This is a genomic window from Cellulomonas humilata (genome assembly GCF_013359775.1).
Taxonomy (GTDB): Bacteria; Actinomycetota; Actinomycetes; order Actinomycetales; family Cellulomonadaceae; genus Cellulomonas; species Cellulomonas humilata.
On record NZ_JABMCI010000048.1, the window covers coordinates 1 to 57,436 of the forward strand.

52 protein-coding genes and 1 pseudogene (1 of these 53 cut by a window edge) are annotated in these 57,436 nt (G+C 73.3%); 19 read left to right on the forward strand and 34 right to left on the reverse strand.

Translation table 11 applies throughout. The features are described from left to right. From HP550_RS21910 to HP550_RS03975, 12 genes and pseudogenes are all read right to left on the reverse strand, one after another. Positions 1–746, reverse strand: a pseudogene (locus tag HP550_RS21910) (hypothetical protein); the annotation flags it as partial. Further along, entirely contained in the window at positions 743–1,354 is a 612-nt protein-coding gene (gene nadD / locus HP550_RS03925) for a nicotinate-nucleotide adenylyltransferase (RefSeq protein WP_175346294.1), read from the reverse strand. The pseudogene HP550_RS21910 and the gene nadD, both read right to left, overlap by 4 nt. A 26-nt stretch (positions 1,355–1,380) precedes the next feature. Beyond that, on the reverse strand, positions 1,381–1,533 hold the full coding sequence (locus HP550_RS03930; protein WP_175346295.1) for a hypothetical protein: 153 nt from the start codon (positions 1,531–1,533) through the stop codon (positions 1,381–1,383). A gap of 55 nt (positions 1,534–1,588) precedes the next feature. Then, a complete protein-coding gene (locus HP550_RS03935; protein WP_175346296.1) occupies positions 1,589–2,899 on the reverse strand; it encodes a glutamate-5-semialdehyde dehydrogenase in 1,311 nt (436 codons plus the stop codon). Then, positions 2,896–4,017, reverse strand: a complete 1,122-nt coding sequence (locus HP550_RS03940) for an LLM class flavin-dependent oxidoreductase (RefSeq protein WP_175346297.1) — start codon at positions 4,015–4,017, stop codon at positions 2,896–2,898. The genes HP550_RS03935 and HP550_RS03940 overlap by 4 nt, the downstream gene beginning before the upstream one ends. Before the next feature lies 1 nt (position 4,018). After that, positions 4,019–5,125 carry an LLM class flavin-dependent oxidoreductase gene (locus HP550_RS03945; RefSeq protein WP_175346298.1) on the reverse strand — a complete coding sequence of 369 codons (1,107 nt, stop codon included), beginning with the start codon at positions 5,123–5,125 and terminating at the stop codon, positions 4,019–4,021. Further along, the gene (locus HP550_RS03950) at positions 5,122–6,138 is read right to left on the reverse strand and encodes a GNAT family N-acetyltransferase (RefSeq protein WP_175346299.1); all 1,017 of its coding nucleotides are present in this window, start codon (positions 6,136–6,138) and stop codon (positions 5,122–5,124) included. The genes HP550_RS03945 and HP550_RS03950 overlap by 4 nt, the downstream gene beginning before the upstream one ends. Next, positions 6,135–7,103 (reverse strand): ATP-grasp domain-containing protein, encoded by a 969-nt coding sequence (locus HP550_RS03955; protein ID WP_175346300.1) that lies wholly within the window; start codon positions 7,101–7,103, stop codon positions 6,135–6,137. The genes HP550_RS03950 and HP550_RS03955 overlap by 4 nt, the downstream gene beginning before the upstream one ends. Continuing rightward, positions 7,100–8,446, reverse strand: a complete 1,347-nt coding sequence (locus HP550_RS03960) for a M20 family metallopeptidase (protein WP_175346301.1) — start codon at positions 8,444–8,446, stop codon at positions 7,100–7,102. The genes HP550_RS03955 and HP550_RS03960 overlap by 4 nt, the downstream gene beginning before the upstream one ends. Next, entirely contained in the window at positions 8,443–8,865 is a 423-nt protein-coding gene (locus HP550_RS03965) for a rhodanese-like domain-containing protein (RefSeq protein WP_175346302.1), read from the reverse strand. Before HP550_RS03965 ends, HP550_RS03960 begins: the two co-directional genes overlap by 4 nt. A 25-nt stretch (positions 8,866–8,890) precedes the next feature. Continuing rightward, entirely contained in the window at positions 8,891–9,358 is a 468-nt protein-coding gene (locus tag HP550_RS03970; protein WP_175346303.1) for a GNAT family N-acetyltransferase, read from the reverse strand. Then, complete coding sequence (locus HP550_RS03975; protein WP_175346304.1) at positions 9,355–10,173, reverse strand: NADPH-dependent oxidoreductase; 819 nt, start codon at positions 10,171–10,173, stop codon at positions 9,355–9,357. Before HP550_RS03975 ends, HP550_RS03970 begins: the two co-directional genes overlap by 4 nt. A gap of 251 nt (positions 10,174–10,424) precedes the next feature. Here HP550_RS03975 and HP550_RS03980 point away from each other — a divergent pair, with 251 nt between their 5' ends. Continuing rightward, positions 10,425–11,705 carry an NtaA/DmoA family FMN-dependent monooxygenase gene (locus HP550_RS03980; protein WP_175346305.1) on the forward strand — a complete coding sequence of 427 codons (1,281 nt, stop codon included), beginning with the start codon at positions 10,425–10,427 and terminating at the stop codon, positions 11,703–11,705. Here the strand turns inward: HP550_RS03980 and HP550_RS03985 are convergent, their stop codons facing one another. The 6 genes from HP550_RS03985 to HP550_RS04010 are packed head-to-tail and all read right to left on the reverse strand — an operon-like array spanning position 11,706 to position 18,983. Then, a complete protein-coding gene (locus tag HP550_RS03985; protein ID WP_175346306.1) occupies positions 11,706–12,479 on the reverse strand; it encodes an alpha/beta hydrolase in 774 nt (257 codons plus the stop codon). Next, positions 12,479–13,792, reverse strand: a complete 1,314-nt coding sequence (locus HP550_RS03990) for an NtaA/DmoA family FMN-dependent monooxygenase (RefSeq protein WP_175346307.1) — start codon at positions 13,790–13,792, stop codon at positions 12,479–12,481. Before HP550_RS03990 ends, HP550_RS03985 begins: the two co-directional genes overlap by 1 nt. 28 nt (positions 13,793–13,820) lie before the next feature. Beyond that, positions 13,821–15,461 carry an ABC transporter substrate-binding protein gene (locus tag HP550_RS03995; protein WP_210767638.1) on the reverse strand — a complete coding sequence of 547 codons (1,641 nt, stop codon included), beginning with the start codon at positions 15,459–15,461 and terminating at the stop codon, positions 13,821–13,823. After that, the gene (locus HP550_RS04000) at positions 15,458–17,098 is read right to left on the reverse strand and encodes a dipeptide ABC transporter ATP-binding protein (RefSeq protein ID WP_175346309.1); all 1,641 of its coding nucleotides are present in this window, start codon (positions 17,096–17,098) and stop codon (positions 15,458–15,460) included. The genes HP550_RS03995 and HP550_RS04000 overlap by 4 nt, the downstream gene beginning before the upstream one ends. Continuing rightward, entirely contained in the window at positions 17,095–17,985 is an 891-nt protein-coding gene (locus HP550_RS04005; RefSeq protein ID WP_175346310.1) for an ABC transporter permease, read from the reverse strand. Before HP550_RS04005 ends, HP550_RS04000 begins: the two co-directional genes overlap by 4 nt. Beyond that, positions 17,982–18,983: an ABC transporter permease gene (locus HP550_RS04010; protein WP_175346311.1), complete on the reverse strand. Its 1,002-nt coding sequence runs from the start codon at positions 18,981–18,983 to the stop codon at positions 17,982–17,984. Before HP550_RS04010 ends, HP550_RS04005 begins: the two co-directional genes overlap by 4 nt. 715 nt (positions 18,984–19,698) lie before the next feature. On the opposite strand from HP550_RS04010, the gene HP550_RS04015 reads away from it, so the two are divergent. The 9 genes from HP550_RS04015 to HP550_RS04055 all read left to right on the forward strand — a co-directional run bounded on the left by HP550_RS04015 (position 19,699) and on the right by HP550_RS04055 (position 28,189). Beyond that, a complete protein-coding gene (locus tag HP550_RS04015; RefSeq protein WP_210767639.1) occupies positions 19,699–21,054 on the forward strand; it encodes an MFS transporter in 1,356 nt (451 codons plus the stop codon). Between the two features lie 82 nt (positions 21,055–21,136). Then, positions 21,137–21,976, forward strand: coding sequence for a 5-dehydro-4-deoxy-D-glucuronate isomerase (gene kduI / locus HP550_RS04020; RefSeq protein WP_175346313.1), 840 nt, complete (start codon positions 21,137–21,139; stop codon positions 21,974–21,976). 40 nt (positions 21,977–22,016) lie between these two features. After that, positions 22,017–22,829 carry an IclR family transcriptional regulator domain-containing protein gene (locus HP550_RS04025; RefSeq protein ID WP_175346314.1) on the forward strand — a complete coding sequence of 271 codons (813 nt, stop codon included), beginning with the start codon at positions 22,017–22,019 and terminating at the stop codon, positions 22,827–22,829. Beyond that, positions 22,826–23,602, forward strand: coding sequence for an SDR family oxidoreductase (locus tag HP550_RS04030; protein WP_175346315.1), 777 nt, complete (start codon positions 22,826–22,828; stop codon positions 23,600–23,602). The genes HP550_RS04025 and HP550_RS04030 overlap by 4 nt, the downstream gene beginning before the upstream one ends. Further along, positions 23,599–24,612 carry a C-terminal binding protein gene (locus tag HP550_RS04035; RefSeq protein ID WP_175346316.1) on the forward strand — a complete coding sequence of 338 codons (1,014 nt, stop codon included), beginning with the start codon at positions 23,599–23,601 and terminating at the stop codon, positions 24,610–24,612. The genes HP550_RS04030 and HP550_RS04035 overlap by 4 nt, the downstream gene beginning before the upstream one ends. Continuing rightward, positions 24,609–25,649: a zinc-dependent alcohol dehydrogenase gene (locus HP550_RS04040; RefSeq protein ID WP_175346317.1), complete on the forward strand. Its 1,041-nt coding sequence runs from the start codon at positions 24,609–24,611 to the stop codon at positions 25,647–25,649. The genes HP550_RS04035 and HP550_RS04040 overlap by 4 nt, the downstream gene beginning before the upstream one ends. Further along, positions 25,646–26,401: a glucose 1-dehydrogenase gene (locus HP550_RS04045; protein ID WP_175346318.1), complete on the forward strand. Its 756-nt coding sequence runs from the start codon at positions 25,646–25,648 to the stop codon at positions 26,399–26,401. Before HP550_RS04040 ends, HP550_RS04045 begins: the two co-directional genes overlap by 4 nt. A gap of 47 nt (positions 26,402–26,448) precedes the next feature. Beyond that, positions 26,449–27,093: a bifunctional 4-hydroxy-2-oxoglutarate aldolase/2-dehydro-3-deoxy-phosphogluconate aldolase gene (gene eda / locus HP550_RS04050; protein ID WP_425484416.1), complete on the forward strand. Its 645-nt coding sequence runs from the start codon at positions 26,449–26,451 to the stop codon at positions 27,091–27,093. Next, positions 27,086–28,189, forward strand: coding sequence for a PfkB family carbohydrate kinase (locus HP550_RS04055; protein WP_175346359.1), 1,104 nt, complete (start codon positions 27,086–27,088; stop codon positions 28,187–28,189). The genes eda and HP550_RS04055 overlap by 8 nt, the downstream gene beginning before the upstream one ends. On the opposite strand, the gene HP550_RS04060 is transcribed toward HP550_RS04055, so the two are convergent. From HP550_RS04060 to HP550_RS04075, 4 genes are read right to left on the reverse strand one after another with little or no spacing between them, the layout of a single operon-like run. Then, positions 28,186–29,796 (reverse strand): dipeptide ABC transporter ATP-binding protein, encoded by a 1,611-nt coding sequence (locus HP550_RS04060; protein ID WP_175346320.1) that lies wholly within the window; start codon positions 29,794–29,796, stop codon positions 28,186–28,188. The two genes, HP550_RS04055 and HP550_RS04060, sit on opposite strands and share 4 nt — an antisense overlap. After that, on the reverse strand, positions 29,793–30,674 hold the full coding sequence (locus HP550_RS04065) for an ABC transporter permease (RefSeq protein WP_175346321.1): 882 nt from the start codon (positions 30,672–30,674) through the stop codon (positions 29,793–29,795). Before HP550_RS04065 ends, HP550_RS04060 begins: the two co-directional genes overlap by 4 nt. A 10-nt stretch (positions 30,675–30,684) precedes the next feature. Further along, positions 30,685–31,638: an ABC transporter permease gene (locus HP550_RS04070; protein ID WP_343047968.1), complete on the reverse strand. Its 954-nt coding sequence runs from the start codon at positions 31,636–31,638 to the stop codon at positions 30,685–30,687. After that, complete coding sequence (locus HP550_RS04075) at positions 31,635–33,260, reverse strand: ABC transporter substrate-binding protein (protein WP_175346322.1); 1,626 nt, start codon at positions 33,258–33,260, stop codon at positions 31,635–31,637. Before HP550_RS04075 ends, HP550_RS04070 begins: the two co-directional genes overlap by 4 nt. A gap of 394 nt (positions 33,261–33,654) precedes the next feature. On the opposite strand from HP550_RS04075, the gene HP550_RS04080 reads away from it, so the two are divergent. Genes HP550_RS04080 through HP550_RS04090 form a run of 3 tightly spaced genes read left to right on the forward strand, consistent with a single transcriptional unit; the run spans position 33,655 to position 37,284 of the window. Next, positions 33,655–34,869 (forward strand): aminotransferase-like domain-containing protein, encoded by a 1,215-nt coding sequence (locus HP550_RS04080; RefSeq protein WP_175346323.1) that lies wholly within the window; start codon positions 33,655–33,657, stop codon positions 34,867–34,869. A gap of 1 nt (position 34,870) precedes the next feature. Continuing rightward, positions 34,871–35,953: an LLM class flavin-dependent oxidoreductase gene (locus tag HP550_RS04085; protein ID WP_175346324.1), complete on the forward strand. Its 1,083-nt coding sequence runs from the start codon at positions 34,871–34,873 to the stop codon at positions 35,951–35,953. Beyond that, positions 35,950–37,284 (forward strand): LLM class flavin-dependent oxidoreductase, encoded by a 1,335-nt coding sequence (locus HP550_RS04090; RefSeq protein ID WP_175346325.1) that lies wholly within the window; start codon positions 35,950–35,952, stop codon positions 37,282–37,284. Before HP550_RS04085 ends, HP550_RS04090 begins: the two co-directional genes overlap by 4 nt. A gap of 82 nt (positions 37,285–37,366) precedes the next feature. Here the strand turns inward: HP550_RS04090 and proB are convergent, their stop codons facing one another. The 5 genes from proB to HP550_RS04115 all read right to left on the reverse strand — a co-directional run bounded on the left by proB (position 37,367) and on the right by HP550_RS04115 (position 44,304). After that, positions 37,367–38,506 (reverse strand): glutamate 5-kinase, encoded by a 1,140-nt coding sequence (proB, locus tag HP550_RS04095; RefSeq protein ID WP_343047969.1) that lies wholly within the window; start codon positions 38,504–38,506, stop codon positions 37,367–37,369. 57 nt (positions 38,507–38,563) lie between these two features. After that, positions 38,564–40,087 (reverse strand): GTPase ObgE, encoded by a 1,524-nt coding sequence (gene obgE / locus HP550_RS04100; RefSeq protein ID WP_175346327.1) that lies wholly within the window; start codon positions 40,085–40,087, stop codon positions 38,564–38,566. Positions 40,088–40,297: 210 nt separating this feature from the next. Continuing rightward, positions 40,298–40,558, reverse strand: coding sequence for a 50S ribosomal protein L27 (gene rpmA / locus HP550_RS04105; RefSeq protein ID WP_055913072.1), 261 nt, complete (start codon positions 40,556–40,558; stop codon positions 40,298–40,300). Positions 40,559–40,627: 69 nt separating this feature from the next. After that, entirely contained in the window at positions 40,628–40,936 is a 309-nt protein-coding gene (gene rplU / locus HP550_RS04110) for a 50S ribosomal protein L21 (protein WP_343047979.1), read from the reverse strand. Between the two features lie 290 nt (positions 40,937–41,226). After that, positions 41,227–44,304, reverse strand: a complete 3,078-nt coding sequence (locus tag HP550_RS04115; protein WP_175346329.1) for an Rne/Rng family ribonuclease — start codon at positions 44,302–44,304, stop codon at positions 41,227–41,229. 483 nt (positions 44,305–44,787) lie between these two features. On the opposite strand from HP550_RS04115, the gene HP550_RS04120 reads away from it, so the two are divergent. Genes HP550_RS04120 through HP550_RS04140 form a run of 5 tightly spaced genes read left to right on the forward strand, consistent with a single transcriptional unit; the run spans position 44,788 to position 52,427 of the window. Further along, positions 44,788–46,284, forward strand: coding sequence for a cytochrome ubiquinol oxidase subunit I (locus HP550_RS04120; protein WP_175346330.1), 1,497 nt, complete (start codon positions 44,788–44,790; stop codon positions 46,282–46,284). 15 nt (positions 46,285–46,299) lie between these two features. After that, positions 46,300–47,367 carry a cytochrome d ubiquinol oxidase subunit II gene (cydB, locus tag HP550_RS04125; RefSeq protein WP_175346331.1) on the forward strand — a complete coding sequence of 356 codons (1,068 nt, stop codon included), beginning with the start codon at positions 46,300–46,302 and terminating at the stop codon, positions 47,365–47,367. Continuing rightward, a complete protein-coding gene (cydD, locus tag HP550_RS04130) occupies positions 47,364–48,989 on the forward strand; it encodes a thiol reductant ABC exporter subunit CydD (RefSeq protein ID WP_175346332.1) in 1,626 nt (541 codons plus the stop codon). The genes cydB and cydD overlap by 4 nt, the downstream gene beginning before the upstream one ends. Then, the gene (gene cydC, locus HP550_RS04135) at positions 48,986–50,725 is read left to right on the forward strand and encodes a thiol reductant ABC exporter subunit CydC (RefSeq protein ID WP_175346333.1); all 1,740 of its coding nucleotides are present in this window, start codon (positions 48,986–48,988) and stop codon (positions 50,723–50,725) included. Before cydD ends, cydC begins: the two co-directional genes overlap by 4 nt. Continuing rightward, positions 50,715–52,427, forward strand: coding sequence for a sensor histidine kinase (locus HP550_RS04140; protein WP_343047971.1), 1,713 nt, complete (start codon positions 50,715–50,717; stop codon positions 52,425–52,427). The genes cydC and HP550_RS04140 overlap by 11 nt, the downstream gene beginning before the upstream one ends. Before the next feature lie 15 nt (positions 52,428–52,442). Here HP550_RS04140 and HP550_RS04145 read toward each other — a convergent pair whose 3' ends face one another. Next, entirely contained in the window at positions 52,443–53,069 is a 627-nt protein-coding gene (locus HP550_RS04145) for a response regulator (RefSeq protein WP_175346361.1), read from the reverse strand. A gap of 57 nt (positions 53,070–53,126) precedes the next feature. On the opposite strand from HP550_RS04145, the gene HP550_RS04150 reads away from it, so the two are divergent. Then, on the forward strand, positions 53,127–54,071 hold the full coding sequence (locus tag HP550_RS04150; protein ID WP_343047972.1) for an NAD(P)-dependent oxidoreductase: 945 nt from the start codon (positions 53,127–53,129) through the stop codon (positions 54,069–54,071). On the opposite strand, the gene mutM is transcribed toward HP550_RS04150, so the two are convergent. From mutM to coaD, 6 genes are all read right to left on the reverse strand, one after another. Further along, positions 54,068–54,970 (reverse strand): bifunctional DNA-formamidopyrimidine glycosylase/DNA-(apurinic or apyrimidinic site) lyase, encoded by a 903-nt coding sequence (mutM, locus tag HP550_RS04155; RefSeq protein ID WP_175346335.1) that lies wholly within the window; start codon positions 54,968–54,970, stop codon positions 54,068–54,070. The two genes, HP550_RS04150 and mutM, sit on opposite strands and share 4 nt — an antisense overlap. Before the next feature lies 1 nt (position 54,971). After that, positions 54,972–55,661 carry a ribonuclease III gene (gene rnc, locus HP550_RS04160; protein WP_175346336.1) on the reverse strand — a complete coding sequence of 230 codons (690 nt, stop codon included), beginning with the start codon at positions 55,659–55,661 and terminating at the stop codon, positions 54,972–54,974. Between the two features lie 68 nt (positions 55,662–55,729). Further along, positions 55,730–55,927 carry a 50S ribosomal protein L32 gene (gene rpmF, locus HP550_RS04165; protein WP_055913037.1) on the reverse strand — a complete coding sequence of 66 codons (198 nt, stop codon included), beginning with the start codon at positions 55,925–55,927 and terminating at the stop codon, positions 55,730–55,732. Between the two features lie 2 nt (positions 55,928–55,929). Further along, positions 55,930–56,508 carry a YceD family protein gene (locus HP550_RS04170; protein WP_175346337.1) on the reverse strand — a complete coding sequence of 193 codons (579 nt, stop codon included), beginning with the start codon at positions 56,506–56,508 and terminating at the stop codon, positions 55,930–55,932. Positions 56,509–56,646: 138 nt separating this feature from the next. After that, positions 56,647–57,138 (reverse strand): hypothetical protein, encoded by a 492-nt coding sequence (locus HP550_RS04175; protein ID WP_175346338.1) that lies wholly within the window; start codon positions 57,136–57,138, stop codon positions 56,647–56,649. Then, on the reverse strand, positions 57,135–57,436 hold the 3' portion of the coding sequence (gene coaD / locus HP550_RS04180; protein WP_175346339.1) for a pantetheine-phosphate adenylyltransferase. 187 nt of this gene lie beyond the right edge of the window; 302 of the gene's 489 nt are visible here — the last part of the coding sequence; its start codon lies beyond the right edge, outside the window; it ends in the stop codon at positions 57,135–57,137. Before coaD ends, HP550_RS04175 begins: the two co-directional genes overlap by 4 nt.

Below are 57,436 nucleotides of genomic sequence, written 5' to 3' on the forward strand. Positions count from 1 at the left end.
CCACCGGCCCAGCTGGGCCCGTCGCGGCGCGGCGCGGGCGCGGGCGGCGACTGCGGGGTCGGGGTCGCCCGCTCCTGCGGGGCCGGGCGGCTGGCAGGGGGCGTCGGTGCCCAGCCCCCGGTACTGCCCGGTGCACTGGGACCGGCAGGCTCGGCGGAGCGCTGGCCCCACTGAGCGGGAGCCGTCGACGCCGGGGCGGGACGTGAGGTGGCGGGGCCGCCGGACGTCGCTGCCGCGGGACGGGAGGCGGCCGGCGATGCCGGAGCGGCGGGGCCGGGACGCTGGGCGGGCGGCGCGGTGGGCGCCGGAGCGGCGGGACGCTGGGCGGCGGCCGGTCGTGAGGTGGCGGGTGCGCCGGTGGGCGGCGCCTGACGCGGCGGGGTCGCAGCAGGCGCGGCAGGACGGCTGGGAGCGGCGCTCGGCGCGGGCGCCGACCACGTCGGGGTGCCCGCGCCCGACGTGCCGGGGCGAGCGCTGGTGGGGTCGAGGGCGGTGTCGCGGATGGACCGGCGGGAACGGCTGGAGTCGGTGGGCTGCGGCGCGGTGGGAGCGGTGCCGCGCGCGGGCGTGTCCTCGGCCCCCACGCCGCGCATGGCACGGCGGGACACCTGGCCGGCCGTACCGGCGCCACCCGGAGTCGCCGGACCTGCCGCAGACCCTGCGTCGGGTGCGGCGGCCGAGACGTCGCCCGTCTCGGGGTTGCGATGGAGCTCGCGGCGACGACGCCGCTCTCCCGGTTCACTCATGACTGACCTCGATACAACCTGTGCTTGGCGATGTACTGGACGACCCCGTCGGGGACGAGGTACCAGACCGGCTGCCCGGCGTGCTCACGTGCGCGGACGTCGGTCGAGGAGATCGCCAGGGCGGGGACCTCCAGGACGTGGACGCGATCGCCGGGGAGCCCGTCGACCGACAACGCGTGCCCGGGACGGGTGACCGCCACGAACTGCGCCATCGAGAAGAGCTCCTCGGCATCCTTCCACGTCAGGATCTGCGCGATGGCATCCGCACCTGTGATGAAGAAGAGTTCGGCGTCCGGGCGGGCCGTCTTGAGGTCGCGCAGGGTATCCACGGTGTACGTCACACCCGAGCGGTCCACATCGACCCGGCTCACGGTGAACCGCGGGTTCGACGCGGTGGCGATGACGGTCATGAGGTACCGGTGCTCAGGGATGGTGACGTCCTGGTGGAGCTTGAACGTCGGGCGGCCGGTGGGGACGAAGACGACCTCGTCGAGGTCGAACCGTGCGGCGGCCTCGCTGGCCGCGACCAGGTGGCCGTGGTGGATGGGATCGAACGTGCCACCCATGACACCGACCCGGCGCGGGATCGAGCGTGGCGGTTCCGTCATCGGTCCGGTCCCTGACTGGTCGTCGGTCAGTGGCGCGTCCCGACGCTGCGGAAGGCGAACGTGATCAGCAGCATCGCGACGAGGCCGACGAACGCGCCGATACCGAACACCACGGGCGGGAAGGGGAGCTCGTTGCCGTGCTCGGCGGCCTCAGCAGCGGCGATCAGGGCAGCATGCACGTCGTTCCTCCAGGGGTGGTCGAGAGCCAACAGTGTCGCACGAGGGACTGTGCCCTCAGGGTCGGACGTGCCCGTCGCCGTGCACGATCCACTTGGTCGTCGTGAGCTCGCCGAGGCCCATCGGCCCCCGTGCGTGCAGCTTCTGCGTGGAGATGCCGATCTCGGCGCCGAGGCCCAGCTGACCGCCGTCGGTGAACCGCGTCGAGGCGTTCACCATGACCGCCGCCGAGTCCACCTCCGCGACGAACCGCTCCGAGGCCGCGAGGTCCCGCGTGATGATCGCCTCGGTGTGGCCCGAGCTCCAGGTGCGGATGTGGTCGAGCGCCTCGTCGAGCGAGTCCACCACCCGGACGGCGAGGTCGAGCGACAGGTACTCGGTGGCCCAGTCCTCGTCCGTGGCCGGCACGCAGTCGGCCTCGTCGGGGGCGAGCGCGAGCGTCGTCTCGTCGCCGTGGATCGTCACGCCCTCGTCGGCCAGCATCGCGAGGGCGACCGGGAGGAACTCGTCGGCGACCGCCTGGTGCACCAGCAGGGTCTCGGCGGCGTTGCAGACCCCGACGCGCTGCGTCTTGGAGTTGAGCAGGATCGGGATGGCGACGGCCAGGTCCGCGGTCTCGTCGACGTAGACGTGCACGTTGCCCACCCCGGTCTCGACGACCGGCACCGTGGACTCGCGCACGACCGTCTGGATCAGGTCCGCTCCCCCGCGGGGCACCAGCAGGTCGACCAGGCCGCGGGCGTGCATCAGCGCGACCGCACCCTCCCGGCCCCACGCGTCGATCGACTGCACGAGCGCGCCGGGGAGCCGTTGCGCGACGAGCGCCCGGGACAGGACGCCGACGATGACCTCGTTGCTCGCCGCCGCGGCCGAGCCGCCGCGCAGGATCACCGCGTTGCCGCTCTTGAGCGCCAACCCGGCCGCATCGACGGTGACGTTCGGGCGCGCCTCGTAGATCATGCCGACGACGCCCATCGGCACCCGCACCTGACGCATCCGCAGGCCGTTGGGCAGCGTGGAGCCGCGGACGACCTCCCCCACCGGGTCGGGCAGGGCGGCCAGCTCGCGCAGGGCGTCGGCGATGGCGACGATGCGCTCGGGCGTGAGCGCGAGGCGGTCGAGCAGCCCGGCGGACGTGCCGTCGGCCCGGCCACGCTCCAGGTCCGTGGCGTTGGCGGCGACGATCTCGTCCGTGGCCGCCACGAGGGCGTCGGCCATGCCGCGCAGCGCGGCGTCCTTGGTGGCGCGGGTGGCGGTGGCCAGGGCGCGCGACGCGACCTTGGCCCGCTCGGCGACCGCGCGGACCTGCGCGACGACGTCCGAGGTCTCGACGGCGTCCTGCACCGGCTGGTCGAGCGAGGTGGTCATCGAACCAGGGTAGTCCCGGTGCCCACGCCCTCCCGCTCGGCGACGCCACGGTGGACGAGCGGGATCACGTGCTCCCCGAGCTCGACCGCGTCGGCGATCAGGTCGTAGCCGCGCAGCCCGAAGATCTCGAAGCCGAGGTCGACGTAGTCCAGCAGCGCCTCGGCCACGGTCTCGTACGAGCCGACCAGCGCGGTCGCGCTCGTCGGCAGCCCACCCGCCCCGGCGACCGTGGGCGTCCACAGGGCGCGGTCGTGCCGCTCCCCCGACGCGGCCAGCTCGGCCAGCCGCAGGTTCGCGGTGTTCTCGGGCAGCCTTCCGGGCTCCCGGGGCGCCTCCGTGAGCGTCCGGACGGTGCGCGGTGCCGCGAGCTCGTCGATCCGTGCCCGGATCGCGCGCGCCTTGGCCCAGGCCTCGTCGTCGGTCGGCGCCACGATCGGGCGGAACGCGATCTGGAGCCGTGGGGTCGGACGCCCGGCTGCCGTCGCGAGCGACGAGAGCAACGCCACCTGGTCGGCCGTCGCGGCGAGGGGCTCACCGAAGAACGCGAACACGTCGGCGACGCGCGCACCGACCTCGAGGGCCCGTCGCGACGCCCCGCCGGCCGAGAGGCCCGGGCGGTGCGACGACCGCGCACGCAGGAGGAAGTCCTCCGTCCGGTAGTACGGCCCGGCGTGGCTGAAGGGCGCGTCGGACGTCCACGACCGGAGCAGCACGTCCGCGTACTCACCGAGCCGGTCGTAGCGCGCGTCCTTGTCCAGGTCGTCGCCCTCGGCTCGTTGGTCGCTGGTCAGGCCGCCCGCGATCAGGTGCACGGTCACCCGGCCACCCGAGGCGGTGTCGAGCGTCGCGAACGTCTTCGCCGCGAACGTCGGCGCCGACACGTTCGGCCGGTGCGCGACCCGCAGCCGGATCCGGTCGGTGTGCGCGGCCGCCCATGCCGCGGCCTGCGCCGGGTCGGGCCCGTCGGAGGCGTACGGGAACAGCACGTGGTCCCAGCCGTGCTGCTCGTGGGCGCGCGCGATCTCCCGCGTGTAGCCCGGGTCCCACACGGGTCCGACGAGCGGGGTGGTCTCCGTCGACGGGTTGCCGTAGCCGGCGCCGAGGAACTCGACGGGCACGTCAGACGCTCACGAGCCGGTCGAGGCCCCGCGCGCGGCCGGCGTCCTGCGGCCCCCACAGGGTGGTCGACACCTCGGCGCGGACCAGCGGCACCACCTCCTGCGCGAAGCGGCGCAGGACGTCCTGCTGCTGCTCGTACGGGAGCACGGGGTTGAGCGAGACCGACTGCAGGTCGTGCCCGTACGAGCGGTGGTAGTCGAGGATCTTCTCGGCCACCCGCTCGGACGAGCCGACGAGGGCGGGCCCGCGCTCGACCGCGTCCTCGATGTGCGTGAACGACGACACCTTGCCCGGCCGCGTCTCACCGACGTGCTTGGCGGCCATCCGCGCGGCGAACCCCTCGTACACCGCCCGGTACTCCTCGGTGGCCTGCTCGGTCGTGTCGGCCAGGAACAGCCCGCCCGAGCCGGAGCCGACGTAGCCGACCGACGGGTCGAACCCGTTGATCTCCAGCTGCTCGCGGTACCGGTCGATGAGCACCTTGTAGTTCTCCCGCGGCTGCAACGCGTTGGCGGACACGATCGGGTCGCCGTGCCGCGCGGCGAGATCCACGGCGATCGTGCTGGTGGCCGACCCGTGCCAGATGCGGAACGGGCCGTCGTACGGGCGCGGCAGCGTGGTCGCGTCGGTCAGCGGGGCGTGGAACCGGCCCTCCCAGTCCACGTGCTCCTCGCTCAGCAGCCGCCGCAGCAGCCCATAGTTCTCCTCGAGGTAGTCGTACTGGTGGGCCAGCTCGAGGCCGAACAGCGGGAAGTGCTTGTCCTCGTTGCCCTTGCCGATGACGATCTCCAGCCGCCCGCGGGACAGCACGTCGATCGTGGCGTAGTCCTCGGCCACGCGGACCGGGTCGAGCAGGCTGAGCACCGTGACGCCGGTGCTCAGCAGGATCCGGTCGGTGGCCTGCGCCAGCGCGCCGAGCAGGACGGTCGGCGACGAGGACAGGAAGTCCCCTGCGTGCCGCTCCCCCACCGCGAAGGCGTCGAGCCCGAGCTCCTCGGCGAGCACGGCGGTCTCGACGACGCGCTCGAGGCGGGTGGACGGGTCGAGCAGCTCGCCGGTCACCGGGTGGGGGCCGTGCGGGACGATGTCGAGGACCTGGAACTTCACGAGCGTGCTCCTTGCGTCAGGGGTGCGAGGTCGTAGCCGAAGGCGAGCAGGGTGCCGCCGTGCACGACGCGGGTCTCGCGGTCGGGCAGGCGGACGAATCCGAGCCGGTGGTAGAGAGCGTGCGCGCCGGTCATCTGCGGGCCGGAGTTCATCACCACGCGCTCCAGGCCGCGCTGCCGGGCGAGCGCGAGGACGTGCTCGGTGAGCAGCACCCCGATGCCGCGCCGGCGGGCCGCGGGGTCGACCGCGAGCAGGCGGAAGTCGAGCTCCCCGGGGCGGCCGAGGTCGGAGATGTGCTCGCCCGGGCGCGGGGTGGCGACCGTGCCGAGCAGCTCGCCGGTCGCCAGGTCCTCGACCACCCAGACCTCGTGCTCGCGGGCACGAGAGGCGACGTCGGCCAGCGAGGCGCGGTAGTCGGCGGGCAGGTCGTAGTCGTGGCCGTAGGCGTCGACCGACAGCTGCGCGACGCGGTCGAGCTCGTGCGGCGCGATCAGCCGCACGCGCAGCCCGGTGCGATCGAGGTCGTAGACGAACACGGCCAGGCGGCCGATCCCCCGGGGCACGACGACGGTCTCGCGCTCGACCGCGCGCTCGAACCCGAGCCGGTGGTAGAGCCGCTGCGAGGCGACGTTGCGCGGGCCGGTGTCGAGCACGAGCGCGCGGACGCCCCAGGCGCGGGCCCGGGCGATCGACTCGGCCACGAGCGCGGCGCCGACGCCGCGGCCGCGCGCCTCCGGGCCGGTGGTGAGGAGCCGCACCTCGGCCTCGTCGTGACGCGCCTGGCGGGTGTAACCGGTGCCCGGCCGCAGGAGGCTGAGCGTGCCGAGCAGCCGGCCGTCCTCGACCGCCACGAGCAGGTCGCCCGCGGCCGCCCGCCCAGGGGTGTCGCGCAGCAGGCGCAGGCGCTCCGGGTCGGTGGTCGGACCGTACGGGCCGGCGCCGAACCCGCGCTCGGTCAGCTCGGCGACCGCCTCGAGCTCGTCGTCGCGGGCGGTCCGCACCTGCACGCTCATGGTGTCTCCCTCTCGAGCAGCGACCCCAGCAGCCGCGCCACCTGCCGCGGACCGGACCGGGGCGCCACCGCCTCGACCGCCGCGTTGTAGTTGGTGTTCGTGTTCACGTCGTAGGTGACCACCCGACCGTCGGCGGCCTCGATGAGCTCGACGCCCGCCACCTCGATCCGGTGCGCGGCCAGGAACGCGACGTAGCGGCCGACCGGCAGGCCGTCGACGTCCTCACGCAGCGAGAAGATCTGCTCACCGGGCTCGGGCGCGCGCAGCGCCCCGGGCGGCGCGACCGGCCGACCGTCGGGGCCGACCGCGCAGGCGTCGGCGGGGCACAGCTGGAACCCGCCGGCGGTGGTGTCGGCACGGATCGCGTAGACCAGCTCCCCGCCCACCAGCTCGACGCGGGTGATCGTGCCGTCGGCCGGCTGGACGTACTCCTGCAGCAGGGTGATCCCGTCCACGGGCTCCTCGAACGCCGGAGACGCCACGTGCTCGGCGAGCTGGTCCGCGTCGTCGAAGCGGTGCACCCCGAGCCCCTTGCCGCCCTGGTTGTGCTTGGTGACGAACGGCCCGCCGAACCGGCGTGCTGCGGCCACGAGCCCGGCGGAGCCGATCACGGCAACCGTCCGCGGGACGTCGATCCCCGCGGCCCGTAGCGCGGTCAGCTGCGCCACCTTGCTCACCTCGAGCTCGAGGACGGACCGTCCGTTCACGGTCCGCCGGCCCGCGGCCTCGGCCCACGACAGGACCGAACGGGTGTGGTCCTTGGACAACCCGTGTCCGCGGGTGTGGCTGGACGCCGAGAAGCGCGACCAGAACACGCCCGGCGGAGGCTGCTCGTCGAGGTCCAGCACACCGCCGACCAGCAGCCACTCGACGTACGGCACGCCCTCGGCGTCCAGCGCGTCGGCGAAGGGCCCGAACCAGTCCGGGTTCTCGTGGATGGCGTAGACCACGGGCTGCTGTGTCACGAGAAGTAGCCCTCGACGTCCAGCACGCCCCCTGCGTCCTCGAAGTCCTTCCGGACGGCTGCGCGCAGCGCCGGATCGGACAGGTAGTCGAGCGCGGTCAGTGCGAGACCGACCGCGCCGTCGATCGCGGCCGCGTCCCCCCGCGGACCGCCCGCGACCTCGGCGAACTCGCGGGTGTGCAGCGCCACGTCCGGGTCGCTCACCGCGATCATCGGGTGGATGCCCGGCAGCCGGACGCTCACGTTCCCGAAGTCGGTCGACGCCGCGAGGATCTCCGGCACCACGCCCCCCGCCAGCACGGTCCGGCCCCGACCCGCCTGGTGCACGGCCCAGCGCTCGGCCAGGGGTGAGTTGGTGCGTACGGGCAGCGTGAACGGCGCAGCGTCCCACACCAGCTCGGCCGTGGTGTCGGTGGCCAGCGCCGCGCCCTGGGCGATGTCCGCGAGACGCTCGGACAGGTCCTTGAGGGTCGCCGGGCTGGCGGACCGGACGTAGTACTCGACGGTCGCCCGCTCGGGCACCACGCTCGGCCGCGCACCGCCCTCCAGGATCACGCCGTGCACGCGGTCGCTCGGCGGGATGTGCTGGCGGAGCATGGCGACGGCCTGGTAGTTCAGCGCCACCGCGTCGAGCGCGTTGCGGCCCATGAACGGGCTGGCCGACGCGTGCGCCGCGACCCCGTGGTACGTCACGCGAAGCTGGCGACGGCCCAGGAACGGGTGGTCGACGACGTCGAACCCGAACGGGTGGACCATGATCGCGGCGTCGACCCCTGCGAAGAACCCGTTGCGCGCCAGGATCTCCTTGCCGGAGCTCCCTTCCTCCGCGGGCGTGCCGAGCAGCAGCACGCGTCCGGGCAGCTCCAGCCCGTCCGCGACCGCGCGGTGCAGCGCGAGGAACGCCCCCGTCGCTGCACCCGCGATGAGGTGGTGGCCGCACGCGTGGCCCACCCCGGGCAGCGCGTCGTACTCGGCGAGGATCGCGATCGTCGGCCCGGCATCGGAGCGCGCGGCGCCGTCGTCGGGACCCTGCGCCGTCAGGCCGGCGCGCAGCGCCGTCGAGAGCCCGTGCGTCCCCACGGAGGCGGGTACCCCGTGGGCCCGCAGCAGGTCCGCGATCGCGGCCACCGAGCGGACCTCGCGGAACGCCTCCTCCGGGTGGGCGTGGATCGCGTGCGCGAGGTCGAGCACGGCCCCCTCGCCGACCTTGGCCGCCGCCCGGACGAGCTCGCGCGACGGCTCGTCGGCACCGGGGTACGCGGACGTCAACGGCACGAACGCCGCCCGTCGGCGCTCGGTGAGCGCGTGGAGCTCGTCGAGGAACGCGGTGGACGGGGTGCTCATCCGACGGGCGCCTCGGCGGGCAGACCCGCGTCCTTCCACGCCGGGAAGCCGCCCTCGACGTGCACCACGTGGGTGAACCCCTTGGCGCGCAGCTCAGCCGCGACCGGGCCGGACCCGCGCACCGAGCCGCAGACGACGACGATCGGGGTGTCCAGCGACACGACGGGCGCGTGCCGGGTGGCGGCGGTCAGGTCGAACTCCTCGTCGATCGCGTACCGGTCGCCGACCGTCGCGCCGGGGATGGCGCCCGTGCGCGACCGGCCGGCCTCGCTGCGCACGTCCACGAGGAACGCGCCCTCGGCGACGAGCTCGGCGGCCTGCGCGGGGCTGACGACGGGCGCGAGCGCGGCGGCCTCCTCGAGGCTCAGGTGCTCGGCCGGGGCGCCGGGGCGGGAGGAGGTGTCAGAGGTGGTGGTCACGGTGTTCTCCTTGTCGGGGTGCGGGTCATGCCAGGTCCTTGGCGAAGCAGAGGCTCACCCTGTCGCCCACGTAGTCGCCGAACGGCTCGATCGCGTGCCAGCCCTCGCGCCGGTACAGCGCGACCGCCTCCGGCTGGCGGACGCCCGTCTGGAGCACGATCGTGCGCACGCCCGCATCCGCCGCCCACCCGCCGACGGCGTCGAGGAGACGGGCGGCCAGACCGAGCCGGCGGTGCGTGCCGGCCACGAAGACGCGCTTGACCTCGTGCTCCCCGTGGGCGAGGCGCAGGGACGCGGTGCCCACGGGCCGGTCGCCGTCGTACGCCACGTACGTGACCAGGACGGAGGCGGGGTCGACGGGCACCCGCGGCCCACGGTCCGCCACCAGGTCGGCGTAGCGCGGACCCACCTCGGCGTCCATCTGGTCCCGGAGGCGGCCCGCGTGCGGGTGCGTCCACGGCACCGCCGTCAGCGTGAGTGTCGCCGCGTTCATCGCAGCTCGAAGCCCTGCGCCTGGAGGGCGGAGCGCAGCTGGTCCCGGCCGTTGAGCGCCGCGGGACCGGACAGCCGGGCGAGCACCCGCTCCACCCAGGAGTGCGACAACCCCTCCTCGGCGTAGAAGTCCCCGATCCGGCCCTCGTAGGCGGCGACCGCGTCGGCGTGCTCGGCGTCGTCGTACGTCTCGTGGTGCAGCACCGCCGACTGCGGCAGGCGCGGCTTGATGCGGGCGTTCTCGCTCAGGTCCGGCCGACCGACCACGAGGCCGAACGCGGCGAACACGTGCTGGGGCAGGTGGAGCAGCGCCGCGACCTCGGCGGGCCGGTTGCGCAGCGCGCCGATGTACACGGTGCCGAGGCCCAGCGACTCGGCGGCGAGCACCGCGTTCTGCGCGGCCAGGGCGGCGTCGACGAAGCCGACGACGGCGGACTCGAGGAAGTCGGCACCCTCGGTCGGTGCCTGGTGCGCGGCCGCGATGGCGTGGGCGCGCCCGAGGTCCACGAGCCAGACGAGCAGGAGCGGGGCCGCCGTGATGTGCTCCTGGTCGCCCGCGAGCGCCGACAGGGCCGCCCGGCGCTCGTCGTCGCGCACCGCCACGACGCTCCACAGCTGGAGGTTGGAGCTGGTGGCAGCGGACTGCGCCGCGGCGACGACCGCCGCGAGCTCGGCGTCCGTGACGGGGTCGGGCAGGTAGCGGCGCACCGAGCGGTGAGCCAGCTGGAGCTCGATGACGTCCGTGCTGGCGACGTCGAGGGGCGCCGCGCCGCCGTAGCGCGCGGCGACGGCGGACGGGAGGAGATCGACGGACATGGCGGTTCCCTGGGGTGTCGGACGCGTGCCCACCGTTGCGGCGGGCTGGGTCGCGCTCGGGAGCACCTGCGTGCTGCTCCCCCTGCCGAGCCATACAGGGGAGCTCCTGACCTGCGCAGGAGGGTCGGCTCCACGCCTGGCGATGTCAACGATCGGGACGGCCTTCTCACATCGCGGGATCCTCGACCCAGATGCTCGCGTGGGCGCGGCCCGTCCCGCACGCTGCCCTCCCGGCTCGGACAGGAGGACCCATGGCGCCCAGACACCTGCGCCTCGGCGTGCACCACACGGTGGTAGGCCAGCACGCGGGCGCGTGGCGGATCAGCACGCAGCCCACGGACTCCGAGTCGCTCGGGCAGCACCTGGCCGCGGCTCGGGTGGCGCAGGACGCGGGCCTCGACTTCCTCCTGCTCACCGACGTGCTGGGCGAGCAGGGCGACCCCGTCTCCCCCGGCTTCCACCCGCGGCTCGAACCCGCCGTGCTGCTCGGCGCGCTCGCGGCGTCGACCAGCAGCATCGGGCTCGTCGGCAGCTTCTCGACCACGTTCCAGGAGCCGTACGCCCTGGCGCGCCAGCTCTCCAGCCTCGACCACGTCTCCGGCGGACGGGCGGGCTGGAACATCGTCACCTCGTTCCGGCCCGGACTGCCCGGCCTGCCGCCGCACGCCGAGCGCTACGCCCGGGCGCACGAGGTGGTGACCACTGCCGCGCAGCTGTGGGACGCGTGGGAGCCGGACGCCCTCGTGCGCGACCGGCGCACCGGAGCGGTGGTCGACCCGTCACGGGTGCACCGGGTGCAGCACGAGCGCGGGGTGCTGCCGGCGTCCCGGTCCCCGCAGGGACGACCCGTGCTGTTCCAGGCGGGCGCGTCCGAGGACGGGCTGGCGCTCGCCGCCCGGTGCGCCGACGTGGTGCTCACCTCGCAGGACCACCTGCCCGACGCCCGCGCCCACTACGCCGAGCTCAAGGCCCGCGTGGCCGACGCCGGACGGGACCCGGACGACGTCCTGGTCGTGCCGGGCGTGATGGTGCTGGTCGGCTCCAGCCGCGCCCAGGCCCAGGACGTGCACGCTCGGCTGACCGAGGTCCTCGACGACGACGCCGCCCGACGCCGGCTGTCCGCGATCCTCGGTTGGGACACGTCGGCGCTGCCGTTCGACGCGCCCGTCGAACCCGCCCCGGCGATGACCGAGGGCCACCGCAGCCGGGCTGCCCTGCTGCACCGGCGGGCCACCCGGGAGAACCTGAGCGTCGGCGAGCTCGCGCGCGTCGCGGAGGCCACCCGCGGACACCGGCTGGTCGTCGGCACGGCGCAGGACGTGGCCGACGAGCTGATCGGCTGGTTCGAGGACGGTGCCGCCGACGGCTTCCTTGTCGGACCGGCGGTGATGCCGTCGGGCCTGCGCCGGTTCGCCCGCGACGTCGTCCCGCTGCTCGCCCGCCACCGGCCGCCCGGGCGGACCGGCGGAACCCTGCGCGAGCGTCTCGGCCTGCCGCTGGGACCCCGCACGCCCGCGGGGCCCCAGCGCTGACTACACGTGCCGCCGTACCCAGGCCGTGGCGAGCGCCGCGACCTCGTCCTGGTGCTCGACGAACGTGTGCTCGGACCCGGCGACGACCTCCACGGCCGACCCCGCGGGTAGCCAGCGCCGCCCGGCCTCGGTGATCGCCAGCAGCGCACGCTCGCTGTGCCCGGTGTCGCCGTGGATCACCAGCACCGGCACCCGCACGGCGGTGAGCAGCTCCTCCTGGGTGCCGGTCGAGCCGACCTTGGGGCGGAGCCGGTTGACCGTGACCGTGCGACCGGACCCCTCCAGGTGCACGTCCTCGTCCCGGTACCAGGCGACCACCTGCTCCGGGGTGAGGAACGGGTAGGGCGCGTCGCCCCCGCCCGCACCGGTCAGCGCGCCCGTGAGCACCAGGGTGACCACGGCGGACCGCTCCGGGGCGACCCGCAGCGAGACCGCGGACCCCAGGCTCTGCCCGTGCAGCACCTGGTGGGTGTACCCGAGGCCGTCCAGGTGGTCGAGCACGGTCCGCAGGTCGGCGAGCAGGTGGTCGCCGTCCACGACGTCTCCCCCCGACAGCCCGAACCCGCTGAAGTCGTACCGCAGGACCGCATGACCGAGCGCCGCGTACTCGTCGGCCAACCGGTCGAACCGGCCGCCCGCGTGCCGGTCGGACAGGAACCCGTGCGAGAGGACGACGACGCTGTCCCCGTCGGAGGGCCGGAACGTCACCGCCAGCTCCACACCGTCCGGCGTCGGCAGCCGGTACGACGTGTCCTGCGCGAGGGTCGCGGTCATCAGATGCCCAGGTTCTCGCGCAGGGTGGTGCCCGCGTACTCGGTGCGGAACACCCCCAGCCGCTGGAGGTGCGGCACGACCGCCCGGCCGAACTCGTCGAACGACCCGGGGAAGTGCGTCGGCGTCACCAGGAAGCCGTCGGCCGCCCCGGACTCGAACAGCTCGGCCAGCTGCTCGGCCACCTCGACGCCGGTGCCGACGATCTGCGGGGTCAGCTCGCTGGTGGAGAACTCGATCGCCGCCTCCGCGATCGTCGCCGAGCCTCGTCGGGACCCCAGCAGCTCGTCGAGCGCGACGATCGCCCGGCTCGCGGCCTGCTCCGGAGTCGCGCGCTCCTCGATGACCTGCGCGTACGGCGTGTCGGGGGCGAGGTCGCCGAGGTCGAGCCGGGAGAACAGCCCGAAGAACTCGATGCCGGCCTCCGGCGTGATGATCGTGCGCAGGTAGTCCCGCCGCGCCTGCGCGATCGCCGTGGTCTCGCCGATGATCGGCTGCACGGCCGCGAACAGCTTGATCTTCTCCGGGTCCCGGCCCAGGGCCCGCGCCTTGTCCCGCAGGTCGTCCTTCTTCGCCCGCAGGTCGGCCTGCGTGCGCTCGATGGCGAAGATGACGTCACCCCAGCGGGCGCCGAACTCCCGGCCGCGCGGCGAGTCCCCGGCCTGGATGAGCACGGGATGGCCCTGCGGCGACCGGGGCAGGTTCAGCGGCCCCTGCACCGCGAGGTACTCGCCCTTGTAGTCGGGCGTCGCGATCTTCGCGGTGTCCGCGAAGAGCCCGGTCTCCTTGTCGGCGACCAGCGCGCCCTCCCCCCACGAGTCCCAGAGCGCCACCACCGACTCCACGAACTCGTCACCCCGGTCGTACAGCTCGTTGCGCCCGAGCTCGGTCACCTCCGGGAAGTTCGCGTAGTTGGCCGCGCCGCTCGACTGGATGATGTTCCAGGCCACGCGCCCGCCGGAGAGGTGGTCGAGGCTGGCCAGCGTCCGGGCGAGGTTGTACGGCGAGTTGAAGCTGGTGGACAGCGTGATGCCGACGCCGAGGTGCGTCGTGACGGCGGCGATCTGCGCGGCCAGCTGGGCCGGGTCGTGCTTGAGCGCGTTGCTCAGCCCGTGCGTGGCGAACCCGGGCCGGTGGCTGACGGTCTCCGGGATGAACGCGAGGTCGAACCTCGCGTCCTCCAGGGTCCGCCCGATGTCCTGGAACAGGCGAGGGCCGAGGAAGTCCTGGGCCGAGTAAGGGTGGCGCCACGCCCCGGCGAAGTGGCCGCTGGGGAAGAGCACGTAGGCGCCGAGGAAGAGCTGTCGCTGTGTCATGAGGAGGTCCTTTCGGAGTGGTCGAGGGTCACGCCCGGCCGACTTCCTGGGCGTAGAGGTACCGAGACGGACGCGGCTCCCACGTGACTCCGCGGGAGATCGCCGCCGTGAACGGGGACGGGTAGAGGAAGACCGTGTGGGCGTCCTCTCGGTAGCTCTCCACCGCCTGCGCGACGAGGTCCGCCTGGACGTCCTTGTCGGTGGCTGCCTGGAGCTGGCGCACCAGCGCGTCGAACTCGGGGGCCACCACGTCGCTCTGGATGTGGTCGGAGGTGAACGGGTCGAACAGCGCGAACCCGTCGCGGTACTGGCCGCCCCACATGATGTAGACGAGGTCCGCCCCCGCCTGGCTGTCGCCGTACTGGCGCTCCAGCCACGCCGGGAACGGCGTCTGCGTGATCGTCAGCTCCACGCCGACCTCGGCCCACTGGGCCTTGATCGCCTGCGACGCCAGGTCCGCCGAGACGTAGGTGCCGGACGGCACGTCGACCTCGAGCGTGATGCCGTCGGCGTAGCCCGCGTCGACCAGCAGCTGCTTCGCCTTCTTCGGGTCGTACGGGTAGGCCTCCACGTCCTCGACCTCGGTCTGGTACGGCTCGAAGGTCACCTGACCGGGCAGGGGCTCGACGGCGTCGTGGAAGAGGCCCGTGATGATCGTCTTCTTGTCGGTCGCGTAGTTCAGCGCCTGCCGGACGCGCACGTCGGCCAGCGGCGTGCCGGCCTTCTCCTCGTTGATCGCCAGGACGAGCGGCTGCGGGCCGACGCCCAGGATCGTGTCGTAGGTGTCGGAGTCCTCGAACTGGTCGAGGCTGAGCGGCTCCACGTTCAGCGCGATGTCCGCCTCCTCGGCCTGGAGGGCCGCGACGCGCTGGGCTTCCGACGCCAGCACCGTGTACCTGACCGTCTCGAACGCCGGCTTCGGGCCCGCGTAGTACGGGTTGAGCGAGAGCTCGGCGCCGTTCTCCAGGTCGAGGGAGTCGATCTTGTACGGGCCGCTGCCGAGGGACTCGGTGTCGATGTTGTGGCCCTGCGCGAACGTCGGGTCGATGATCCACGAGCTCCACAACCGTCCGGGCAGGTCCAGCGCCGGGGCGGTCAGGTGGAAGAGCACGGTCGTCGGGTCCGGCGACGTGACCGAGCCGACGAACTTGCGCAGCGGGGCGCCGGTGGTTCCCTTGTAGGCCGGGTCGAGCAGCTGCTGGAAGTTCCAGACGATCGTGTCGGCGGTCAGCGGCGTGCCGTCGGAGAACACGGCGTCCGTCCGGATGGTGAACGACCACTCGAGGTCGGAGAGCTGCTCCCACGACGTGGCCAGAGACGGGACCACCTCGGTGGACGGCGAGACGGAGGTCAGCGCCTCGTACACGGAGCCGACCACGGCGCCCTGGCTGTCCGGCGAGCCGCCCTTGTGCGGGTTCACGCTGGTCAGCTGGCGCGACAGGACCAGCCGCAGCGTGTCGCCGACCTCGGGCAGCGGGGCGTCGGAGGACTGCGACGCGGCGGGGTCGGCCGGCGCGGCGGCGTCGGAGCAGGCCGCGAGCGCCGAGAGCGCGAGGACGGCGGCGAGGAGGGTCGGGACGAGGCGTCGCCGACGGAGGGGGGACGGGGTGGACACAGGATCCTGCTTTCGGGTCGGACCGGCAGGCAGCCGGTCGGGAGGGGTGGTCATGCGAAGGACCGTCCGGGGACGGCGGCGACGAGCGCCTGGGTGTAGGGGTGCTGGGGGCGCTCCAGCACGGCGTCGGTGCGGCCGCGCTCGACGACGGAGCCGTCCTTGAGCACCACGACGTCGTCGCACAGGTAGCGGACGACGCCGAGGTCGTGGGAGATGAACAGGTAGGTCAGGCCCCGCTCGGCGCGCAGCCGTGCGAGGAGCTGGAGGATCCGGGCCTGCACGGACAGGTCCAGCGCGGAGACCGGCTCGTCGGCGACCACCAGCGACGGGTCGCTGGCCAGGGCGCGCGCGATGCCGACGCGTTGGCGCTGGCCACCCGAGAGCTCGCTCGGCAGCCGGTCGCGGAAGTCCCGCGGCAGCTCGACCTCGTCGAGCAGCGAGTCGATCCGTCGGGACACGTCCCGCCGTGCGATGTCGACGTGGTTGAGCTCCAGCGGCTCGCGCAGGGTCTGGCCGACCGTGAGCCGCGGGTCGAGCGACGAGTACGGGTCCTGGAACACGTACTGCACCTCGCGGCGCCAGCGGGTGCGCTGCGTGCGGTCGAACCGGCGCAGGTCCGTGCCCTCGAACTCCACGGAGCCGCTGTCGGCGGTCTCCAGCCCGACGAGGATGCGGGCCAGGGTGGTCTTGCCCGACCCCGACTCCCCCACGATCCCGAGCGCCTGCCCGCGGCGGACCTCCAGGTCCACCCCGTCGAGCGCCACGTGCCGGCGCCGGCCGTGGGCGCCGCGCACGGCGAACGCCCGCCGCAGCTCGCGCACACTCACCTGCGGCACCTCGGTCGGCGGCGGCTCCGGGGTGCGTCCGCGCACGAGCCGGCTCGGCACGGCGGCCAGCAGGCGGCGGGTGTACTCGTGCTGCGGGTCGCCCAGCACGTCCGTGGTCGGCCCGGACTCGACGACGCGGCCTGCCGACATGACGTGCACGCGGTCGGCACGGTCGGCGATCACCCCGATGTCGTGACTGACCAGCAGCACGCCGAGGCCGAGCCTCTCCCGCAGGTCGTCGAGCAGGTCGAGCACCTGCGCCTGCACCGACACGTCGAGCGCGGTGGTCGGCTCGTCGGCCACGAGCAGCCGCGGCGACCGGGCGAGCGCCAGCGCGATGACGACACGCTGGTTGAGCCCGCCGGACAGCTCGTGCGGGAACGCGTGCAAGGTCTTGTGCACGTCGTCGATCCCGACCAGCCGCAGCAGGTCCGCCGCCCGCTCGCGCACCTCGCGCCGGTCCGTGCCCGCCGGCAGCGCCTCGGCCACCTGCGTGGCGATGCGCAGCCGGGGGTTGAGCGACGGGGTGGGGTTCTGGAACACGACCCCGAGGTGGTCGGCCAGGTGCTGACGCGCGGGCTTCTCCGGGAGGTCGAGGACCGACCGGCCGGCCACCTCCACCTCGCCGCCGCGCACCTCGATGCCCCAGGGCAGCAGCCCGGCGACGGCCAGCGCGGTGAGGGTCTTCCCGGAGCCCGACTCCCCCACGATCCCGACGGTCTCGCCCTCGCGGACCTCGAGGTCGACGCCGTGCACGAGCAGGTCCGTCCTGCCCCTGAGCCCGACCTCGAGCCCGCGGACCGCGAGCGCGACCGGGCTCAGGGGTGGGGCGTCGAGGAGTGCGGTGTCGAGGCTGAGGCTCATCGGGGTGCTCCTTTGGTTCCGGCGCGGCCAGTGCCGAACCGCTCGGCCAGACCGTCGCCGAGCAGCTGGAGGGCGACGATCGTGAGGATCAGTGCGAGACCGGGGAAGATCGCCAGCCACCAGGCGGTGGACAGGCGCGCCTGCCCGGCGGCGACCATGGCGCCCCAGTCCGGCTGGGGCGGCTGGATGCCCAAGCCGAGGAAGCCCAGGCTCGACTCGAGCAGGAGGATGGCCGACGCGCTCAGGGTGAACGCGACGAAGAACAGGGGCAGCACGCTCGGCAGCAGGTGCCGCCAGGCGATGGCGCCGCGGCCCGCGCCCGCGACACGCGCGGCCTCGATGTACGGCTGCCGCACGACCGCCCGGGCGTGGCCCCGGATGACCCGGAACGTGAGCACCCAGGACCCGAGCACCAGCACGACGACCAGTGGCACGAACGAGTTGCCGACGAACGAGAGGATGACGATCGCGAGCACGATGGTCGGCACCGCCAGCTGGACGTCCGCGAGCCGACCGCCGATCGCGTCCACCGCACCGCCGAGCAGGGCGCCGAGGACCGCGAGCGCCAGCCCCGCGACGGAGGCGACCAGTCCCGGGACCACGGTGATGACCAGAGCGGACCGACCCCCGTGGACGACGCGCGTGAGGATGTCCCGGCCGAGCTCGTCGGTGCCGAACAAGTGGGTGGGCGACGGCGGCTGGAGGATGGCGAGGAAGTCCTGCTCGAGCGGGTCCCCGACCAGCCACGGCGCCGCCGCGGTGACCAGGACGACGACGGCGAGCGCGACGGCACCGGCGATACCGGCCGGGCCGATCGTGCGGCGCGCGCGCCGGGTGTCGTGGGCGGCGTCGCTCGCGGCGAGGAGTCCGGCGATCTCGGCGGTCATGAGCGGAGCCTCGGTTCGATGAGGGCGGCCAGGAGGTCGACCAGCAGGTTGATGACCACGAACCCGACGGAGATCACCAGGACGCAGACGATGACCAGGGGGTAGTCGCGGTTCTGCACCGCGTTGATGGACAGCTGCCCGATGCCGGGCCAGCCGAAGATCGACTCCGTGACGACGGCACCGCCCAGCAGCACCCCGGCCTGGATGCCCACCACGTTCAGCGTGGTGCCCAGCGAGTTGCCCACGACGTGGCGCCGGACGACGGCGCCGTGCGAGATGCCCTTGGCCCGGGCGGTGCGCACGTGGTCGGCCTGGAGGACGTCGACCAGAGCAGTGCGGAACACGCGGGCGACCGCCGGCACGAACGCCACGGCGAGGGTCAGCGCGGGGAGCACGACGCCGGCGAGGCCGCGGCCACCGGTGGCCGGGAACCAGCCGAGCCACACCGCGAACACCAGGGTGGCGAGGATGCCGAAGAAGAAGGTCGGGATGGCGTCCAGCCCGACGGCGGCGCTGAGCGGCACGCGCCGCACCCAGGCGGAGCGCCCGGTGGCCGACAGGTACCCGATCGTGCCGCCGACGAGGACGCCCGCGGTCAGGCCGGCGAGGCCGAGCTCGAGGCTGGCGGGGAGCCGACCCAGCGCGACCGCGACCGGGTCCGAGCCGTAGCGGATCGAGTCGGGGAAGCTGCCCGTGAGCAGGCCCTGGAGGAACTTCAGGTACTGCACGGGTACGGGCTGGTCGAACCCCATGAGCGCGGTGAGGCGTGCGGCCTCCTCCGGCGGGGCGTCGGGCGCGACGAGCAGCAGAGCGGGGTTGCCGGTGGAGTAGAGCGCGAAGAAGACGAGGGTGACCGCACCCCACACGGCGAGCAGGCCGGTGAGGACACGACCGCCGACGTACCGGCCGCTGAGGGGCAGCCGGAAGGCGCGCAGCCGGACGACGAGACCGGCCGGGTCGGGTGGACGGAGGCGTGCGGGGGCATGGGCGAGGGCCATGGCGAGGTCCTTGGGTAAAGAGACAGGTACCCGAAGGCATGCCTGTCGGGGCGAGGGCGGCCGGATCAGGCCGGAGAGGTCTGCGCGTGGGGCAGAAGCCGGTCGACGACCGGCGGAGGATCAGCGGTCAGGCGCGACAGCAGGCGACCAGCACCGGGGTGGTGCGGCCGAGGGCGACCTGAGCAGTGATGGGTGTCGTCATGACACACCTCCGGGTGGGACGGCGCGGGGCGGCACACGGGTGCGGCCCCGGTCTGCTCGGAACGGCTCGCCGACGGGCGAGGACCGCTGCGCTGCCAGCCGAGTCTTACGGCAGCGCTGAAGACACGCCGGAACGTACGGACGGCTCCGGTGGCGGTCAATGGGCGAACCGATGCGTCTCACCTGGCGGGACCGCTGAGGTCGCTGCGGTCCGATCCGCGCAGAAGGGACCTTTGTCCCCTGCCGCGGGCGGCGGATCCGCCTAGGTTGTTCCGTGTACCGGAACTCAGTTCCATACAGAACGCAGTCCGGTACCGCGCAGCACCCAGTGCCCGAGCCTCCACCGAGGACCCCCCGGGACCCTGCTCACCCCTGAGCCGAACAAGGAGTTCCAGCACCAGGCGAGACAAGGCCGTCTCGATCTGCGCGACAGCGGGCACCCCGCCCGTTCCCCGAGTCTCCCGCCCGGCCGATGACGGCACGGCGACGCGAGCTCCCACGAGACAGGTGTCCTGTGACCGGAAACATCGTCCTTCCACCACCCGCCCTCGCGGGCGGCGCACTTCCCCCCGTCGACCACAAGAACCTGCGACGGGCAGCGTGGGCCGGCGGGATCGGAACCGCGCTCGAGAACTTCGACTTCACGATCTTCGGCACCGCGTCGGCGATCATCTTCAGCAAGATCTTCTTCTCCGACATGGACCCGATCTCCGGCATGCTCGCGTCGTTCGGCGTGCTGTTCGTCGGCTTCGGTGCCCGACCGCTCGGCGGGATGTTCTTCTCCAAGTTCGGCGACCGGCTCGGCCGCAAGTTCGTCATGGTCGCCACCCTGTTCCTCATGGGGACGGCGACGTTCGTCATCGGCCTGCTGCCCACCTACGCCATGGTCGGCATCTGGTCGCCGATCCTGCTGCTGATGGCCCGGTTCCTCCAGGGCTTCGGCGCGGGCGCCGAGCAGGCCAGCGGCATCGTGCTGCTGACGGAGACCGCACCGAAGGGCAAGCGTGGGCGGTTCTCCTCGCTCGTCTTCGTGGGCGCGGCCGCCGGTGCCGCCATGGGCGCCGTCGTCTGGATCCTCGTGCAGATGATGCCGGAGGAGGCCCTGCTGTCCTACGGCTGGCGCCTCGTCTTCTTCAGCTCGATCTTCGTCACCATCGCGGCCTGGGTCATCCGTCGCAAGGTCAAGGAGTCCCCGGTCTTCGAGGAGCTCAAGGCCGAGGGTGCCATCGAGGCCACGAAGGTCTCGCCCGTCGCCGACGTGTGGAAGCACGGCAAGAAGCACCTCGCCCGCGTGTTCTTCATGAACGTCGGCGCGAACTCGCACTCGTACATCTACCAGGTGTTCATCGGCGCCTACCTGATCAACTACCTCGACGTCGACTCGAAGCTCATCCCGAAGTTCCTGCTCATCGGCGCCTTGTGCGCCTGCGTGTCCGCCGTCCTGTTCGGCATCCTGTCCGACAAGTTCGGCCGCAAGCGGATGTACCTGATCGTCACCGGGTTCCTCATGCTCTTCGCGGTCCCGGCGTTCCTCATCCTCAACACCGGCAACCTCGTCCTGATCTGCCTGGTCATCGTCGTCGGGTTCATGATCGCCTCGCAGGGCACCGTCGGGGTCCAGGCCGCGTACTTCCCCGAGCTCTTCGGCTCCCGCTACCGCTACGCCGGTGTCGCCCTCGGGCGCGAGTTCTCCTCCGTGTTCGGCGGCGGCCTCGCCCCGTTCATCTGCGCGGCGCTCATCACGTGGGCGACCGGGTCCTGGTGGCCCGTCGCGGTCTACATGGTCGTGATCATGGGCATCACCTTCGTCACCACCCTGTACGCCCCCGAGACGGTCGACCGCGACCTGCTGATCGAAGAGGACGCGTAGCCCCACCCGCGCCGGGTGCAGGTCGACCACCCGCACCCGGCGCGGCGCACCACCCCCCACCCGAACTCCCCAGGAGGCCCCCATGGACCAGCGATACGCCACGAGCCCGGACAACGTTCCCGGGATGGACACCGCCGAGCTCCGCAGGCGGTACCTGGTCCAGGACCTGTTCGCTCCCGGCGAGGTGCGGGCCGTCTACACCCACCACGACCGCGTCGTGCTCGCGGGCATCAGCCCGGTCGGCACCCCGCTCGAGCTCGGCACGTTCCCGGAGATCCGCAGCGAGCACTTCTTCGACCACCGCGAGGCCGGCATCGTCAACGTCGGCGGCACGGGCACGGTCACGGTGGACGGCGTCGAGCACGTGCTCACCAAGGGCTCGTGCCTGTACGTCGGCCGAGGTGCGCAGGTCGTGTCGTTCGCCGCGACGGACGCCGACGGCGACGACGGCGCCGCGAGCTTCTACCTGATCTCGGCGCCCGCCCACACCGCCTACCCGACCACGCTCGTCGAGGCCGGCCAGGGCACCCAGCGCGAGCTCGGCGACGCCCTGACCTCGAACCGACGCACCCTCAACCAGTACATCCACGAGCAGGGCGTCCGCAGCTGCCAGGTGGTCATGGGGGTCACCCGGCTGCACCCCGGCTCCATGTGGAACACGATGCCGGCGCACACGCACGACCGCCGGACCGAGTGCTACCTGTACTTCGACCTGCCGGCCGACGCGCGCGTCATCCACCTCATGGGCGAGCCGACAGAGAGCCGGCACCTGGTGGTGGGCGACCGCGAGGCCGTGATCTCCCCCAGCTGGTCCGTGCACTCGGGCGTCGGCAGCGCGAGCTACGCGTTCGTCTGGGCCATGGCCGGGGAGAACCAGTCCTTCGACGACATGGACGGCTTCGCGATCTCCGACCTGCGCTGACCGCACGCACGACGACCGACGACGACGAAGGAGAAGGAACGTGACGACGACGATCGAGACCAGCACCGTCGTAGCGGCGAGCGCGAGCGAGAAGACGCTGCTGGTGCTGGAGGCGGCTCTGACCCACTCGCGGTTCACCGAGGTGGTGCACGCCACCGGGCTGGCCAAGGCGACGACGCACCGGATCCTCAGCACGCTCACCGACCGGCAGTTCATCGCCGTCGCGCCGGACGGCAGCTACCTTCCGGGCCCGAAGATCCTGTCGCTCGCCGGCCGGGCGCTCGAGCGCATCGACATCTCGGCGATCGCCCGCCCGTTCGTCGACGACCTCGTGGCCGCCACGCACTGCACCGTGCACCTCGGCGCGGTCAACGGCGACGAGATCGTCTACCTGATCCGCGCCGACTCGGACAAGCCGTACGTGATGCCCTCCCGGGTCGGCCTGTCCGTCCCGATGCACTCGACGGGCGTCGGCAAGGTCGTGCTCGCCGACCGGTCGAACGAGGACCTCGCCCGGTTCGTCGCCCGGGCCGGCCTGCCCGCCCGCACCCCGCACACGATCACCACGCTCGAGGCCCTCCAGGCCGAGATCGACGTCGTCCGTCGCGTCGGCTACGCCCTCGACCGCGAGGAGAACGTCCCCGGCCTCGGGTGCGTCGCTGCACCGGTCCGGGACCACACCGGCCGGGTCGCGTACGGCGTGAGCGTGTCGACCCTGCTGCTCGAGCACACGCTCGAGCAGATCGAGGACATGGCGTCGATGGCCACGGACGCGGCGGCGAAGATCTCCGCCGCGCTCGGGCACCAGTCCGTCCCGCACATCCCCGCACACCAAGGAGCCCGACCCCTATGACGATCGCCAGCTACACGGAGAGCCTGTTCAGCCTCGAGGGGAAGCTCGCGGTCGTCACCGGAGGCAGCCAGGGCATCGGGCTCGCGATCGTCGAGTCGCTGGCGCGAGCCGGTGCCGACATCGTCGCGGTGAGCTACGACCTCCCGGACGGGGACAGTGCGGCGCGGACGGTCGTCGAGGACCTCGGCCGGCAGTTCACCCCGCTGCGTGCTGACTTCTCGGTGCGCGAGGAGGTCACCGCGCTCGCCGCCGACCTGGTCGGCCGGGACGTCGACATCCTCGTCAACAACGGCGGCACCATCCGGCGCGCCCCCGCTGCCGAGCACACCGACGAGGACTTCGACTACGTGGTCGACGTGAACCTGCGCTCGGCGTTCATCCTGTCCCGCGAGGTCGGACGGTCGATGATCGCGCGCGGCGGCGGCAAGATCGTCAACACCGCCTCGCTGCTCAGCTTCCAGGGCGGCGTGAACGTGCCCGGGTACACGTCCTCCAAGTCGGCGGTGGCCGGTCTGACCAAGGCGCTGGCCAACGAGTGGGCGCCGCTGGGCGTCAACGTCAACGCGGTCGCCCCCGGGTACGTCGCCACGGCCAACACCACCGACCTGCGCGCGGACGCCGAGCGCAGCAAGGCGATCCTCGACCGCATCCCGGCCGGGCGCTGGGCCGAGGCGGCCGACATCGCCGGCGCCGTGCTGTTCCTGTGCTCGCACGCCGCGGACTACGTCCACGGCATCACCCTTCCCGTCGACGGCGGATGGCTGGCCCGATGACGGTCACCGGCCCCCGCATCGTCATCACGGAGTGCGACCACGACTCGTTCGCGGCCGAGCACGACATCGCCGACGCGGCGGGTGCCGCGCTGGTCCTCAGGCAGTCGCGGACGTCCGCCGAGCTGGTGACCCACGCGGCCGACGCGGACGCGATCCTCGTGCAGTACGCGGAGATCACCGCCGAGGTCATGGACTCGCTGCCCCGGCTGCGGGTCGTCGGCCGGTACGGCGTCGGCGTCGACTCGGTCGACGTCGCCGCAGCCACCGCCCGCGGGATCGCCGTGTGCAACGTGCCCGACTACGGCACGGAGTCGGTCTCCGACCACGCGATCGGCCTGGCTCTCGCCGCCGCCCGGGGCATCCCCCGGCTGGACCGCGGCCTGCGTGCCGGCGCGTTCGACCTGGCCGCCGTCCGCCCGCTCTTCCAGACCCGCGGCCGCGTGTTCGGGGTGATCGGGATGGGCCTGATCGGCACGGCCACCGCACGCAAGGCCGCCGGTCTGGGCTACGAGGTGATCGGCTACGACATCGCGGCCACCCCGGGCGCGGAGTCGTTCCACGGGTTCGCCTCGGTGGGTCTCGACGAGCTGCTCGAGCGCGCCCAGGTGGTCTCGTTGCACACCCCGCTCACCGAGGTCACCCGTCACCTGATCGGTGCGGCGCAGCTCGACGCGATGCGGTCGGACGCCATCCTGGTCAACACGAGCCGCGGGGGCGTCGTCGACGTCGACGCGCTGGTCGAGGCCCTGCGGACGGGATCGATCCTCGGTGCGGCGATCGACGTGCACGAGACCGAGCCGCTGCCCCCCGGGCACCCGCTCACCACGTTCGACTCGGTGGTGCTCACCCCGCACCTGGCCTGGTACACCGAGGAGTCGTACGACGAGCTCAAGCGCCGGACGATCGCCAACGTGCTCGACGTCTGCGCGGGCCGCGCGCCCCGCGACATCGTCAACCCCGAGGTCCTCGGCGCCCCCGGCCGCAACAGCACGTCCGGGGTTGCCGCATGATCCCCGCCACGATGGCCGCCGCCCGCTGGCTCGCCACCGACACGGTCGAGGTCACCCAGGTCCCGGTCCCCGAGGTGCCCGAAGGCTGGGCACTCGTGAAGGTCGCCTACGACGGGGTGTGCGGGACCGACCTGTCCATCCTGCACGGGAAGCACCCGCGGGCGGCCGCGCCGCTGATCCTCGGGCACGAGATGTCCGGCTGGGTCGAGACGGCCGGGGCCACCGGTCCACCGGCGGGCACCCTGGTCGTCGTCGAGCCGCTGATCAGCTGCGGCGAGTGCAAGGCGTGCCGGGACGGGCTGAGCCACGTCTGCCGACGGCTCGGCCTGTACGGCATCGACGCACCCGGCGCGATGGCGCAGTACGTCGCGCTGCCGCCCGAGGTCCTGCACGCCGTGCCCGACGGCGTCGACCCCCGCACGGCCACGCTCGCCGAGCCGCTCGCGGTCGCGGTGCACGCCGTCGACCTGTCCGGCCTGCGACCCGGCGACACCGTCGCGGTCTACGGTGCCGGCCCGATCGGCGTGCTCACCGCGCTCGTCGCGCGGCACGCCGGTGCGGCCCACGTGGTCATCACCGAACCGAGCGCGTGGCGTCGCGACGTGGCCGCCGGGCTCGGCTTCACCGTCGTCGCCCCCGGCTCGACGATGGCCGAGACCCTGGCGCCGCTCACCGACGGCGAGGGCGCGGACGTCACGTTCGACTCCGCCGCCCACCCGACCGTGGCGGCCGAGGTCGCCGCCGTGACCCGCGTGCGCGGGCGGGTCGTGATCGTCGGCGTCTACAAGCAGCCCACCCCGATCGACCTCCAGGCGATCTGCTTCAAGGAGCAGACCGTCGTCGGCGTGCGCGTCTACACGTCGGCCGACGTCACCCGCGCGATCGAGCTCATCGCCACGGACGCGCTCGAACTCGAGCACTTCCCCACCCGGGCGTTCGCGCTCGACGACGTCGCCGCCGCGCTCGATGCGGCCACGACCGGCCAGGACTGCCTCAAGGTCCTGGTCACCCCTCTGACCGGAAAGGCCGACTCATGAGCTCGCCCTTCGATCTGCACGGCAGGACGGCCGCCGTCACCGGTGGCGGCCGCGGCCTCGGCCTCGGCATCTCGACCGCCCTGCTGGAGGCGGGCGCCGACGTCATCGTCTTCGGTCGCAGCGCGCTGCCCGCCGAGCTGGTCGACCTGGCCGCGACCCTCGGGCGACAGCTGCACTTCGTCGCCCTCGACCTGGCCGACGCGGACGCCGTCGCGGCGACCGCCGCGCAGGTGCTCGCCGAGCACCGGGTGGACATCCTGGTCAACAACGCCGGGACGCAGGACCGCCACCCCGCGGTCGACTTCCCGCTCGACGCCTGGGACCGTGTGATCGACGTGAACCTGCGGGCGGTGTTCCAGCTCTGCCAGCTGTTCGGCCGGCCCATGCTGGAGCGCGGAGAGGGCAAGATCGTCAACCTCGCGTCCCTGCTGAGCTTTCAGGGCGGCCTGACCGTGGCCGCCTACGCCGCGAGCAAGGGCGGTGTCGCGCAGCTGACCAAGGCGCTGTGCAACGAGTGGTCGAGCAAGGGCGTCAACGTCAACGCGGTCGCGCCCGGGTACATGGCCACCGAGATGAACGCGGCCCTGCTCGCCGACCCGGCGCGCCTCGAGCAGCTCTCCGCGCGTATCCCCGCGGGCCGCTGGGGGCAGCCGGAGGACATCGGCAACGTCGTCGTCTTCCTGGCCTCCCCGGCCGCCTCCTACGTGCACGGTCAGGTCCTCGCCGTCGACGGCGGCTGGCTGGCCCGCTGAGCACCCGCACTCCCCCGCAGCACACCACCGACGAAATGAGTCTCGACATGGACGTCCTCTCAGCCCTACGAACCGCGCGCCTGGTGCCGGTGGTCGTGCTCGACGACGCGGCCGACGCCGACGCGCTCGCCGGTGCCCTGGTCGCCGGCGGCCTGCCCGTCGCCGAGGTCACCTTCCGCACCGCCGCCGCCGAGGAGTCCATCCGGGTGATGGCAGGCCGCGGGGACATCCTCGTGGGGGCCGGCACCGTGCTCACGGTCGCCCAGGTGGACCTGGCCGTCGCCGCCGGTGCCAGCTATGTCGTCTCGCCCGGACTGAGCCGCGCGGTCGTGGAGCGCTGCCAGGAGCTCGGGGTGCTCGCGCTCCCCGGAGCCGTGACCGCGACCGAGATCCAGGCCGCGCTCGAGCTCGGCCTGACCACCATCAAGTTCTTCCCGGCGGGCACCTCCGGCGGCGCCAAGGCGATCGCCGCGCTCGCCGCCCCGTTCGGCCACGTCGGCGTCGTGCCGACCGGCGGCGTGGGGCCCGCGAACCTCGCCGAGTACCTCGCCCTCCCGAGCGTCGTCGCGGTCGGTGGCTCGTGGATGTGCCCGCGCGCCCTCGTCGCGGCCCGCGACGTCGCCGCCATCACCGCGCTCACCGCCGACGCGGTCGCCCTCGCGGCGCAGACCACGGGGACCAGCCATTCCTGACCTGACGATCCGCCCCGCCTCCGAGTGCCGCTACGACGCGGTGTCGCTCGGCGAGGTCATGCTCCGGCTCGATCCCGGTGAGGGTCGCATCCGCACGTCGCGCTCCTTCCAGGTGTGGGAGGGCGGCGGCGAGTACAACGTCGCCCGTGGCCTGCGCCGGGCGTTCGGCCTGCGGACCGCGATCGTCACCGCGCTCGCCGACAACGAGGTCGGGCGCCTGGTGGAGGACCTCGTCCTCACCGGCGGCCTGGACACCTCGTACATCCAGTGGGTGCCGTACGACGGGATCGGGCGCGAGGTCCGCAACGGCCTGAACTTCACCGAGCGCGGCTTCGGGGTGCGCGGCGCCGTCGGCGTCTCCGACCGCGGGCACACCGCGGTGTCCCAGATGAAGCCCGGCGACGTGGACTGGGACCACCTGTTCGGCGAGCTGGGGGTGCGCTGGCTGCACACCGGCGGCATCTTCGCGGCCCTGTCCGACAGCGCCGCCGAGACGGTGATCGAGGCGGTCACCGCGGCGAAGCGCCACGGCACCGTCGTGTCGTACGACCTCAACTACCGGCCGAGCCTCTGGAAGGCGATCGGTGGGCTGGCCAAGGCCCAGGAGGTCAACCGCGCGATCGCCCCGTACATCGACGTGATGATCGGCAACGAGGAGGACTTCACCGCCTCGCTCGGCTTCGAGGTCGAGGGCGGCGACGCGTCGCTCGCCGAGCTCGAGGTGGACAAGTTCGCCGCCATGATCACCACCGCGGCAGCGGCGTACCCGAACTTCGCAGTGATCGGCACGACGATGCGCACCGTGCGGTCGGCGTCCGTCAACGACTGGGGCGCCCTCGCCTGGTCCCCCGCCACGGGCGTCGTCCAGGCCACCCACCGCGAGCGGCTCGAGATCCTCGACCGGGTGGGCGGCGGGGACTCCTTCGCGTCGGGCCTCATCTACGGCCTGCTCGACGGGCAGCCGCTGCAGACCGCCGTCGAGTACGGCGCCGCGCACGGGGCGCTGGCCATGACCACCCCCGGCGACACCACGATGGTCACCACCGCCGACGTGCTCAAGCTCGCGGGCGGTGGCGGCGCGCGCGTAGACCGCTAGACCACCCGCGCTCCGGGGATCGCGTCGAGGAGCGCGCGCGTGTGCTCGGCCTGCGGGTGGTCGAACAGGTCGGCGGTCGGTCCGTGCTCCACCAGCAGCCCCCGGTGCAGCACGGCCACCGTGTCGCTGATCTGCCGCACGACCGCGAGATCGTGCGAGATGACCAGGTAGCTCAGGCCCAGCTCGGCCTGGAGGTCCACCAGGAGCTGGAGGATCTGGCGCTGGACCGAGACGTCCAGCGCCGAGACGGGCTCGTCCAGCACCAGCAGCTCCGGTCGCAGGGCGAGCGCGCGGGCGATGGCGACGCGCTGACGCTGGCCGCCCGACAGCTCGGCGGCGCCACGGTCGGCGACCGTCCGCGGGAGCGCCACCTGGTCGAGCAGCTCCAGGGCGCGCCGCGTCCGTTCGGCCCGGTCCCCGATGCCGAACGCGTGCAGGGGCTCGGTGATGATCCGCTCCACCGACAGCCGAGGGTCCAGGGACGCATAGGGGTTCTGGTAGACGAGCTGCACGCGACGACGCAGCGCGCGCAGTCGGGCCCCGCGGGTGTGCGTGACGTCCTCGCCGTCGATCCGCACGGTGCCGCTGGTCGGCTCCACCAGCCGCAGCGCGATGCGGGCGAGGGTCGACTTGCCGGACCCGGACTCCCCCACGACGCCGAGCGTGCTCCCGCGCGGCAGCGCGAGCGTGACGTCGTCTAGCGCGCGGAACGGCGCCCGCCCCACGCGGAACTCCTTGGTCACGTGCTCCAGCCGCAGCACGTCCCCGGCCGGACCGGACGGGGCCACGGCCGGTCGGCGCGGCGCCAGACGCGCGCCGTGCAGCGACGGGGCGGCCTCGAGCAGCTGCCGGGTGTACGCGTGCGTCGGAGCGTCGAGGACCCGGGCGGTCGGTCCCTCCTCGACCACCAGACCGTGCTGCATGACGACGATCCGGTCCGCGCGCTCGGCGGCCACCCCGAGGTCGTGGGTGATGAACAGGACGGACGTGCCGTGCTCGGCCGTGACCTCGGCCAGGTGGTCCAGCACGGTGCGCTGCACCGTCACGTCGAGGGCCGACGTCGGCTCGTCGGCGATCACCAGGCGCGGGCTGCACGCGAACGCGATCCCGATGAGGACGCGCTGCCGCATGCCGCCGGACAGCTCGTGCGGGTACTGCCGGGCCCGCAGCTCCGGGTCGGGGATGCCGGACCGGGCGAGGATCTGCACGGCCTGCGCGGCGGCGGTCCGCCGGTCGGCGAGCCCGTGCTGGCGCAGCACCTCCGCGATCTGCTCGCCGATCCGCTTCACCGGGTTGAGCGACACGGTCGGGTCCTGCGGCACCAGGCCGACGGACCTGCCGCGGACGCGCTGGAGCTGCTTCTCGGACCAGCCGGCCACGTCCTGCCCGCCCAGGAGCACGCGACCGCCGGTGATCGACCCCCCGCGGGGCAGCAGCCCGATCACGGCGTGCGCCAGCGTGCTCTTGCCGGAGCCGGACTCGCCGACCACGGCGACGACCTCGCCGGCGTCGATGCGCAGGTCGACGCCCCGTACGGCGGGCACGTCGTCGCGGCGGGTGCGGTAGGTGACGTGGAGGCCCTCGACCAGCAGGACGGGTTCGCTCATCGGGTCCGCCCCTCGCGGTCGAGCGCGCGGCTCAGGCGGTTCGCCGCCAGCACGACGGCGATCACCACCAGGCCGGGCATCGTGGTGAGCCACCAGGCGGTGGCCAGGAAGTTGCGGCCGTCGGAGATCAGGGAGCCCCACTCGGGCGCGGGCGGCGGGGCGCCGTAGCCCAGGAAGCTCAGCGCGGACACCGCGAGGACCGCGCTGCCCAGCTCGAGCGCAGCGAGCACGAGCACCGGCCCGAGCGAGTTGGGCAGCACGTGCCGGTGCAGCGTGGTCCACCAGCGCACCCCGCTCACCCGCGCGGCCTCGACGTACGCCGAACCGCGGACCCGCACCACGTCGGCCCGGATCAGGCGGGCGAACGCGGCGACCGCGGAGATGCCCACCGCGAGCGCGACCTTGAGCGTGCCGAAGCCGAGCGCCGTGACGATCGCCATGGCCAGGAGCAGCCCGGGGATGGCCAGCAGCACGTCGACCAGCCGCATCACCACGTCGTCGAACCGTCCGCCCACGAACCCGGACAGCAGGCCGACCAGCGACCCGACCACCAGACCGATCAGCACGGCCAGCGCCGTGGCGGACAACGAGATCGCCGCGCCGTGCACCACCCGCGTGTAGATGTCGCGGCCCAGCTGGTCGGTGCCGAAGACGTGCCCCGGCCCGGGCGCCAGCAGGCGGTCCGCCGCGACGACCTGCGTGGGGTCGGCCGGCGCGAAGACCGACGGCAGCACCGCCCAGCCGAGCACGAGCGCCAGGACGACGAGCGCGAGGACGAGGCCGGGGGCGAGCCGCCGACTCCGGCGCCGGGGCGGCACGGGAGCGGTGGCGACGACGGGTTCGGTCGCCGCCGGGGCGAGCAGGGCGAGGTCGGTCACGGGGTGCTCCTCAGACCGTCGCCGGCACCCGCGCGATGCGGGGGTCGACGACGGGGTAGACCAGGTCGGCGGCGAGGTTGACGACGACGAAGACGATCGCCGAGAGCACGACGACGCCCTGCACGAGCGGGATGTCCTGGGACATCACCGCGGACTGCGTCAGGCGCCCGACGCCGACACGCGAGAAGACGGTCTCGGTCACCACGGCACCCGCGAGGGTGTTGCCGATGATGATCGCGACCATGGTGAGCGTGGGGATGGCCCCGTTGCGGACCACGTGCCGCAGGTGGACCGTCGAGCGCGGCAGCCCCTTGGCCCGCGCGGTCTCGACGAACGGCTGCTCCCACGTCGACCCCAGGCTCTTGGCCAGCACCTGGGTGAGGACCGCCGCGGTCGGCACCGCCAGCGTGACCGCCGGCAGGACCAGCGACTGCCAGCCGGTGTTGCCCGTGGCCGGGAACCAGCCGAGCCGGAACGAGAACACCTGGAGCAGCACGAGCCCCAGCCAGAAGCTCGGGATCGCCGCGCCCAGCGGGGGCAGCGACAGCAGCGCGTGCCGGAGCCCCCGGGAGCCGGTGAGCACCGCGGCCGAGGCGAGCAGCGAGCTGACCACCACCGCGATGGCCAGCGCGGTCGCCGCCAGCACCGCGGTCTGCGGGAGGGCGTCGACGATCGTGGTGACCACCGGCTGCCCGTTCTGCATGGACCGGCCCAGGTCACCGCGCAGCGCCGCACCCAACCGGGTGAGGTACTGCACGATCACCGGCTTGTCGAAGCCGTACTCGGCGCGCAGTGCCGCCGCCGCGGCCGGATCGACGTTGGCGCCCTCGCCGCCGCGGTTGAGCATGGTGAGGATGGGGTCGGACGGCAGCAGGTAGAGGATGGCGAACGTGGTGGTGAAGGCGGCCCAGACGACGAAGGCCGCCAGTCCGAGCCGCCTCGCCGCGTAGCCGATCAGGCTCACTGCTGCACCCAGGCGTCGTAGAACACCAGCTTGGTCTCGCCGTCGAGGCGCAGGCCGTGCGACGACGGGCCGATGCCGTAGGTCCACGCGCGGTCGGCGATCGGGATGTTCCACGCGTTGTCCACGACGTACTCCTGCACCGCCGCGGCGGCCGCCGCACGCTCGGTGGCGTCGACCGTCGACTCCTGCGTGGCCAGCAGGTCGTCGAGCTCGGAGGGGTTCGCCTTGGCGTAGCCCAGCGACGTCCAGGTCGAGGAGTACAGCGCGTTGAGCACCGTCGGGTCGGCCCGGGTCATGGTCCACGCGTAGATGTCGTAGTCGCCCGCCGCGACGGCCTTGCTGGACGCCGCGGCGTCGAGCTGGCGGATCGGGTAGTCGATGCCGACGTCCTTGAGCTGCTGCTGGATGATCTCGAGGTCCGTGTAGGACGCGATGACGTTGAGCGTCAGGCGCGTGCCGTCCTTCTCGCGGATGCCGTCGGCCCCGACCTTCCAGCCGTCGTCCTCCATCAGCTGCCGGGCCTTGTCCGGGTCGAACGCGAGCTCGTCGCTGAGGTCCGTGTACCCGGGCGTGGAGGAGTTCAGCGGGGCGGTCCGGCTCGCGTACGTCGGGCCGTAGACCGTGTCGACGATCTCCTGGCTGTTGATCGCGTACCTGATCGCCTGCCGGACGGGCTCGTCGTCGGCGAGCCAGGACTGCTGGTTCGGGATCCAGCTCTCGGTCAGGCCCGGCTGGTGCGCGGTCAGCAGCGTGCTGCCGGCGGCGGTGAGCGTCGCCTCGTCCTGCCAGGTGACCAGCGACACCGACTGCACCTGGTTGCTGGTCACCGAGCCGGAACGGACGCTGGCCTCGGGGACGAACGTGAACCGCAGGGTGTCGAGGTAGGCCTCCCCGTCGTGCGCGGCCAGGCTGGAGGGCCAGTCGTAGCCGACGCGCTTGGCGAGCACGGCGTCCTGGTCCTTGGTGTAGCTGGTCAGGGTGAACGGGCCGGAGCCGGCGTACGTGCCGGTGCAGAGCTCCTCGGGGGACTTGCCGGTGTCAGCGGGCGAGATGAGCCCGAACCACGACCCGGACAGCGCCTGGAGGAACTGCACGTTGGGCCGGTCGAACGCGACCGTCACGGTCTGCGGGTCCACGACGGTGGTGCCCACGTACCCCTGGATCCACGGGCCGGCGCCGATGGCCTTCGGGCCGAGCGCGACGATGCGGTCCAGGTTCGCCTTGACCGCCGCGGCGTCGATCGGCAGGTCGTCGGAGAACGTCGCGCCCTCGACCAGGTGGAAGGTGAACGTCTTGGCGTCCTCGCTGATCTCCCAGCTCTCGGCGAGCCACGGGACGATCTCGCCGGTCTCCGGGTCCTGGTCCACCAGCGAGTCGGCCAGCTGGCGCGTGATGTTGAGGGCGACGTGGAACCGCTGCTGCGGCGCGTCGAGGCAGCCGAGCGGGTCCGCCTCGAGGGCGTGGATGTACGTGCCCCCCGCCACGGGCTCGACCTCGGCGCTGGCGGACGACGTGGTCGCAGGGCCGGCGGCTCCGCCCGAGCAGGCGGAGAGCAGCAGGCCGAGCAGTGCGGCGGAGGCGAGCGCGGCGGGCCGTCGGCGTCGCAGGCGGTGGGGGGACATGGGTGTGCTCCTGGGGGTACGTGGGGGGACGCCCCTGGAGAGACCGGGGCGGTGCGTGCGGGGAGGCGCTGGTTCAGCGCGGACAGCGTCGCGGCGCGGTCGACGAGGCGGCCGTGCGGATCTCCAGCTGCGCGCTGCTCACCATGACCACCTCCGTCGCCGACCGGGCAGAGCGCCTCGAGCGGGCGCCGACTGCTGAACGGGTCGGAACCTAGATATCCCGACCGATCCAGTCAACGATTCCCGGGTTCGTCTCGCGGACTGGACCACTGGGCGAGACGACGCGTCCGACCCGTGAGACACCGCGGGACGACCGTTGACCGTCCCCCGGACCCTGCCTACGTTCCGGCCGGTCCGAGCACCGCGGTCGGGCCCCTCCCGGAAGGCAGAACCGATGACGACGACACCAGACCTCCTGGCACCCCTGGCACGCTTCACCACCCTGGCCGGCGCGCTCAGCGAGCCCAAGGGCTTCGGCGACGCGAGCCTGCGACGCCGACGAGAGGGCGACATCGAGCTGCTCGGCGGGATCCCCGACGACACCGCCCTGCCGGTGCACGAGCTGCTGGCCGCCACCGAGCGGGTGCTCACGGGCACTCGCTCCGGACCGGCCGCGTTCCAGTACTCCCAGTCGGCGGGCCTCGACGAGCTGCGGTCGTGGATCGCGGCGCGCGAGGGGGTCCCGGCGTCGCGCGTGATCATCACGAACGGCGGGTTCCACGGCCTGTCGCTGGCCGTGCTCTCGCTGGTCGAGCGCGGCGGCCTCGTCGCCGTCGACAACCCGATCTTCCCGCTGTTCCTGCGGGCGCTCGAGCTCTCCGACGGCCGCACGCTGCCCGTGCGCGTCGGCCCGGCCGGCCTCGACGTCGACGAGCTCGAGGAGAAGCTGCGCGCAGGCGCCCGCCCGACCGCGCTCTACACGGTGCCCGACTTCCACAACCCCTCGCAGGGCACGCTCTCGACCGCGGACCGGGTGCGGCTGGTGGAGCTGGCCGAGCGGTACGGCTTCGTCATCTTCGCGGACAACCCGTACCGCGAGCTGCGGTTCCGGGGCGAGGCCGTCGACGCCGGGGTGTTCAGCACGTCCGACCAGGTGGTGCACGTCAACACGTTCTCCAAGACGCTCGGCCCGGGCCTGCGGCTCGGCTGGGTGGTGGCGTCCGAGCGGATCGCGAAGCAGCTGGTCACCCTGCGCAACCGCCAGGACTCGCACACCTCGACGCTCGAGCAGCGGATCGTCATCGACCTGCTCACGCACGACCCGCAGTGGTTCGACCGCACCCTGACCCGCGCCCGCGACCTGTACCGCGAGCGCGCGGACGTCGTCGTGGACGCCCTGGACGAGCGTCTCGGCGGGCTGATCGAGTCGGTGCGCCCCGAGGGCGGGTTCTTCCTCTGGCCGCGGATCACCGACCCGTCGATCGACCCGGTCGCCCTGTACGCCGCAGCCGCCGAGCGGGGTGCCACCTACCAGCAGGGCGAGTTCTTCGCGTCCAGCGGCCGCCGCGAGTTCGCCGACCACCTGCGGCTGGCCTACGGCAACCACACGCCCGAGACCCTGCGTGAGTTCGTGGACCGCCTGGGCTCCGCCGTGGACTCGGTGCGCTGACATGGTCCTGCACCTCGCGCTCGAGGTCGACGGAGCGGGCGCCCACCCCGGCGCCGCGCTCGCCACGTCGATCCCCGCCGACCGGCTGCTGTCCGCCGACCACCTGCGCCGCACCGTGGCCGCCGCCGAGAACGCGGGCGTCACGCTCGTGACGTTCGACGACTCCCTGGTCGGACCGGCGCGGGTCGACGCGCTCACCCGTGCCGCGTTCGTCGCGCCGCTGACCTCGCGCATCGGGCTCGTCCCGCTCGCGCACCCCGCGGTCATCGAGCCGTTCCACCTGGCCAGCCAGGTGGCGGCCCTCGACCATGCCGCGACCGGCCGCGCGGGCTGGCTCGTCGGCTCCGGTCCGGTCCCGGGTGCCCGCGCGGCGCTCGACCGGCCCGTGGCCGACGGTCAGGACCTGCTCGACGAGACCGGCGACGTGGTCCGTGTGGTCCGCGACCTCTGGGACTCGTGGGAGGACGACGCGGTCATCCGGGACACGGCCACCGGTCGGTACATCGACCGCGACCGGTTGCACTACGTCGACTTCACCAGCGGCGGGACCGGGCCGTTCGCCGGGCCCGACCTGCGCGACGCCCCCGACGGTGCACGCGCGCCGTTCACGGTGAAGGGTCCGCTCATCGTGCCGCGCGGCCCGCAGGGGCAGCCGGTCGTCGTCGCGCGCGCGGGGACCGTGCCCGCCGATCTCGTCGACATCGCGCTGGTGGACACCCCGCAGGCCTCGGGGGCGCCGCTGACGTTCCTCGACCTGCACGTCACGCTCGACACCGCTCGGGCGACGGCCGCCGACCGGCTCGCCGCGCTGGAGGACCTCGCGCCCTCCGGGGACGTCCTGCGGTGGACCGGCTCCCCCGACGGGCTCGTCGAGCTCCTGCTGTCGCTGCGCGGAGCGGTCGACGGGGTCCGTCTGCTCCCGGCCCTGCTCGAGGAGGACCTGCCGGAGCTCGTCCGCTGGGTGCTGCCCACCCTGCGCGTCGCGCGCGTCACCCCGACGCCCCGCCCGGGAGCCACCCTGCGGGACACCCTCGGCCTGCCGCGCCCGACCAACCGCCACGCCACGCTCCAGGAGACCTCGTGACCGACCTGCCCCGCCCGCACGCCCACGTGCACCTCGGCGTGTTCTTCCAGGGCGTCAACCACTCGACCATCTGGTCCGACCCCGCCAGCGGCTCGCAGACGGACGTCGAGTCGTTCCGCCAGATCGTGCAGACCGCCGAGCGTGGCCTGTTCGACGCGTTCTTCCTCGGCGAGGGCCTGCGCCTGCGGGAACAGAACGGCCTGCTGCACGACCTCGACGTGGTGGGCCGCCCGGACGCGATCACCCAGCTCGCGGCGCTGGCGGCGATCACGACGCACATCGGCCTCGTGGCCACGCAGAACGTCACCTACAACGACCCGGCCGACCTCGCGCGCCGGCTGGCCAGCCTGGACCTGCTCTCGGGCGGTCGGGCGGCCTGGAACATCGTCACCACCGACAACGCGTGGACCGGCGAGAACTTCCGTCGCGGCGGCTGGCTGGACCACAGCCTCAGGTACGTCCGCGCCGCCGAGTTCGTGCGGGCGGCCCAGGCGATCTGGGACGGCTCCCCCGGCGAGCTCGTCCGGTTCTCCGGGCAGACCCTCGAGATCGCCGTGACGCCGACCGTGCCCCGCAGCCCGCAGGGACACCCCGTCCTGTTCCAGGCGGGCGACTCACCCGACGGCCGGGACTTCGCCGCCTCGCACGCCGAGGTCATCTTCTCCGCGCACGGCACCGACTACGACGACGCGCTGGCGTTCGCCGACGACGTGCGGGCCCGGACGGTCGCCGCCGGCCGCCCCGAGGACGACCTCAAGATCCTGCCCGGGACGCAGTTCGTCCTGGCCGCGACCGACGAGGAGGCCCGGGAGAAGGCGCGCTGGGTCAAGGAGCAGCAGGTCACCCCGGCCACCGCGCTGTCGCTGCTGGGCCAGGTCTGGGGCGAGGACCTCTCGGGCTACGACCCCGACGGTCCTGTGCCCCGCCACGACCCGGTCATCAAGGAGATCGGCCAGACCCGCGGGACCGTCCGCCACGGCCCCGACCCGCGCGCGATCGCCCAGGCCTGGCGCGCCCGTGCCGAGTCGGAGAACCTGTCCATCCGGCAGCTCGTCATCGCCCAGGAGCGTCAGCGGGGCTTCGTCGGCTCCTCCGCGACGGTGGCCGAGGAGCTCATCCGCTGGGTGCGCACCGGGGCGAGCGACGGGTTCAACATCACGCCGTGGATCGTGCCGGGCGGCCTGGACGACGTCGTCGACACCCTGGTCCCCGAGCTCCAGGAGCGCGGCGCCTACCGCACGGAGTACACCGGCAGCACGCTCCGCGACCACCTGGGCCTGCGCGACCCCCTGACCCGCCGCACCCCGTCCTCGGTCGGCGCAACAGTCTGACCAGCCGGGACGTCCGAGGGAACGAGCGCCCCAGCGCGCGGATCCTCGGACGTCCCTGCGCAGCCGACCGTCGCGTGGCGGGTCAGCGGCGCTTGCGGACCAGGACCAGGTCGTCGCGGTGGACCAGTTCGCGGTCGTACCCCGGGCCCAGGGCGGCGCGCAGCTCGGACGTCGAGCGACCCAGCAGCGGCGGCACCTCCTCGGCGTCGTAGGACACCAGCCCGCGCGCCACCAGCTGACCGTCAGGTCCGACCAGCTCCACCGGGTCTCCCGCCTCGAACGTCCCCTCGACGCCGGTCACACCGGCGGGCAGCAACGACGTCCCCCGCTCCAGCACCGCACGCACGGCGCCGGCGTCGAGCACCAGCCGCCCGCGGGTGCTCGCCGCGTGCGCCAGCCAGAGCCGGCGGATCGAGGTGCGGCGACCGGTGGCGGTGAACCAGGTCCCGACGTCCTCGCCGGCCAGCGCCTGCGCCGCCTGCGCGGCCGACGTGAGCACCACCGGGACACCGGACTGGGTGGCGATCGCGACCGACTCCAGCTTGGTCACCATCCCGCCGGTGCCGACCGCGCTCCCCCGCGAGGCCACGTCGATGCCCTCGAGGTCCTCCGCGTGCACGACGGACGCGATACGCCGGGACCCGTCGCGCGACGGAGGGCCGGTGTAGAGCGAGTCGACGTCGCTGAGCAGGACGAGCGCGTCCGCGTGCACCAGGTGGGACACGAGGGCGGCGAGCCGGTCGTTGTCCCCGAACCGGATCTCGTCGGTGGCCACGGCGTCGTTCTCGTTGATGACGGGCACGATGCCGAGGTCGAGCAGCCGGGTGAGCGCCCGGTGGGCGTTGCGGTAGTGCACGCGCCGCACGGTGTCGTCGGCGGTCAGCAGCACCTGACCCACCTGGAGCCCGTGCCGGGCGAACGCGGCGGTGTAGTGCGCCACCAGCAGGCCCTGGCCGACGGAGGCCGCCGCCTGCTGCGTCGCCAGGTCGCGCGGCCGGGCGGCCAACCCGAGCGGGCCGAGTCCGGCGGCGATCGCGCCGGAGGAGACCAGCACCACCTGGCCGCCGGCCGCGCGCCGTGCGGCGAGCACGTCGACCAGCGCGGTCAGCCGCTCGGGCGCGAGCCGGCCGTCGGGGGTGGTCAGCGACGACGAGCCGATCTTGACGACCACCCGGGACGCCGAGACCAGCTGCTGGCGGTCCACCAGGGCGTCGACGGTCACGGTCGGCATTCTGCCGCGTGCCAGGTGCAGGTCACGCGAATATCCGGGTCCCGGACATCACTCCTTGGCCGCGTCCGTCCAGACGCCGGCCTCGCGCTCGGTCCACAGCTCCTCGCGCGCCTCGGTCTTGGCGTCCATGCGCTCCTTGTACTCCTGGCGCTTCTCGCCACGCGTCGGCCGGGAGCGGTCCTCGATGCGCAGGTCGACCCCGCGAGGACCGCCGAGGAACTCGGACCCGGTCATGAGGGTGGGCTCCCAGTCGAAGATGACCGCGTTGTGCTCTGGGCCGATGCGCACCTCGTCGCCGGCGACGGCGCCCGCTGCGAACAGCTTCTCCTCGACACCCAGCCGCGCGAGCCGGTCCGCCAGGTACCCGACGGCCTCGTCGTTGGTGAAGTCGGTCTGACGCACCCAGCGCTCGGGCTTCTCGCCCCGCACCCAGTAGTACACGCCCTGGCCCTCGACCTCGCGGCGCGTCACCGTGAACCCGGCGTCGTCCACGGCCTTCGGGCGCAGGACGACGCGGGTGTTCTCCGTCGCCGGCGCGTCACGACGTGCCTTGTCGACGATCTCCCCGAGGGCGTACGTCAGCAGACGCAGACCCTCGTGGCTGGCGGTCGACACCTCGAAGACCCGGAACCCGCGAGCCTCGAGGTCGGGCTTGACCAGCTCGGCCAGCTCGCGCGCCTCGGGGACGTCGATCTTGTTGAGCACGACGATCTGGGGGCGGTCCAGCAGCGGCACCCGACCACCCTCGATGGTCAGGTCGCCGGCGTACGTCCGCAGCTCGGCCTCGATGTCCTCGAGGTCCGACAGGGGGTCACGGTCCGGCTCCAGGGTCGCGCAGTCGAGCACGTGCACGAGGACCGCGCAGCGCTCGATGTGCCGCAGGAACTCCAGTCCCAGCCCGCGCCCCTCGGACGCACCGGGGATCAGACCGGGGACGTCGGCCACGGTGTACCGCGCGCCACCGGCCTGCACCACGCCGAGGTTGGGCACCAGGGTGGTGAACGGGTAGTCGGCGATCTTGGGACGCGCCGCGGAGATCGCGGCGACGAGGCTGGACTTCCCGGCGCTCGGGTACCCCACCAGGGCGACGTCCGCGATGGTCTTGAGCTCGAGCACGATGTCCTGCTCGGTGCCCGGCTCGCCCAGCAGCGCGAAGCCCGGGGCCTTGCGGCGCTGCGAGGCGAGGGCGGCGTTGCCCAGGCCACCCCGGCCACCCGATGCGGCGACGTACTGGGCGCCGACGCCGACGAGGTCCGCGAGGACCGTGCCGTCGGGCGACTTGACCACGGTGCCGTCGGGGACGCCGAGCACCAGGTCGACGCCGGTCGAGCCGGAGCGGTGGTCGCCCATGCCCTGCGTGCCGGACGGCGCGTGCCGGTGCGGCGAGTGGTGGTAGTCGAGCAGCGTGGTGACCTGGGGGTCCACCTCGATGATCACCGAGCCGCCGTTGCCGCCGTTGCCCCCGTCGGGGCCGGCGAGCGGCTTGAACTTCTCCCGGTGGATGGATGCACAACCGTGCCCACCGTCACCGCCGGTCGCATGCAGCACGACCCGGTCGACGAATGTCACCACGGCTGAACCTCCCTTGCCATTGCTGCTAGTCGATACTCACACGCAGAAGGGGCGCACCGCATCGGTGCGCCCCTTCCACGAATGACCCGACGCGGACCGATGCCGCGTCGTCATGACCTGCTCAGACCGCTGATCCACGGTCGGTCATCGCCTTCGTTCCACTTCCGGCGCGTGCCGCTCCGCGACCCGCACCGTCCGTTGCACTACGGCTCAGACCTCGGCCGCCACGACGATGTCGATGACCTTGCGGCCACGGCGCGTCCCGAAGGTCACGGCGCCGGGGGCGAGGGCGAAGAGCGTGTCGTCGCCGCCACGGCCCACGTTCACGCCGGGGTGGAAGTGCGTGCCGCGCTGGCGGACGATGATCTCGCCGGCCTTGACGACCTGGCCACCGAAGCGCTTGACGCCCAGGCGCTGGGCGTTCGAGTCGCGACCGTTGCGCGAGGAGCTCGCGCCCTTCTTGTGTGCCATGACGAACCTGCTTTCGTGCTCAGAGAATGGGGGCTGCGTGCCTGTGGCCGTACGGCCGACGGCGCGAGATCAGGAGATGTCGGTGACCTTGAGACGGGTCAGCTTCTGGCGGTGACCCTGGCGCACGCGGTACCCGGTCTTGTTCTTGTACTTGAGGATGTCGATCTTGGGACCCTTCTCGTCCCGCACGACCTCCGCCGTCACCTTCACCTTGGCCAGGGCCTTGGCGTCGGTGGTGACCTTCTCGCCGTCGACGAGCAGCAGGGCGGTCAGCTCGATGGTCGACCCGGCCTGCGCGGCGAGGCGGTCGACGACGACGACGTCGCCGACAGCGACCTTCTCCTGGCGGCCGCCAGCCTTCACGATCGCGTACACCACGTTGCTGCTCATCTCTGCTCGTCGAACTACTTGGGTCAATACGTTCTGTTGGTGCCTTGCCTGCGCCCGCGCACATCCCGCTGCCACCGGCTCTCACCGGTTCCCGTGGGGGTTCGCGTCGGCGCCGCGACGGCGGCACACATGACCAGCGCGTGCACGACGCGCCGACGTTCTAGGGTACGGACCGCACGGCGCAGGGTCAAACCTGACAGCTCCCCCCGCGTGGGACGTGACCGAACGCACGTCCCGGCGGGGTGCTCGTGCCGGAACGACCGGCACGAGCCGCGCGGTCAGTGCTCTTCGAGACCGTCGCCGTCCCCCGGCTCGGAAGCCTCGTCCTCGGCCTCGTCGTCGGACTCGAACAGGTCGGCGGGAACCGCCGTCAGCTCGAGCTCGTCGACGGGTGCGTCGTTGACGTCCACCGGCTCCTGCACCCCGGCGAACTCGGCGAACACGTCGAGACCCGGCGCGCTCGGCGTCTCGGTGTCGACCGCCTCGGGCTCGTCGACCGCGACGGCGGCGTGCTGCTCGTGGTCGTGCTCGTGGGCGTGCGCGGCCGCCGCGGCGATCGTCGCCAGCGTGGCCTTGACCGCCTCACGAGCCTCGGGCAGCACGGGCACACCCGCGTGCGGCGCGTGCGCGACCTGCTCCGTGGAACCGCCGCGCTTGCGGCGCGACCGCTTGCCGTCACCCTCGCCCGAGGCCGTCGGCTGCTGCTGCACGCCGGCGTCGGGACGCTGGTTGTTCTTCTCGATCGGCTCCTCGTGCACGATGAAGCCGCGCCCGTGGCAGTGCTCGCACGTCTCGCTGAACGCCTCGACCAGGCCCTGGCCGACGCGCTTGCGGGTCATCTGCACCAGGCCGAGCGAGGTGACCTCGGCGACCTGGTGCTTCGTGCGGTCGCGGCCCAGGCACTCCACCAGGCGGCGGAGCACCAGGTCGCGGTTGGACTCGAGCACCATGTCGATGAAGTCGATGACGATGATGCCGCCGATGTCACGCAGCCGGAGCTGGCGGACGATCTCCTCGGCGGACTCCAGGTTGTTCCGCGTCACCGTCTCCTCGAGCGTGCCGCCCGAACCGGTGAACTTGCCGGTGTTGACGTCGACCACCGTCATGGCCTCGGTCCGGTCGATGACCAGCGAACCGCCCGAGGGCAGCCAGACCTTGCGGTCCATGCCCTTGGCCAGCTGCTCGTCGATGCGGTGCACCGCGAACACGTCGGTGTCGGACTCCCAGCGCGTGACCTTCTGCGCGAGGTCGGGGGCGAGCTCGTCGATGTAGGACGAGATCGTCGACCAGGCCTCGGCGCCCTCGACCACGAGGGAGGAGAAGTCGTCGTTGAAGATGTCGCGGACCACGCGGATGGCCATGTCGGGCTCGCCCTGGAGCAGAGCCGGGGCCGATGCGGTCTTCGACTTCTTCTCGATGGCCTCCCACTGACCCTGGAGGCGGGCGATGTCGGCGCGCAGCTCGTCCTCGCTGGCCCCCTCCGCCGCCGTGCGGACGATGACGCCCGCGGAGTCCGGCACGATCTCGCGCAGGATCTTCTTGAGGCGGTTGCGCTCGGTGTCGGGCAGCTTGCGGCTGATGCCGGTCATGCCGCCGCCGGGCACGTACACGAGGTAGCGGCCCGCGAGCGTGACCTGCGAGGTCAGCCGGGCACCCTTGTGCCCGATCGGGTCCTTGGTGACCTGCACGAGCACCGGGTCACCGGACTTGAGGGCCTGCTCGATGCGACGCGCCGAGCCTCCCTCGAGGCCCGCGGCGTCCCAGTTGACCTCGCCGGCGTAGAGGACCGCGTTACGGCCCTTGCCGACGTCGACGAACGCGGCCTCCATGCTCGGCAGCACGTTCTGGACGCGGCCGAGGTAGACGTTGCCGACCATCGAGGCCTGCGCCTGGTTGGACACGTAGTGCTCGACGAGCACGCCGTCCTCGAGCACCGCGATCTGGGTGCGGGCGTTCTTCTCCCGCACGATCATCGAGCGGTCGACGGACTCGCGGCGGGCCAGGAACTCGGACTCGGTGATGATCTGGCGGCGGCGGCCGGCGTCGCGGCCGTCCCGACGGCGCTGGCGCTTGGCCTCGAGCCGGGTGGAGCCGCGCAGCGCGGTGACCTCGTCGCTGGGCGCGCGGGTGCGCGCGGCGCGCGGCTCGTTCTGCTCGCCGGACTCGCCGCGCGACGACCCACGGCGACGACGGCGACGGCGACGGCTGGAGCCGCCGTCCTCGTCCGTGGCGTCGTCGGCGTCGGGCTCGGTGTCGGACGTGGCGGCCTCGTCGGCGTCCTCGTCCGTGTCGTCGGAGTCATCGGCGGACCCGGCGGAGTCGGGCCGGCTGCGCCGTCCGCGGCCACCGCGACGGCGACGGCGGCGCGGTGCACCGGGCTCGGCGGTCTCGGACTCGTCGTCCTCGTCCACCTCGTCGATGACGTCCGCCGCGATGTCGGCCTCGGTGTCGTCAACGGCGTCGCCCTCGGCCACGATCTCGTCGGTCACGGGGACCTCGTCGACGACCTCGTCCTCGGTGCGTGCCGCGTCGGCGCCACGACCACGGCGGCCACGTCGGCGTGAGCCTCGCGACGACGACGTCCCGGCCTGCTCGGCGGCCTCGACCTCGGTCTCGGCCGGCTGGGCGGTGACCTCGGCAGCCTCAGCGGCCTCGGCAGCCTCGACCTCGGCGCGGCGGGCGGCGTCGGAGATCTCCTCCGGGGAGCCTGTGCCGGCCTGCGCGCGGCGTCGGCGCGGGCGGGCCGCGGACGGGTCCGGAGCCTGGAACAGCAGGGCGGTCGTCGCGAAGCGCCGGCCGGTCGAGGTCGAGCTGGTCGTGGCATTGGCCTGCTCGGCCGACGGCGCGGTCGCGGCCAGCTCGGCAAGCACGTCGAGGGTCGGCGCCTGCTCGGCGTCCTCCTCCTCGGGCTCAGCGGGCTCGGGCTCTGCGGCCGGCTCGGGCGCCGCGGCGGCGCGGGTGCCGGACCGGCGGCGACGGGGGGCCGCCTTGGGGGCGGGCTCAGTGGGTGCGGGCTCGACAGGGGCCTCGGGCTCGGCAGCGGCCTCGGGCTCCTCGACGACGGGCGCCGGGGCGTCCTCGACGGGGGTCGCGACGACCGTGCGGGTGACCCGGCGCGACTTCTTCACCGGTGCTGCGGCGACCGGCTCGGCGGGGGCCACCGGCTCGTCGGCCGGGGCTGCCGCGGCGGGCTGCTCGGCCGCGACCGCGGGGATCGTGACGACGGCCTCTGCCGGAGCCTCGGTGCTGGGGGCGGCGGTCACGCGGGTGGCGCGGCGTCGACGCGGAGCCGCGGGCGGTGCATCACCCCCGACGGTCGTCGTCGTGTCGGTGGTGGGGGTGTTCTCGTCGGTCACGCGAAGTGCTCCTGGGTACCGAGCAACGCCACCCACACTCGCGGCGGCACTCGGTCGGTCGGTCGTCGCACGCGTGCTGCGCGGCGACGGAAAGTCGGCGGTCGTGGCTGCTGCACCCGGTCGGCGCCATCGCCTGCGACGCCGGAGCCGTCGGTCCCGATCGGGGACCAGCGGGCGGCAGGGCGGCGGCTGGCGCGCACGACATGCTGGTGCTGCGAGCTCAAGGGTCCCGGGGCGGTGTGGTCGTCCAAGGAGCCGTGGTCAGTATCGCACAGGGCATCTCGCGCGGCGTCCCGTCGGCACCCGGCGCGCCCTCCCGTCTTTCTGACGGCCTGCCGTCTTCCGGGACCTTGGTCCCAGGGGCAGACTGGTCGTGGTCCTAGCGTTTCCCCAGGTCCGCACGTCAGGCCCGGTCGACCCCCGGGCCGGTGGGGCACCCTCGGACCCGACCCGCCGTACCGCCTCGCACCCCCGGAGGGGCCCGTGGACACGCTCGACGTCGCTCGATGGCAGTTCGGCATCACGACCGTCTACCACTTCATCTTCGTGCCGCTGACGATCGGCCTCGCGCCCCTGGTCGCGATCATGCAGACGGCCTGGGTACGCACGGGCAACGAGCGCTGGCTGCGGCTGACCAAGTTCTTCGGCAAGCTCCTGCTCATCAACTTCGCGATCGGTGTGGCCACCGGCATCGTGCAGGAGTTCCAGTTCGGGATGGCGTGGAGCGAGTACTCCCGGTTCGTGGGCGACGTGTTCGGCGCCCCGCTGGCCATGGAGGCGCTCGCCGCGTTCTTCGTCGAGTCGACGTTCCTCGGCCTGTGGATCTTCGGCTGGGACAAGCTCCCCAAGAAGATCCACCTCGCGTGCATCTGGGCCGTGGCGATCGCGACCAACCTCTCCGCCTTCTTCATCCTCGCGGCCAACTCGTGGATGCAGCACCCCGTCGGCTCGATCTACAACGAGACCACGGGCCGCGCGGAGATGGTCGACATCGGCGCCGTCCTGTCCAACCCCACGGTGCTCGCCGCCTTCCCGCACACGATCGCCGCGGCGTTCCTCACCGCCGGCACCTTCGTCGCGGGCATCGCCGCCTGGTGGATGGTGCGGCTGGTGCGCGCGGGACAGGCCGACAAGGCGCGCGACGTGTACCGGCCCGCCGTCGTCCTCGGCGTCGTCGTCATGCTCGTCTCCGGGGTGGGTGTGGCGCTCTCGGGTGACTGGCAGGCCAAGCTGATGTTCGACCAGCAGCCGATGAAGATGTCGTCGGCCGAGGCGCTGTGCCAGACGACCGAGGGCGGCGCTCCGTTCTCGATCCTGGCCATCGGCGACCTGAGCAACTCCTGCGAGGGCGTGAACCACGTCATCGAGATCCCCGGTCTCACGTCCTTCATGGCCACGGGCGACTTCAACGCTCCCCTGCCCGGCGTCGAGAACCTGCAGGCGGAGTACGAGGAGAAGTACGGGTTCACGGACGACTCGGGCAACCCGATCTCCTACCAGCCGAACCTCCTGGTCACCTACTGGTCGTTCCGGCTCATGATCGGCTTCGGCCTCGGGTCCGCCGCGCTCGCCCTGGTCGCCCTCTGGGTCACCCGCAAGGGCCGCGTCAACGGCAACGTCTGGTTCGGCCGGCTCGGCATCGTCGCGCTGCTCACCCCGTTCCTCGCGTCCTCGTTCGGCTGGATCTTCACGGAGATGGGCCGCCAGCCGTGGGTCGTCGCGCCCAACCCGAACCCCAGCGGCGTGGACGGCGTCTGGCTGCTCACCGCGCGCGGAGTGTCGACCGTGACCAGCGCCGGGACGATCCTCACCAGCCTGATCGCGTTCACGCTGCTCTACGGGGTGCTCGCCGTGTTCTGGTACCGCCTGATGCACCGCTACACCATCGAGGGCGTGGCCGACACGGAGCACGACCCCAGCCCGGACAACCCCGACAACGACCCGGACGCCGCCGACCGTCCGCTGTCGTTCGCGTACTGAGCGGAGCCGACCACCATGGAGCTCACGACCGTCTGGTTCCTGCTCATCGCGGTCCTGTGGACCGGCTACCTCGTGCTCGAGGGGTTCGACTTCGGCGTCGGCATGCTGCTGGGCCTGCTGTCCCGCGGCGACCGCGCCGCCAAGGACCGCGACCGCCGCGTCATGATCAACACGATCGGCCCGGTCTGGGACGGCAACGAGGTGTGGCTGCTCACCGCCGGCGGTGCCACGTTCGCGGCGTTCCCGGAGTGGTACGCCACCATGTTCTCGGGCTTCTACCTGCCGCTCCTGCTCATCCTGCTCGCGCTCATCGTGCGCGTGGTGTCGTTCGAGTGGCGCGGCAAGATCGACGACGACCGGTGGCGCTCGCTGGCCGACCGGAGCCTGATCGTCGGCTCGTGGGTGCCCGCGGTGCTCTGGGGTGTGGCGTTCGCCAACCTGGTCCGCGGCGTACAGCTCGACGCCGACCACCAGTACGTCGGCGGCTTCTGGGCGCTGCTCAACCCGTTCGCCCTGCTGGGCGGCGCGACGACGGCCCTCATCTTCCTCACGCACGGTGCGGTGTTCCTCGCGCTGAAGTCGGACGGGGACATCCGAGCACGCGCCGGGGCGTTCGCCGCCCGGTCGTCGGTGGTCACGCTCGTGGTCGCCGGCGCCTGGGCCGTGTGGGCGCAGGTCGCCTACTCGGTGCCGTGGACGTGGGCCGCGGTGGTCGCCGCCGCCGGGGCGCTCGTCGTCCTGGTCGTCGCCGCGCAGCGTCGCAAGGAGGGCCTGGCGTTCACCGCGTCGGCCGTCGCGATCGTCGCCGCGGTCGTCCTGATCTTCGGCTCGATGTACCCCGACGTGATGCCGGCGTTCGACCCCGCCAACTCGCTCACGGTCACCAACGCGTCCTCGACCAGCTACACGCTCACGGTGATGACGTGGGTGGCCGCGATCCTCACCCCGCTCGTCCTGCTGTACCAGGGCTGGACGTACTGGGTGTTCCGCAAGCGGATCTCGTCGCACCAGATCCCCGCGCACACCGGGCTCACCTTCGAGAAGGTCCCCGCCCTGAACAAGCCGTCGTCCTCCGACCAGTGAGACCGCTGGACCCGCGTCTCCTGCGGCACGCCCGTGCCGCCCGCGGGTACGTCGCGCTGACCGCCGCCCTCGGCGTGCTCACCGCGGCGCTGGTGGTCGCGCAGGCCCTGCTGCTGGCGCACACGCTCGGGGCGGCTGTCTCGGACGGCGCGACGCTGACCGTCCTCGGCCCGTGGATCGCCTGGCTCGCGGCCGTGGTGCTGGTCCGGGCGCTGGTCACCGCCGTGCAGGAGCGGTTCGCGCACCGGGCGGCCGCGCGGACGGTCGGGGAGCTGCGCGAGCAGGTCGTCGCGCACGCGGTAGCCCTCGGACCGCGCTGGCTGGCCTCGGGCGAGGGTCCGTCGGTGGTCACGCTGGCCACCCGCGGGCTCGACGCGCTCGAGCCGTACTTCGTGCGGTACCTGCCGCAGCTGGTGCTGGCCGCGACCGTCACCCCCGGGGTGCTGCTGGTGGTGCTCGGGCTGGACTGGGTCTCCGCCGCGATCCTCCTCGTGGTGCTGCCGCTGGTCCCGATCTTCATGGTGCTCGTCGGACGGCTCACCCAGGGGCGGTCCGAGCAGGGCCTGGCCAGCATGCAGCGGCTCGGCGCCCAGGTGCTCGACCTGCTGGCGGGCCTGCCGACGCTGCGGGCGCACGGCCGCGAGCGCGGTCCCGGGGCACGCGTGCGGCAGCTCGGCGACGCGCACCGCCTGGCCACGATGGGCACGCTGCGCATCGCCTTCCTGTCCGGCATGGTCCTCGAGCTGCTCACCACGCTGTCCGTGGCACTGGTCGCGGTGGGCATCGGTCTGCGCCTGGTCGAGGGCGACCTGGACCTGGTCACCGGTATCGCGGTGCTCGTCCTCGCCCCCGAGGTGTTCCTGCCGCTGCGCCAGGTCGGGGTCCAGTTCCACGCGGCGGCCGACGGGGTCGCGGCGGCCGGTCGGGCGTTCGAGGTGCTCGAGACCCCGGTCGCGGCGGCGGGGACGACGACCGCCCCGGACCTGCGCACCGCGACGCTCCGGCTCGACGGCGTGAGCGTCGCCGGCACGCCGCACGAGCTCGACCTGGTGCTGCGACCGGGCACCGTCGTCGCGCTCACCGGGCCCAGCGGCGTCGGCAAGACGACCGCGCTCGAGGTCGTCCTCGGGCTGCTGCGGCCCGACGCGGGCCGCGCCTCGATCGAGGGCGTCGACCTGGCGGACGTCGACCCGTCCTCGCTGTGGGCACAGGTGACGTGGCTCCCCCAGCGGCCTGTGCTGGAGCCCGGGACGATCGCGCAGCTGGTCGGGGGCGACGAGGCCTCCCGGGTGACCGCAGCGGCGCTCACGGGCCTCGACGCCGTCCTCGCGGACCTCCCGCTCGGCTGGGCGACGCCTCTCGGCCGCGGCGGCGAGGGCCTCAGCCTCGGGCAGCGGCAGCGCGTCGCCCTGACTCGCACCCTGCTGTCACCGACCCCGCTCGTCGTCCTCGACGAGCCGACCGCCCACCTGGACGCCGCAGGCGAGCAGGTGGTGCTCGACACGGTGCGGGCGCTGCGGGACGCGGGCAGGACCGTGCTGCTGGTGGCGCACCGACCCTCGCTGGTCGCGGCCGCCGACGACGTCGTGCGGGTGCGCGCGGCCGCGGAGGTGCCCGCATGACGCGCGGGACGCTGCGGCGCGCGATCCGGCTCCTGGACATCGATCCGCGACGCCTCGCGCTCGCGCTCCTGCTCGGGACGCTCGCGCTCGGCTGCGGCGTCGCCCTGGCCGCCGTGTCCGCCTGGCTCATCGCGCGCGCCTCGCAGATGCCGCCCGTGCTCCAGCTGTCGGTGGCCACGGTCGCCGTGCGGGCGTTCGGGATCGGCCGCGGGGTGCTGCGGTACCTCGAGCGCCTGGTGTCCCACGACGTCGCGCTGCGCGGCATGACCCAGCTGCGCACCACGCTCTACGAGCGGCTCGCGACGGCCCGGCCCGAGGCGCTTCTCCGGCTGCGCCGCGGCGACCTGCTCGCTCGCGTCGGAGCGGACGTCGACACGGTGGGTGACGTCGTCGTGCGTGGCCTGCTGCCGGCGGGCGTCGCCACCCTGCTCGGTGCGGGCACCGTCCTCGCGATGTGCGCGTTCTGGCTGCCCGCCGGGCTGGCCCTCGCCGGGTGCCTCCTGCTGGCCGGCGTCGCGGCACCCCTGGTCGCCGCCCGCGCGGCGCGGACCACCGAGCGGCTCGCGCTGGCGAGCCGGGCCGACATGACGGCGACCGCCCTCGGCCTGCTGGACGACTCCGGGCCGCTGCGGGTCGGCGGGCGCGCGACCGACGAGCTCGCGGCGCTGCGGGACGCCGACCGCCGGCTGGCCGCCGCGACCGACGCCGGTGCCGGTGCCGCCGCGCTGGCCGCAGGGCTCGGCCAGCTCGCCGTCGGCATCGCCGTGCTGGTGGCCCTGGTCACGGGCGTGCCGGCGGTCGGTGCCGGGCTGCTCTCCCCGGTCGAGCTCGCCGTCGTCGTCCTGACCCCCCTCGCCGCGTTCGAGGCCACGGCGATGCTGCCCGCCGCGGCGATCCAGGTGCAGCGCTCGCGCGCCGCGGCCGCCCGGATCCTCGCCCTGCTGGACGCCCCGGCAGCGCCGACCCCGACCGACTGCGGTCCCGCCGATCCCCCGCTCGTCGCCGTCGACCTCGCGGCCGGCTGGCCCGGCGCGCCTGCCGTCGTCGAGGGACTCGACCTCGACCTGCACGCCGGCCGCTCGGTCGCGATCGTCGGTCCGTCGGGCACCGGCAAGACGACCACGCTCCTGACCCTGGCCGGCCTGCTCCCGCGGCGGGATGGATCGCTCACCCTCGGCGGCCGCGACGTCGACCAGCTCTCCCGCACGACGGTCGTGGGCGCCGTGGTGGTCGGCACCGAGGACGCGCACGTGTTCGGCACCACCGTGCTCGAGAACCTCCGGGTGGCCCGCGGCGACGTCACCGAGGCGGACGCGGTGGCGGTGCTCGCGCGCGTCGGGCTCGACGGCTGGCTCGCGGGGCTGCCGGACGGGCTCGACACGCTGCTCGGCCCCGACGCCCGCACGGTGTCCGGCGGTGAGCGCCGACGGCTGCTCGTCGCCCGCGCGCTGCTGTCGCCCGCGGAGCTGCTCCTGCTCGACGAGCCCGCCGAGCACCTCGACCCCGACCGCGCGGACGCCCTGGTCACCGACCTGCTCGCCGACCCGCGCGGGGTCGTCGTCGTCACGCACCGGCTCACCCCTCTCGGCGCCGCCGACGAGGTGCTCTGGCTCGAGGACGGGAGGATCCGGGCGCGCGGTACGCACGCGGAGCTGACCGCCTCGACGCCCGGCTACCGTGAGTCGCTGGACCGCGAACGCGCGGACCAGGACAGGGAGGCCGAGCGTGCGCGATGAGACCCCGGAGGGCCGCCTCACCGAGGTGCCGGACTCGGCGCACCCCCTCACAGGCGACGCCCTGACCGACTTGCTCGGCGCCATCCTGGCGGTCGCCAGCGAGCTGGAGCTGCCGACGGTGCTCGAGCGGTTCGTGCAGGTCAGCGCCGAGCTCACCGGCGCCCGGTACGGCGCCCTCAACGTCCTCGACTCGCACGGCACCTCGACCACCTTCGTCTTCACCGGGGTCCCCACCGCCGTCGCCGGTGCCCTGCGGACAGCGCCCCACGCCCAGGGCGTGCTCGGCCAGATCCCGGAGACGGGTGTGCTGCGGCTCGACGACCTCCGGGAGCACCCGGCGTTCCGTGGCTTCCCGCGCGAGCACCCGCCGATGGGCTCCTTCCTCGGCGCCTCGGTCCGCGTGGGCGCCCGCGTGTTCGGCCAGCTCTACCTGTCCGAGAAGGCCGGTGGGTTCACCCAGGCCGACGAGGACGTGGTGGTCGCGCTGGCCGCGGCCGCGGGGGTGGCCGTCGCCAACGCGCAGCTGTACGCCGAGGCCGAGCGGCGCGAGCACTGGCTGCGCGCGGGCCAGGACATCACGACCATGCTCCTGGAGGGCATCGACGAGGAGGAGGCGCTCGACCACATCGCGGCCACCGCCCTCGACCTCGCGGGTGCCGACACCGCCGCGCTGGCCCTGCCCGGGGTCGGCGGGGAGCTGCTCATCGAGCTGTCCGTCGGGTACGAGAGCGAGCGCATCCTCGGCGCCCGGATGCCCACGGGCGGACGCGCCTGGACCGTCATGACGGAGGGCAAGGGCCTACTCACGCCCTCCCTGTCGGCGGCCCGCACGGTCGCGGTGCCGGTCATGCGCGCGTTCGGCCCTGCGCTCTACGCACCGCTGCGGTCCTCCGGGCAGGACATGGGGGTGCTCATCCTCCTGCGCCGGATCGGTGCCACCCCGTTCGACGAGAGCGACCTGGCGACGGCCGAGTCGTTCGCCGCCCAGGCCGCCCTGGCGTACGTGCTGGCGGGCGCGCGGCACGCCCAGGACCTGGCCTCGCTGCTCGACGAGCGGGAGCGGATCGCGCGGGACCTGCACGACCTCGCCATCCAGCAGCTGTTCGCCACCGGCATGCAGCTGGAGACCGTGCGACGACGAGCCGCGCGCGGCGTGGACGCGACCGAGCTGACCGGCATCGTCGACGACGCCCTCGACAACGTGGACGCGTCGGTGCGCCAGATCCGGCAGATCGTGCACGAGCTCCACGACCCGGACGCGGCCTCCGGGCTGGTCGAGCGGCTGCGCCGGGAGGCGTCGCTCGCGCGCACCGGGCTCGGGTTCGCGCCCTCGTTCATCGTCAGCCTGGACGGCGTCGTGGTCGTCGACGGTGGCGTCGAGGAGGATCAGCTGGACGAGCGCGTCGGTCAGGCGCTTGCCTCCGACGTGGTCGCGGTGGTGCGCGAGGGACTGGCCAACGCCGCCCGGCACGCGCACGCCTCGTCGGTCACCGTGCGGGTGACCGTGCGTGGGACCGGCCCTCTCGGAGTCGTGCTGGTCGAGGTGCAGGACGACGGCGTGGGCCTGCCCGCACGCCGCGAACGGACCTCAGGCACCGGCAACCTCGTCTCGCGCGCGCGCCAGCACCGGGGAACCTTCAGCCTCGGCGCCCCGCCCGAGGGCCGCGGCACGCTGCTGACGTGGGAGGCCCCGCTCGGCTGAGCGGCGGCCCGCGCGTCAGTGACCGGGCTCGGCCCGCCACCCGGCGTGCTTGCGCGACGCGACCCAGGCCGCGACCTGCGTCCGTCGCTGCAGCCCCATCTTGGCCAGCAGCGACGTGATGTGGTTCTTGACGGTCTTCTCCACCACGCCGAGCCGCTCCGCGATCTCGCGGTTGGACAGGCCCTCACCGATGAGGTCGATCACGCGCAGCTCGCTCGGCGTGAGGCTCTCCGTCGGGTCGTCGTGCCCGGCCTTGCGGCGGGTGACCGTCCGCTCGTCGAGCAGGACCCGGCCGGCCGCGACGGCGCGGATGACGTCGGTGATCTCCGCGCCGCGCACCGACTTCAGCAGGTAGGCCGCCGCACCGGCGTCCAGCGCGGCCGCGAGGGCGTCGTCGTCGTCGAAGGACGTGAGCACGATCGCGCGGGCCGACGGGAGCTGTTCGCGCAGCGCGCTGAGCAGCTCGATGCCCGTGCCGTCCGGCAGCTGGAGGTCCACGAGGAGCACCTGCGGACGCACCAGGGCCGCCCGGCGCACGCCGTCGGCCACCGATCCGGCCTCGGCGACGACGGACATGCCGTCCGCCCGGTCGACCACCTCGGCGATCCCACGCCGGACCACCTCGTGGTCGTCGACGATCATCACAGTGATGGGACCTGCGGAGGCGCTGATGTGGGGCACGGTGGCATCGTAACGAGAGTGACCACCTTGCTGCTGCCGACCACGCTGGACGACGACCCGACCGTTCCGCCCGATGTCCGAGTTGTCCGGTACGACGTGGGTGAACCTGTGCCCGACGACGCCCTCGACGCCGACGCGCTCGTGCTCTGGGGCAACGGGCCCGAGCAGACCGCGGACGCCGCGCGGCGGCTGACCCGGCTGCGCTGGGTGCAGACGCTCGCCGCCGGACCGGACGCCGCCCTGGCGGCGGGCTTCGACCCAGACGTCGTCCTGACCTCGGGCCGCGGGCTCCACGACGGACCGGTGGCCGAGCACACGCTGGCCCTGATCCTGGCCGCGGCCCGCCGGCTCCCCGACCTGGTGCGGGCGCAGGACGAGCACCGCTGGGCCGGTGAGCTGGGGGGCATGCAGGACACGCGGCCGGGACAGGCGTTCCGGACGCTCGACGGTGCCCGCGTGCTGATCTGGGGCTTCGGGTCGATCGCCGCCCGGCTGGCACCGCTGCTCGCCGCGCTGGGCGCTCAGGTCACCGGCGTGGCCACGACCGCCGGAGACCGCCACGGCTTCCCGGTGATCTCGACGTTCGACCTCCCGGACGAGCTTCCCCTGACCGACGTGCTGGTCTCGCTGCTGCCCGCCACACCCCAGACGCGGCACGCGGTCGACGCCGGGGTGCTGTCCCTGCTCCCCCGGCACGCCTGGGTGGTCAACGTCGGCCGCGGCGCCACGCTCGACGAGGCCGCCCTGCTCGTCGCGCTCCGCGAGGACCTGCTGGCGGGCGCCGCGCTCGACGTGTTCGACACCGAGCCCCTGCCCGCCGACTCGCCGCTGTGGGACGAGCCGCGCCTGCTGATCAGCCCGCACGCGGCCGGAGGCCGACCGATCGGAGCCGGCGAGCTGATCACGGCGAACCTCTCCGCCTTCCTGTCGGGGGGGAAGCTGCGCAACGTGGTCGAGCGCTAGAAGCGACCCCGCCGCGGGCGCGGCTGGCAGTGCGGGCAGCTGTAGGACGAGCGGTTCATGAACTCGTCGCGGCGCACGGGGGTGCCGCAGCGGGGACAGGGACGGCCCTCCTGGCCATACACGGCCAGCGAGCGGTCGAAGTAGCCGGAGGCGCCGTTCACGTTGACGTAGAGCGCGTCGAAGCTGGTCCCGCCCTGGGCCAGCGCCTCGGTCATCACGGCACCGGCACCCTCCAGCGCGCGCTGGACCTCGCTCCGCCGCAACGTCTCGGTCGGGCGCGCGTAGTGCAGCTGCGCGCGCCACAGTCCCTCGTCGGCGTAGATGTTCCCGACGCCGGAGACCAGGGTCTGGTCCAGCAGCGCGCGCTTGAGACCGGTCTTGCGCCGCCGCAGCGCCGCGACGAGCGCGTCGTGGTCCAGCGCCGGGTCCAGCAGGTCGCGGGCGATGTGTGCGACCGGCTCGGGCACGACGGGCAGGGCCGAGCCGAGCCCGCCGGGTCCGCCGTCGGGCGTCGGCACCAGGTCGGGGACGCTCAGGTGGCCGAACGTGCGCTGGTCGACGAAGTCGAGGGCGGCGCCGTCGTCGAGCTCCAGGCGGACCCGCAGGTGCTGGTGCTCGGGGCGGGCGGCCCCGGGCTCGCGGACCAGCAGCTGCCCGCTCATGCCCAGGTGCGCCAGGAGGGCGTCGTCGCCCTGGTCCAGCAGGAGCCACAGGAACTTGCCTCGCCGGACCGCCGCGTCGAGCCGACGCCCCCGCAGCCGACCGGCGAAGTCGAGCGGACCTGCGTCGTGGCGCCGGACGCTGTAGTCGCGGCGCACCTCGACCCCCGTGACGGTGCGGCCGAGGACGTGCCGGGCGAGCCCGTCCCGGACGGTCTCGACCTCGGGCAGCTCGGGCACGTCAGGAGTGCTCGAGCGCGGCGAGCACCCGGTAGGCGTCCGCCGCCGCGTCCTGCTCGGCGAGCTTCTTGGCGGGTCCCACCCCGACTCCCCGCGGCTGTCCCGCGACCACCGCACGCGCGGTGAACGTGCGGGAGTGGTCCGGGCCCTCGCCCGTGACCTCGTAGCTGGGCGCCCCGAGCCCCATCGCCGCGGACAGCTCCTGGAGCGACGTCTTCCAGTCGAGGCCGGCACCCAGACCCGCGGCCGCGTCCAGCGAGGGTCCGACCAGGCGCTCGACGAGCGTGCGCGCGGTCTCCACTCCGTGGCTCAGGTACACGGCGCCGAAGACAGCCTCGAGCGTGTCGGACAGGATCGAGTCCTTGTCCGGCCCGCCGGTGGACAGCTCACCCTTGCCCAGCAGCACGTAGCTGCCCAGGTCGAGGTCCCGAGCGACCACCGCGAGCGCGCGCTGCGACACCGTGGCGGCCCGCATCTTCGCGAGCGCGCCCTCCGGCAGGTCCGGGTGCGCGCGGTACAGCCGCTCGGTGACGACCAGCCCGAGCACCGAGTCCCCAAGGAACTCGAGACGCTCGTTGGTCGGCAGACCACCCGCCTCGTGCGCGAACGAGCGGTGGGTCAGGGCGAGCACAAGAAGCTCGGGGTCCAGATGGACCCCGAGCTTCTCGAGAAGTTCTGCCGCGGCACTCACGCCGGTCCTCCGGTCATCGAATGCTCCACGGCGGACGAGCTGGGCTCAAGGAGCCACGAGCTCGAGCCTCAGCGGACCTCGAACTCGGTCCGCACGGCCTCGGCGTAGGCACGGTCCTTGTAGGTACCGCACGACGGGCACGCCGTGTGCGGCATCTTGTTGGCCTTGCACTGCGGGCAGGTGTGGAGCGTCGTGGCAGTGGTCTTCCACTGCGACCGACGCGCACGGGTGTTGCTGCGCGACATCTTGCGCTTCGGAACAGCCACGGCTAGCTCTCTTTCGTCTCGTCGTTCGAGCCCACGAGGCCGCCCAGAGCGGCCCAGCGAGGATCAAGCGTCTCATGCGAGTGGTCAGGGTCGTCCGCCAGTCGCGCTCCACACTCGGAGCACAGGCCGGGGCAGTCAGGGCGGCACAGCGGCTGGAACGGCAGAGCCGGTACCACCGTGTCCCTCAACGCGGGTTCGAGGTTGATCATGTCATCCTCGAGCTCGCGCACGTCTTCTTCGTCGTCGCCGTCCTCGGCCGCGACCGCCGCGCGCTCGGGGTAGACGTAGAGCTCCGTGAGCGAGACGTCGACATCCTCGACGGCCTCGCTCAGGCAGCGCACGCACTCCCCGACCGCCCGGCCACGGACAGATCCGGTGACCAGGACCCCCTCCATGACCGCTTCGAGCCGCAGATCCAGCTCGACGTCGGCCCCGAGGGGGATGCCGATCACGTCGGTACCGAGATCCTGGGGGGCCGGCACGGTGCGCTGCACGGTCCTCGTCGATCCCGGACGTCGGCCGAGCTCGTGGGTATCGAGCACGAGCGGCGAACGGGGATCGAGGCGAACAGGGCGCGACACAGCCGGGGTCCCCTCGTTGATCTCGGTCCAGCCATGAGCGGCAGAACCAACGGATGACTCTACGGCACAGGTCAGGGGCGACCCAAATCCGTCGCGAGTGGCGCAGGTCTCAGTTGCGAGCCCCGCGTGCCGACGACCTCAGCCCTCGTCGGCCCCGAGACGTCCTGCCAGCTTGGCCCGGCCCGCCTGCACCTGGCTCAGCACCTTGCCCAGGTCGATCTCGAAGTCCGCCAGACGGCGGTCGCAGTAGTCGTCGGCCTCCCGCTGGAGCCGCTCCGCGGTCTCCTCCGCGTCGGCGACCACCTGCGCCGCGCGCTCCCGCGCCGCGACCACGACGGCCTCCTGGTCGACGAGCGCAGCGGCCTGCGCGCGCGCCTGCGCCAGCACCGCGTCGGCGTCCGCCTGCGCGACCGACCTGGCGGCGTCGGCGTCGGCCAGCACCTCGTCGGCGCGCGAGAGCTGGCTGGGCAGCACGTCACGCGCCTGGTCCACGAGGTCGAGCAGCTCGGCGCGGTTCACCAGCACCGAGGACGACATCGGCATCGCCCGTGCGTTCGCGACCGCCGAGGCGATCGCGTCCAGCACGCCGGTCAGGCCCTCGGGCCGGGTGGTCGGATCCTCGTCGGTCATCCTGCGTCCCTTCCTCGAAGTGCTGTCCGCACGGCGTCCGCCACGGCGCCCGGCACGAGGTCGTCGATCGGGCCGCCGTAGCGCGCCACGTCCTTGACCAGCGACGACGCGATGTGCGCCAGGGCCTGGTCGCCGACGACGAACACCGTCTCGACACCCGACAGGTGCCGGTTCATCAGCGCCATCGGCAGCTCGGCGTCGAAGTCGGCGCCACCGCGCAGGCCCTTGACCACCGCGACCGCACCCACCGTACGGACGAAGTCGGCCAGCAGCCCGTCGACAGCCTCGACCCGCACGC

Excerpts from the sequence above, each read along its gene's own strand:
- HP550_RS04010 (WP_175346311.1), bottom strand. The coding sequence starts at position 18,983 with ATGGCCCTCGCCCATGCCCCCGCACGCCTCCGTCCACCCGACCCGGCC.
- rpmA (WP_055913072.1), bottom strand. The coding sequence starts at position 40,558 with ATGGCACACAAGAAGGGCGCGAGCTCCTCGCGCAACGGTCGCGACTCG.
- HP550_RS04080 (WP_175346323.1), top strand. The coding sequence starts at position 33,655 with ATGACGACGACACCAGACCTCCTGGCACCCCTGGCACGCTTCACCACC.
- HP550_RS04075 (WP_175346322.1), bottom strand. The coding sequence starts at position 33,260 with ATGTCCCCCCACCGCCTGCGACGCCGACGGCCCGCCGCGCTCGCCTCC.
- HP550_RS03985 (WP_175346306.1), bottom strand. The coding sequence starts at position 12,479 with ATGACCGCGACCCTCGCGCAGGACACGTCGTACCGGCTGCCGACGCCG.
- HP550_RS03995 (WP_210767638.1), bottom strand. The coding sequence starts at position 15,461 with ATGACCACCCCTCCCGACCGGCTGCCTGCCGGTCCGACCCGAAAGCAG.
- HP550_RS03935 (WP_175346296.1), bottom strand. The coding sequence starts at position 2,899 with ATGACCACCTCGCTCGACCAGCCGGTGCAGGACGCCGTCGAGACCTCG.
- HP550_RS04035 (WP_175346316.1), top strand. The coding sequence starts at position 23,599 with ATGACGGTCACCGGCCCCCGCATCGTCATCACGGAGTGCGACCACGAC.
- cydB (WP_175346331.1), top strand. The coding sequence starts at position 46,300 with ATGGAGCTCACGACCGTCTGGTTCCTGCTCATCGCGGTCCTGTGGACC.
- HP550_RS03980 (WP_175346305.1), top strand. The coding sequence starts at position 10,425 with ATGGCGCCCAGACACCTGCGCCTCGGCGTGCACCACACGGTGGTAGGC.
- HP550_RS04175 (WP_175346338.1), bottom strand. The coding sequence starts at position 57,138 with ATGACCGACGAGGATCCGACCACCCGGCCCGAGGGCCTGACCGGCGTG.
- nadD (WP_175346294.1), bottom strand. The coding sequence starts at position 1,354 with ATGACGGAACCGCCACGCTCGATCCCGCGCCGGGTCGGTGTCATGGGT.
- HP550_RS04005 (WP_175346310.1), bottom strand. The coding sequence starts at position 17,985 with ATGACCGCCGAGATCGCCGGACTCCTCGCCGCGAGCGACGCCGCCCAC.
- HP550_RS03975 (WP_175346304.1), bottom strand. The coding sequence starts at position 10,173 with ATGTCCGTCGATCTCCTCCCGTCCGCCGTCGCCGCGCGCTACGGCGGC.
- HP550_RS03990 (WP_175346307.1), bottom strand. The coding sequence starts at position 13,792 with ATGACACAGCGACAGCTCTTCCTCGGCGCCTACGTGCTCTTCCCCAGC.
- HP550_RS04045 (WP_175346318.1), top strand. The coding sequence starts at position 25,646 with ATGAGCTCGCCCTTCGATCTGCACGGCAGGACGGCCGCCGTCACCGGT.
- HP550_RS04060 (WP_175346320.1), bottom strand. The coding sequence starts at position 29,796 with ATGAGCGAACCCGTCCTGCTGGTCGAGGGCCTCCACGTCACCTACCGC.
- HP550_RS04145 (WP_175346361.1), bottom strand. The coding sequence starts at position 53,069 with ATGATCGTCGACGACCACGAGGTGGTCCGGCGTGGGATCGCCGAGGTG.
- cydC (WP_175346333.1), top strand. The coding sequence starts at position 48,986 with ATGACGCGCGGGACGCTGCGGCGCGCGATCCGGCTCCTGGACATCGAT.
- HP550_RS04085 (WP_175346324.1), top strand. The coding sequence starts at position 34,871 with ATGGTCCTGCACCTCGCGCTCGAGGTCGACGGAGCGGGCGCCCACCCC.
- HP550_RS04040 (WP_175346317.1), top strand. The coding sequence starts at position 24,609 with ATGATCCCCGCCACGATGGCCGCCGCCCGCTGGCTCGCCACCGACACG.
- HP550_RS04030 (WP_175346315.1), top strand. The coding sequence starts at position 22,826 with ATGACGATCGCCAGCTACACGGAGAGCCTGTTCAGCCTCGAGGGGAAG.
- eda (WP_425484416.1), top strand. The coding sequence starts at position 26,449 with ATGGACGTCCTCTCAGCCCTACGAACCGCGCGCCTGGTGCCGGTGGTC.
- HP550_RS03960 (WP_175346301.1), bottom strand. The coding sequence starts at position 8,446 with ATGAGCACCCCGTCCACCGCGTTCCTCGACGAGCTCCACGCGCTCACC.
- HP550_RS03970 (WP_175346303.1), bottom strand. The coding sequence starts at position 9,358 with ATGAACGCGGCGACACTCACGCTGACGGCGGTGCCGTGGACGCACCCG.
- HP550_RS03950 (WP_175346299.1), bottom strand. The coding sequence starts at position 6,138 with ATGAGCGTGCAGGTGCGGACCGCCCGCGACGACGAGCTCGAGGCGGTC.
- kduI (WP_175346313.1), top strand. The coding sequence starts at position 21,137 with ATGGACCAGCGATACGCCACGAGCCCGGACAACGTTCCCGGGATGGAC.
- HP550_RS04000 (WP_175346309.1), bottom strand. The coding sequence starts at position 17,098 with ATGAGCCTCAGCCTCGACACCGCACTCCTCGACGCCCCACCCCTGAGC.